Genomic DNA, 57,671 nt, shown 5'->3' with positions numbered 1-57,671 from the left:
CCTCACCTACGGCGAACTCAACACGCGCGCCAACCGGCTCGCGTGGCGGCTGCGTGGCCTGGGCGTGGGCCCGGAGACACTCGTCGGCCTGTGCGTGGAGCGCTCGCTGGAGATGGTGGTGGGCATCCTGGGCATCCTCAAGGCCGGGGGCGCCTACGTGCCGTTGGATCCGGCGTACCCCCGGGAGCGCCTGGCCTTCATGCTGGAGGACTCGCGCGTGCCCGTGCTGCTCACGCAGCAGGCGCTGGTCGCGACCCTGCCGGAGCACACCGCCACGGTGCTGTGCCTGGATGCCCCGAAGGAGCTCGAGTCCCAGCGGCACGACAACCCCGCCCCGGGCGTCACCTCCGAACACCTCGCCTACGTCATCTACACGTCCGGCTCCACCGGCAAGCCCAAGGGCGCGCAGCTCACGCACGGGCGCATCACGCGCCTCTTCTCCGCGACCCAGCACTGGTTCCACTTCGGCGCGAACGACGTGTGGACGCTGTTCCATTCCTACGCGTTCGACTTCTCCGTCTGGGAGCTGTGGGGCGCGCTCATCCACGGCGGCCGGCTGGTGGTGGTGCCCTACTGGGTGAGCCGTTCCCCGGAGGCCTTCCACGCGCTGCTGCGCAAGGAGCGCGTCACGGTGCTCAACCAGACGCCGTCCGCCTTCCGCCAGCTGGTCCAGGTGGATTCGGACGTGCAGGGCCCCAGCGGCCTGTCCCTGCGCACCGTCGTCTTCGGCGGCGAGGCGCTGGAGTTCGCCAGCCTGCGGCCGTGGTTCGCCCGGCACCCGGACACCCGGCCCCGGCTGGTCAACATGTACGGCATCACCGAGACCACGGTGCATGTCACCTACCGTCCCCTGCGCGCCGAGGATGCCCAAGGCTCGACGGGCAGCATCATCGGCGTCCCCATCCCGGACCTTCAGCTCTACGTGCTGGACGCGCAATTGCAGCCCGCGCCCATCGGCGTTCCCGGGGAGCTGTACGTCGGCGGCATGGGCCTGGCCCGCGGCTACCTGTCGCGCCCCGCGCTCACCGCGGAGCGCTTCATCCCGGATCCGTTCAGCGACGCGCCCGGAGCACGCCTCTACAAGTCTGGCGACCGCGCGCGCTACCTTGTCGATGGCAGCCTGGAGTACCTGGGCCGCGGCGACTTCCAGGTGAAGATCCGCGGCTTCCGCATCGAGCTGGGAGAGATTGAAGCGGCGCTCGCGCAGCACGGTTCGCTGCGCCAGGCGGCGGTGCTGGTGCGCGAGGACTCGCCGGGACACAAGCGGCTGGTGGCCTACGTCGTCCCGGTTGCCGGCGCTCCGCTCGACGTGGAGGCCCTGCGCGTCCACCTCAAGGCGCGCCTGCCGGAGTACATGGTGCCCGCTGCCTTCGTCTCCTTGACGGAGCTGCCGCTCACCTCGCACGGCAAGCTGGACCGGCGCGCGCTGCCCGCGCCCGAGCAGTCCGCCACCGAGACCGCCTTCGTCGCGCCCGTCACCCCCGTGGAGCAGACGCTGGCCGCGCTGTGGGCGCAGGTGCTGGGCGTCCCGCGCGTGGGGCTGTCGGATAACTTCTTCGCGCTCGGCGGCGACTCCATCCTCAGCCTCCAGGTCATCGCCCGCGCGCAGCGCGCCGGGCTGCGGCTCACCCCCCGTCAGCTCTTCCAGCACCAGACGGTGGCGGAGCTGGCGCGCGTGGTGGAGAGCACCACCGCGCCGAAGGCCGAGCAGGGCCTGGTCCTGGGCGACGTGCCGCCCACGCCCATCCAGCGCGCCTTCCTCGACGCGGAGTTCGCGCAAGCCCACCACTACAACCAGGCCGTGCTCCTGGAGGCTCACGAGCCACTGGACGCCGGAGTGCTGGAGCGTGCGCTGAGCGCGCTGGTGGAGCACCACGACGCCCTGCGCACCCGGGCCACCCGGAGCGGCCAGGGCTGGACGCTCTCCCAGGTGGGCCTGGACGCGCCGGTGCGGCTGGAGCGGTTGGCCCCCGGTGTCTCGCTGGAGCGCGAGACGGCGCGGGTGCAGGCCAGCCTGTCGCTGGAGTCGGGACTGCTGCTGGGCGCCGCCCTCTTCGAGCCGGACGCCGGACAGCCTCAGCGGCTGCTCCTGTACGTCCACCACCTCGCCGTGGACGGCGTGTCGTGGCGCGTGCTCCTGGAGGACCTGGAGACTGCGTACGGCCAGCTCGCGCGCGGTGAGCGCGTGGCCCTGCCTCCGAAGACGACGCCCTTCCTGGATTGGGCCCGGCGGCTCCAGCAGCACGCGCTGACGCCAGAGGTGGAGCGAAACCTGTCCTACTGGCGGACCGCTTCGAGCCAGCCCGTGCCGGCCCTCCCGGTGGACCACGAGGGGCAGCCCAACACCCAGGCCACCGCGCGGCGCGTGGCGGTGCGGCTGGACGTGGCGGAGACGCGGACGCTCCTTCAGGAGGTGCCCTCCGCGTACCGCTCGCGCATCGACGAAGTGTTGGTGGCGGCGCTGGCCCGCGTGCTCTCGCGCTGGACGGGCTCGGAGTCCCTCCGGGTGGACCTGGAGGGCCATGGCCGCGAGGACCTCTTCGAGGACGTGGACCTGTCGCGCACCGTTGGCTGGTTCACGGCGCTCTATCCGGTGGTGCTCCAGGTGCCCGCGGGCTCGAGCCCCGCCACGGCGCTGCGGGCCGTGCGGGACACGCTGCGGAAGGTGCCGGGACGCGGCCTGAGCCATGGGCTGCTGCGCTACCTGGGGACGGACGCGGCGCGGGAGCAGCTGCGCGCATCGCCCTCGGCACCGGTGGCCTTCAACTACCTGGGCCAGTTCGACGCGGTGGCTTCCGGCGCGGCGCGGATGCGGGCCTCGCGCGAGTCCGCCGGGCCCACGCGCTCCGGGCTCGGACAGCGCACCCACCTGCTGGAGGTGAACGGGCTGGTGCTGGGCGGTGAGCTGGAGCTGGAGTGGATCTACAGCGAAGCCGTGCATGCGCGCGCCACGGTGGAGGCGCTGGCCGATGGCTTCGTCACGGCGCTGCGCGAGCTCATCACCGGCCGCGACTCCGAGGACGCACGGCGCTACACGCCGGGAGACTTCCCGCTGGCGGACGTGAGCCCCTCGGTCCTGGCGACCGTCCTGCCTCCGGGCGAGCCGGTGGAGGACGTCTACCGCCTCACGCCCATGCAGCAGGGCATGTTGCTCCAGACGCTGCTGGAGCCGGGAGCGGGCGCGTACTTCGAACAGCTCTCGTGGTCGCTGCACTCGGGGCTGGACGTCGCGGCCTTCCGTCAGGCGTGGCAGGCGGTGGTGGACAAGCACCCGGCGCTGCGCACCCGCTTCCACTGGGAAGGGCTCGCGGAGCCGTTGCAGGTGGTGCTCCCGCGCGCGGAGCTGCCCTGGCGCGAGGAGGACCTGCGGGGCCTGTCGCCCCAGGAGCAGGAGGCCCGGCTCTCGGCGTGGATGGAAACGGATCGCACGCGCGGCTTCGAGCTGTCGCGCGCACCGCTCATGCGGCTGACGCTGCTGCGCCTGGATGCGAACGTGTACCGCTGCGTCTGGAGCTTCCACCACCTCATCCAGGACGGGTGGAGCATGGGGCTGCTGCTCCAGGACGTGTTCGCCGCCTACGCATCGCTGCTCGCGGGCCAGAAGCCCCGGCTTGCGCGCGCGCCGGCCTTCCGCGACTACGTGGAGTGGCTGGGCCGCCAGGACCTGACGCGCACCGAGGCCTTCTGGAGGAAGACGTTCGCCGGCTTCCCGGCCCCCACCCCGCTGCCCGGTGATGAGCGCGCGGGCGCCCTCCGGGACCGCAGCCAGGGCCAGAGCGGCATGGTGGAGCTGGTGCTCCCGGCCGAGATGACGCAGGCCCTGCAGGGCTTCGCGCGCCAGCACCAGCTCACGCTCAACACGCTCGTGCAGGGCGCATGGGCGCTGCTGCTGGGCCGCCACACGCACACCTCCGACGTGGTGTTCGGCGCCACCGTCGCGGGCCGGCCTCCGGGCCTCTCCACCGCGGCGGACACGGTGGGCCTGTTCATCAACACGGTGCCCGTGCGCGTGACGCTGCCCGGGAACGAACGGCTGTTGCCGTGGCTGCGGCGCATCCAGTCCCAGCAGGCCGAAGCGCAGGAGCACGAGCACAGCCCGCTGGTCCAGGTGCAGGGCTGGAGCGGAGTGCCACGGGGCACGCCGCTCTTCGAGACGCTGCTCGTCTTCGAGAACTACCCGGTGGACGACTCCGTGCGCGCGAGGGCCGGAGGCCTGGACGTGCGCGACGTGCGGTTCGACGAGCGGCCCCACTACGCCCTCAACGTGACCGTCATTCCGGACGGGCAGCTGCGGCTGAAGCTGGCCCACGACACCTCGCGCCTGGGACGCGCCACGGTGGAGCGGCTCGCGGGCCACTGGCGCACGCTGCTGGAGGGCATGGTGGCCCGCCCCGGACAGCGGCTGGGCGACCTGCCCCTGCTCACGGACGGCGAGCGCCGGCAGCTGCTCACCACCTGGAACGACACCCACGCCGCCTTCCCGTCCGGCTGCGTCCACCACCTCTTCGAGGCCCAGGTGGAGCGCACCCCCGACGCGGAGGCCGTGCGTCAGGGCGACACGCGGCTGACGTACCGCGAGCTGGACCGCCGGGCCAACCAACTGGCGCACCACCTGCGCGCGCGCGGCGTGAAGCCGGGCGTGCTGGTGGGCCTGTACGTGGAGCGCACGACGGACATGGCCGTGGGCCTGCTGGGCATCCTCAAGGCCGGCGGCGCCTACGTGCCGTTGGATCCGGGCTACCCGGTGGCGCGGCTGGCGTCCATGCTGGAGGACTCGGCGGTGCCGGTGCTCGTGACGCAGGAGCGGCTGGCGGACGAACTGCCCGCCGGTGCCTTCCAACCGGTGTGCCTGGACGCGGACCACGCCCTCATCTCGCGTGAGAGCGAAGCGCGGCCCACCAGCGGCGTCACCGCGGACGACCTGGCGTACGTCATCTACACCTCCGGCTCCACGGGGCGCCCCAAGGGCGTGCTCATCGAGCACCGGGGCGTGGTCAACTACCTGGCGTGGTGCGCCCGGGCCTACCCTGCCGCCGAGGGCGCCGCGCCCGTGCACTCGTCGCTCGCGTTCGACCTGACGGTGACGAGCCTGCTGCTGCCGCTGACGGTGGGCCGCGCGGTGGTGCTCGTGGAGGAAGGCGGCGGCGTGGAGGGGCTGGCACGCGTGGTGCGCGAAGGCGGCGGCTACGGACTGGTCAAGCTGACGCCCTCCCACCTCCAGCTGCTGGCGCGGCAGCTGCGCCCGGAGGAGGCACGCGGCGGCACGCGCGCCTTCGTCATCGGCGGCGAGGCGCTCACCGCGGAGCACCTGGCGTTCTGGCGCGAGCATGCCCCGGACACCCGGCTCATCAACGAGTACGGCCCCACCGAGACGGTGGTGGGCTGCTGCGTGCACGAGGTGACGGGCGACGAGGTTCCGGGGAGCGTCGTCTCCATCGGCCGGCCCATCGCCAACGTGGACCTGCATGTGCTGGACGAGGACCTGCGGCTGGTGCCGGTGGGCGTCACCGGAGAGCTGTACATCGGCGGCGTGCAGCTGGCCCGGGGCTACTGGCGCAGGCCGGAGCTCACTGCGGAGCGCTTCATCCCGCACCCCTTCAGCTGGAAGCCCGGCGCGCGCCTGTACCGCACGGGAGACCGGGTGCGGCGCAACGCGGACGGCACGCTGGAGTTCCTCGGCCGCCTCGACTCGCAGGTGAAGGTGCGCGGCTACCGCATCGAGCTGGGAGAGGTGGAGGCGCTCCTCGCGGCCTGCGCGGGTGTCCGCGAGGTGGCGGTGGTGACGCGCGAGGACGCCTCGGGTTCGGCGCAGCTCGTGGCGTACGTCACGGGAGACGTGGACACGGCATGGCTGCGGCAGACGCTCACGGAGCAGCTGCCCGCGTACATGGTGCCTTCCGCGTTCATCCCGTTGGACGCGCTGCCCCTCACGCCCAACGGCAAGGTGGACACCCGGGCGCTCGCCGCCCTGGGGCTGGAGGCCGGAGCGCGCGAGCCCACGGACACGTTCCGGGCGCCGCGCACGCCCACCGAGCAGCTGCTCGCCGGCATCTGGGAACAGGTGCTGCGCGTGGAGCGCGTGGGCCTGCGGGATGACTTCTTCGAACTGGGCGGCCACTCGCTGCTGGCCACTCAGCTCGTCTCGCGCATCCAGGGCACCTTCCAGGTGGACCTGCCGCTCGGCGACATCTTCGAGGCGTCGTCCCTGACGGCCCTGGCGGAGCGCATCGACGCCCGCGCCCACGGAGAGAAGCCTCCCGCGATGGAGCGCCTGCCGCGCACGGGCGACCTGCCGCTGTCCTTCGCGCAGCAGCGCCTGTGGTTCCTGGATCAGCTGGAGCCGGGCAGCGCCGCGTACAACATCTCCAGCGCGCTGCTGCTGGAGGGAACGCTGGACGCGGATGCGCTCGGCAAGGCCCTGGAGGCCGTGCTGTCGCGCCACGAAGCCCTGCGTGGGTCGTTCCCCGAGTCCGACGGCCGGCCGGTCCTCCGGATTGCCCCGGAGACGCAGCAGCTCTCCCTGCGCGTGGAGGACCTGGGCCACCTGCCCGCCGATGCGCGGATGGAAGCGGCGCTCCGCCTGGCCGCCGACGACGCGCGCCGTCCCTTCGTGCTCGCCGAGTCCCCGCTCCTGCGCGCGCTGCTGCTGCGGCTGGAGTCCGGGCGTCAGGTGCTGGCGCTCACCGTCCACCACATCGTCGCGGACGGCGCGTCCATGGCGGTGCTGGTGCGTGAGTTGTCCGAGCTCTACGAGGCCTTCCGCGACGAGCGGACCCCGGTGCTGCCCGGCCTGCCCGTGCAGTACGCGGACTTCGCGCACTGGCAGCGCCAGTGGCTCCAGGGCTCCGTCCTGGAAGCGCAGCTCGGCTGGTGGCGTGCGCAGCTCCAGGACATGCCCCAGGCGCTGGAGCTGCCCACCGACCGGCCCCGTCCCGCGGTCCAGTCCTTCCGGGGCGCGGCCGTTCCGGTCCGGCTGCCGGTGGCGCTGACGCAAGAGCTGCATGCCTTCTGCCGGCGCGAGGGCGTCACCCCCTTCATGGTGCTGCTGGCCGCCTTCCAGGTGCTGCTGCACCGCCACTCCGGTCAGGAGGACGTGGGCGTCGGTTCACCCATCGCCGGCCGCACGCGCGCGGAGACCGAAGGCCTCATCGGCTTCTTCGTCAACACGCTGGTGCTGCGTGCGCGGATGGGCGGAGACCCCACCTTCCGTGAGCTGCTGGCCCAGGTGCGGCGCACGGCGCTGGGGGCGTACTCGCACCAGGACCTGCCCTTCGAGCAGCTGGTGGACACGCTGCGGCCGGAGCGCGACCTGAGCCGCTCCCCGCTCTTCCAGGTGATGTTCGTCCTGGACCAGGACGCGCTCGCCGGAGTGGAGCTGCCGGGCCTGTCGCTGAAGCCGCTGGCCCTCGAACGGGACACGGCGAAGTTCGACCTCACGCTCGCGCTGGCGGACACGGCGGACGGACTGGTGGGCTCGCTGGAGTACAGCACCGACCTGTTCGACGCGGCGACCGTCGCGCGGCTGGGGCGCCACCTGGAGACGCTGCTGCGCGGCAGCCTCGCCACGCCGGACGAGCACCTCTCCCGGCTGCCGTTGCTGTCGGAGTCCGAACGGCACCAGCTCGTCTCGGAATGGAACGACACGCGCGTGCCTCGCGCCGCGGGCCTCACGCTGCACGGGCTCATCGAGGCCCAGGTCGAGCGCACGCCCAATGCCGTGGCGGTGGCGTTCGACGACGAGCAGCTCACCTACCGGCAGCTGGACACACGCGCCAACCAGGTCGCGCACGCATTGCTGGAGCGCGGCGTGGGGCCCGAGTCTCGGGTGGCCCTGTTGATGGAACGCTCGGTGGAGCTGGTGGTGGGCCTGCTCGGCATCCTCAAGGCCGGCGGCGCCTACGTGCCGCTGGAGCCCACGCTGCCCCAGGAACGGCTGCGGTCCATGCTTCGCGACAGCGAGGCGCGATGGGTGCTCACCCAGGCGCGGCATGCGTCGCTGCTCCCAGATGATGCTCCTCCGGCGCTGAGCCTGGACACGGACTGGAACGTCTTCGCGAAGCACGCGCAGACGCGTCCGGACGTGGCGGTGCACGGCGGTGGACTGGCCTACGTCATCTTCACCTCCGGCTCCACCGGCCAGCCGAAGGGAGCGATGAACACCCACGAGGCCATCTGCAACCGCCTGTTGTGGATGCAGGAGGCCTACGGGCTGACGGCGGACGACCGCGTCCTCCAGAAGACGCCGTATGGCTTCGACGTGTCCGTGTGGGAGTTCTTCTGGCCGCTGATGACGGGAGCGCGGCTCGTGGTCGCGCGGCCCGGCGGCCACCAGGACAGCGCGTACCTGACGCGCACCCTCGTCGAACAGGGCATCACCACCCTGCACTTCGTGCCGTCCATGCTGCGCGCCTTCCTGGACGAGCCAGGCGTCGAGTCCTGCACCGGCCTCAAGCGGATCATCTGCAGCGGCGAAGCGCTGCCTGCCGACCTCCAGGCGCGCTGCCTGGCGCTGCTCCCGGCGGAGCTGCACAACCTGTACGGCCCCACTGAGGCGGCCGTGGACGTCACCGCCTGGGCCTGCGCGCGGGGCGATATGCGGACCAGCGTCCCCATCGGACATCCCATCCACAACGTGTCCTTGCGCGTCCTCGGGCCTCGTCTGGAGCTGGTGCCCGCTGGGGCCGTGGGCGAGCTGTACCTGGGCGGCATCGCGCTGGCGCGTGGGTACGCGGGCCGGCCCGGCCTCACCGCGGAGCGCTTCGTTCCGGATCCGTTCAGCGCCACGCCGGGGGCCCGCCTCTACAAGACGGGCGACCGGGTCCGCTACCTCGCCGACGGCAGCCTCGAGTACCTGGGCCGCAGCGACTTCCAGGTGAAGCTGCGCGGCTTCCGCATCGAGCTGGGGGAGATTGAAGCCGTCCTGTCCTCGCACGCTTCGGTGCACCAGACGGCCGTGCTCGTGCGCGAGGACGTCCCGGGCCAGAAGCGGCTGGTGGCCTACGTCGTCCCCGCCAGCGGCGCCTCGCTGGACGAGGACGCCCTGCGCGCCGTGCTCAAGTCGCGGCTGCCCGAATACATGGTGCCCTCGGCCTTCGTGTCGCTGGCGGCACTGCCCCTGTCCTCCAACGGCAAGCTGGACCGGCGCGCGCTTCCCGCGCCCGGCCGCGTGGCTTCTGGCGGGGACTTCATCGAGCCCCGCACGCCCGTGGAGCGCACGCTCGCGGACATCTGGGCGCAAGTGCTGGGCCTGGAGCGCGTGGGCACGGGCGACAACTTCTTCACGCTCGGCGGTGACTCCATCCTGGGCCTCCAGGTCGTCTCGCGTGCACGGCGCGCGGGGCTGCGGCTCACGGCCCGGCAGCTCTTCCAGCACCAGACGGTGGCGGAGCTGGCCCGCGCGGCGGGGGACGCTCCCCTGCTCCAGTCCGAGCAGGGACTCGTCACCGGCGAAGTGCCGCTCACGCCCATCCAACACTGGTTCCTGGAGCAGCCCCGCTCCACGCCCCACCACTTCAACCAGTCGGTGCTGCTGGAGGTCCTCCAGCCGCTGGACGCGAAGCTCTTGGAGCGTGCCCTGGGACAGTTGCTGCTGCACCACGACGCCCTGCGCATGCGCTTCGAGTCGCGGCAGGGACGGTGGACGCAGCACCTGGGTGGCGCGGAGTCCGCGACGCCCGCGCTGACCCACGAGGACCTGTCCTCGGTGCACCCAGACGCGCAGCACGCGGCCCTGGAGCGCATCGCCTCGGATACACAGGCCCGGCTGCACCTCTCCGACGGTCCGCTGCTGCGCGCCGTCCGGTTCGACCTGGGCCCCACGCGGCCCGGCTATCTGCTGCTCGTCATCCACCACCTCGTGGTGGACGGCGTCTCGTGGCGCGTGTTGCTGGAGGATCTGGATGCCGTGTGCACGCGGCTCCGTGACGGCCTCGAGACCGCGCTGCCGTCCAAGAGCACGTCCTTCAAGGCCTGGGCGGAGCGGCTGCACGGCCACGCCCGGACCGATGCCTTCGCCCGGCTTCCGGCGTGGCTGGACCTGCCCGCGCCCGCGCCGCTGCCGGTGGACGTGCCCGAGGGGATCAACACGCTCGACTCGGAGAAGCGCGTCGCCGTGTCGCTCGGCGCCGAGGAGACCCAGCTGCTGCTCCAGGAGGTGCCCGGCGCGTATGGAGCCCGTCTGGAAGAGGTGCTCCTCGCGGCCCTGACGCACACGCTCGCGCGGTGGTCCGGTGCTTCCCACCTCATGGTGGACCTGGAAGGCCACGGCCGTGAGGACCTCTTCGAGGACGTGGACCTGTCGCGCACCGTGGGCTGGTTCACCACGCTGTTCCCGCTGCTCGTGGACGTGGATGCGTCCCTCGGCCCCTCGGCCGCGGTGCGACAGGTGCGGCACGCCCTGCGCGCGGTGCCCGACAAGGGCCTGGGCTACGGACTGCTGCGCTACCTGCGGCAGGGACAAGACTCTCGTCCGCGTTCCTCCTCGTCGGGCGCGCCCGTGCTGTTCAACTACCTGGGACAGCTGGACTCGGCCCTGCCCTCTTCGTCCCAGTTCCGCCTCTCACGGCTCCCCACGGGACCCGTCCAGGGCGGCGAGGGCCCGCGCACGCACGTGCTGGAGGTCAACGCCTTCATCCTCGGTGGGCGGCTGGAGGTCGCGTTCGCGTACAGCCAGAACCTCCACCAGGAAGCCACCCTCCAGGGCCTGGGGCAGCGCTTCACCGAAGCCCTTCGAACCCTCGTCTCCGGGCGCCATTCGCCGCAGGCGCTCGTGAGGACCGCCGCGGACTTCCCGCTCGCGGGCCTGCCCACGCACTTCCTGGACGCCCTGCTCCAGGACCAGCCCGCGCTGGAGGACGTCTATCCGCTGGCGCCCATGCAGCGCGGCCTGCTCTTCCATGCGCTGCTGTCACCGGGCTCCAGCGCCTACTTCGAACAGCTCTCCTGGGCGTTCTTCAACACCGCGCTCGATCCGGTCGCACTCCACCGCGCATGGGAGCACGTGCTGGCACGCCACCCGGTGCTGCGGACGGGCTTCCTCTGGGAGGGCCTGGAACAGCCGCTCCAGCTCGTGCACGCCCGGAGCGAATTGCCCTGGCAGGAACTCGACTGGTGCACGCTTCCGGAGGCGGAGCGGGATGCTCGCTTCCAGGCGTTCGTCGCCGAGGACCGCGCCCGGGGCTTCGATCTCACCCAGCCACCGCTGATGCGGCTCGCGCTCATCCAGTTGGGGCGGGACTCCTGGCGCCTGGTGTGGAGCTTCCACCACCTGCTGGTGGATGGCTGGAGCATCGCGCTGCTTCTCAAGGAGCTGTTCGCGACGTACACCCAGCTCGCCTCCGGCCAGCCGCTGGCACCGGCCCTGCCGTCCCACGGCTACCGGGACTACGTGGCCTGGCTCCAGGGCCAGGACCCTTCGAAGGCGGAGGCCTTCTGGCGCGCCACGCTCGCGGGGGTGACCGCCCCCACCGTGCTGCCCGAACCGCTCGCGGGTGAAGCCGCCAGTGATTCCGCCGAGGGCAGCGAGCGCGAGGTGACCCTGTCCGAAGCGGACACCGCCGCGATGCAGGCCTTCGCGCGCCAGCACCAGCTCACGCTCAGTACGCTCGTGCAGGCAGCTTGGGCCCTGGTGCTCGCCCACCACGCGGGTGAAACCGAGGCCGTCTTCGGCGCCACGCGCTCCGGCCGTCCCGCCGGGCTCGCGAACGTCGAGTCCGCGGTGGGACTCTTCATCAACACCCTGCCGGTCCGCGTCCACATGCCCGCGCATGCCCGGGTAGGAACGTGGCTGCGGGAGCTCCAGGCGAACCAGCTCGAACTGGCCGACCACGAGCACACGCTCCTGTCCGACCTCCAGGCCTGGAGCGAGGTGCCGCGCGGCACGTCGCTCTTCGAGAGCATCCTCGTCGTCGAGAACTACCCCGTTGATGCGGCGCTGAAGGAAGGCGCGCGACACCTGGACATCCGCGATCCCCAGAGCTTCTCGCGCACCAACTACCCGCTCACGGCGGTCGTCATCCCTCAGCGGGAGCTGCGGCTGCGGCTGGTCTCCGGCGTCCAGCGCCTGGGGCCCGCCACGCTGGAGCGGTTGCTCGCGCAGTGGCGCGCTGCCCTGTCCGGGCTCATGGCCTCGGCCGACGGCCGGCTGGCGGACGTCACCCTGGTGTCGCCCGCCGAGCGTCAGCGCATGCTCGTCGCGTGGAACGACTCGCACGTCGCCTTCACGCAGGACACCTGCGCGCACCACCTCTTCGAGGCCCAGGTCTCGCTCACGCCGGAGGCGCCCGCGCTGGAGTGCCAGGGCACCACGCTCACCTACCGGGAGCTGGACGCGCGCGCCAACCAGCTCGCCCACCACCTGCGCCTGTCGGGCGTGGGTCCGGACGTGCGCGTCGCCCTGTGCTGCGAGCGTTCGCCGGAGCTGGTCATCGGCATGCTCGGCATCCTCAAGGCCGGCGGCGCCTTCGTTCCGCTCGAACCGTCGCATCCGGCCGAGCGGCTCGCCTTCGTGGTGAAGGACAGCGGCGCTGCCGTGCTGATCACGCAGAAACACCTGGCGCCTTCAGGGGACGCGTCCCAGCTCACGCGCATCCTCCTGGATGAGGACTGGGGCGCCATCGCCCGTCAGCCCACGCACGCGCCTACTTCACGCGTCCTGCCGGACCACCTCGCCTACGTCATCTACACCTCCGGCTCCACTGGCAAACCCAAGGGCACCCTTCTTCACCACCGCGGCCTCTGCAACACCGCCCAGGCCGCCGTCCTTCGCCACGGCTTCGGCCCCTCCTCCCGCGTCCTCCAGTTCGCCTCTCCCTCCTTCGACGCCTCCGTCTGCGAAGTCTTCTCCTCCCTCCTCGCTGGCGCCTGCCTCGTCCTCGCTCCCGCCCATGCACTTCTGCCGGGCGCGCCCCTCCAGTCCTTCCTCGCGGCCCACTCCATCTCCGCCGCCACCCTCACCCCTTCCGTCCTCGCCCTCCTCGAACCCGAAGCGCTCCCTTCGCTTCGCACCGTCATCTCCGCTGGCGAGGCCTGCCCTCCCGAGCTCTCTCGCCGCTGGGCTCCGGGCCGCAACCTCCTCAACGCCTACGGCCCCACCGAGGCCTCCGTCTGCGCCTCCATCAACCCGCGCCTCGGCCCCGACTCCCTCCACATCGGCTCCCCCTGGCCCAACACCTCCCTCTTCGTCCTCGACTCCTCCCTGCGCCCTGTCCCCCTCGGCGCTCCGGGTGAGCTCTTCATCTCCGGTGTCGGCCTCGCGCGCGGCTACCTTGGCCAGCCGTCCCTCACCGCCGAGCGCTTCCTCCCGCACCCCTTCTCCTCCGCCCCCGGCGCTCGCATCTACCGCACCGGTGACAGGGCTCGCTGGCTCCCCGACGGCGCTCTTCAGTTCCTCGGCCGCCTCGATGACCAGGTGAAGCTGCGCGGCATCCGCATCGAGTTGGGTGAAGTGGAAGCCGCTCTGCGCCTCCACCCCTTCCTCACCGACGTCGCCCTGCTGCTGCGCGAGGATGCCCCCGGCGACAAGCGCCTCGTCGCCTACGTCACCGCTTCTCAGCCGCCCCAAGCCGCGGAGCTGCGCTCCTTCCTGGAGCAACGGCTGCCCTCCTTCATGGTCCCCTCCGCCTTCGTCCTCCTCGACTCGCTGCCCCTCACGGCCGCGGGCAAGGTCGACCGCAAGGCCCTGCCCGCTCCGGAAGGTCTGAGGCTGGGCGCGCAGGAGGGCTACGTCGAACCGGGCACCGAGCTGGAGCGCGCCATCGCGCGCATCTGGCAGGAGCAACTCCGCGTGGACCGCGTCGGGCGCGACGAGCGCTTCTTCGACCTGGGAGGCAACTCCCTGTCCATCGTCCAGGTCCACGGCAAGCTGCGCGGGGTCTTGGGCCTCGACGTCTCGCTGGCGGACCTCTTCCAGTACCCCACGGTGGGCGCGCTGGCCACGCACCTCTCGCACGCCGACGAGCGCCCCTCCACCGAGGAGAAGGGCCAGCGCCGCGTGCAGGCCCGGCGCGAGCGTGCCGGACAGCGCAAGCCGGCCCGGACCCACCGTTCCCCCAGTGAGGATGATCAGGATGAGTGATACACAGCCGGCGCGGAACGAAGGCATCGCCATCATCGGCATGGCGGGCCGCTTTCCCGGCGCCCCCGACCTGGACACCTTCTGGAAGAACCTGCTCCACGGCGTGGAGGCGCGCACCGTCCTCACCGACGAGGAGCTGGAAGCCGCGGGCGTCGCGCGGGAGCTGCGCGCCCAGCCCCACTACGTGCGCTCCGGCTTCTTCCTGGACGGCGTGGAGCTGTTCGACGCCGGCTTCTTCGGCCTGACGCCCCGCGAGGCGGAGCTGTTGGATCCGCAGCAGCGCTTCTTCCTGGAGTGCGCGTGGGAGGCCCTGGAACGGGCGGGCTACGCCGGCTCCCAGGAAGAGGTCTCCATCGGCGTCTTCGCGGGCGCCAGCGCCAGCAGCTACCTGCTGTCGAACCTGCTGTCGCGGCCGGAGCTGGTGCGCACCGTGGGCGCCCAGGCGCTCACCCTGGCCAATGACAAGGACTACCTGGCCACGCGCGCTTCGTACCTGCTCGACCTCAAGGGCCCCAGCCTCACCGTGCAGACGGCGTGCTCCACCTCGCTGGTCGCGGTGCACCTGGCGTGTCAGGCCTTGCTCAACGGCGAGCTGGACATGGCGCTCGCGGGCGGGGTCTCCATCCCCGTGCCCCACCGCGTGGGCTACCTGCACCAGCCGGGCTCCATCGCCTCGCCGGACGGGCACTGCCGCGCCTTCGACGCGGAGGCCCAGGGCACCGTCGCGGGCTCCGGCGTCGGGCTGGTGGTGCTCAAGCCGCTGGAGCGGGCCATTGAGGATGGCGACACCGTCCTCGCGGTCATCCGTGCGTCCGCGCTGAACAACGATGGCGCCACGAAGGTGGGCTTCACCGCGCCGAGCGTGGAGGGACAGGCGGCCGTCATCCACGAGGCGCTGGCCATGTCGGGCCTGACGCCCGCGGACATCCAGTACGTGGAGGCCCACGGCACCGGCACCGCGCTGGGGGACCCCATTGAAATCTCCGCGCTCAACCAGGCCTTCGAGAACCGGCCCGCATCGGCCGGTGCCTGCGCGCTGGGCTCGCTCAAGCCGAACATCGGGCACCTGGACGCGGCCGCGGGTGTCGCGGGGCTGATGAAGACGGTGCTGGCGCTCCAGCACGGCAAGCTCCCGCCCAGCCTTCACTTCAAGCAGCCAAGCCCCATGGCCGACTTCGGGCGGGGCCCCTTCCAGGTCGTCACCGAGGCGCGCGACTGGACGCCGGACAACGCACCCCGGCGTGCGGGCGTGAGCTCCTTCGGCATGGGCGGCACCAACGCGCACGTGGTGCTGGAGCAGGCGCCAGAAGCCGAGCGCACCGAAGACGCGCGCCCCTGGCACGTGCTGATGCTGTCAGCCCGGACGGAGCAGGCGCTGGACGCGGCGACGGACAACCTGGCGGCGTGGATGGACCGCCATCCGGATGTGGCGCTGGCCGACGTGGCCTACACGCTCCACGCGGGCCGGCGGCGCTTCGAGCACCGGCGCATCCTGGTCTGCCAGGACGCGGAGGACGCGCATCAGGGCCTCACGTCGCGCGACGCGCGGCGGCTGCTCACCCTGCCGTCCGAGGGCGCGGACAGCCCCGTCGTCTTCCTCTTCCCGGGACAGGGCGCGCAGCACGCCAGCATGGGCCAGGGCCTGTACGCGTCCGAGCCCGTCTTCCGAAAGCACGTGGACCGGTGCTGCGAGCTGCTCCGGCCCCACCTGGGGCTGGACCTGCGCGACGTGCTCCATCCCGCCGAAGGAGGACAGGAGCAGGCCCAGGAGCGCCTGCGGGACACGGCGCTCGCGCAGCCGGCCTTGTTCGTCACGTCGTACGCGCTGGCGCACCTGTGGATGTCCCTGGGCGTCCGCCCGCGCGCCATGCTGGGCCACAGCGTGGGCGAGTACGTCGCGGCCTGCCTCGCGGACGTGATGTCGCTGGAGGACGCGCTCGCGCTGGTGGCGGCCCGAGGCAAGCTCATGCAGTCGTTGCCCGGGGGCGCCATGCTGTCCGTGGCGCTGGGCGAACAGGCCCTGCGGCCGCTGCTCGGCGACGGGCTGTCGCTGGCGGCCATCAACGCGCCCTCGCTCTGCGTCGCGTCGGGCCCCGTGCCCGAAGTGGAGGCCCTGGAAGCACGGTTGCGCGAGCGCGGCGTGGAGCACCGGCGGCTGCACACCTCCCACGCGTTCCACTCGTCGATGATGGCGCCCATCCTCGACGCGTTCGAGGCCCGCGTGCGCCAGACGCGGCTGTCGCCACCGAAGCTCCCCTACCTGTCCAACGTCACGGGGGCGTGGGTGACGGCGGAGCAGGCCCAGGACCCGCGCTACTGGGTGGAGCACCTGCGAAAGCCCGTGCGCTTCGCGGACGCCCTGGGCGCGCTGCTCCAGGAGCCCGAGCGCGTCTTCCTGGAAGTGGGCCCCGGCCAGACACTGACCCTGTTGGCCCGGCAGGCGGGTCCCCTGGCGGTGGGGCGCGTGATGCTCACCTCCATGCGGCGTCCCCAGGACACCGCGCCGGACGCCGCCGTCCTTTTGGAGACCGCGGGGCGACTGTGGATGGCGGGCGCCCGGCTGAAGCCGGAGAAGCTTCACGGCTCGACGCGGCGGGTGCCCCTGCCCACGTATCCCTTCCAGCGCCAGCGCTACTGGATCGACGCGGGCGCCGCGGCCTCCACCATCCCGGAACCTCGGGACGTCGCCGCGCGCAAGGACGTCGCGGACTGGTTCTACCGGCCGGTGTGGAAGCGGGCCCTGCCGCCCACCGCCCCGGTGAAGGCGGAACCCGGCCAGTGGCTGGTGCTGCTCGATGACTCGGACCTGGGCGCGCGGCTGGCCGCGCACCTGGTGAACCAGGACGAGTCCGTGGTGACGGTGATGCCGGGCGGGGCCTTCCACCGCCAGGGCGAGCGCCACTACACGCTCGATGTCCGGCAGCCGGAGCACTGCGCGGCGCTCTTGTCCGCGCTCCAGGCCGACGGCGGCATCCCCCGGCGCATCGTCCAGGTTTCGGGCCTGGGCCGCGACACGGACGCACTCGCCGGCTTCCACGGCCTGCTCTTCCTCGCCCGGGCGCTGCTGTCCCATGGGGGCGCGGGCCCCTTCGAGCTGAACGTCCTCACCCGGGGCGCGCAGGACGTCACCGGCGGCGAGCCCCTCGATCCGGGCCGGGCCACCGTGCTGGGCGCGTGCAAGGTGCTGCCGCAGGAAGAGCCCTCGCTCCGCTGCCGCGTCATCGACGTGGTGCCGCCGGAAGCAGGCGGGCCCGAAGAGGAGCGGCTGGTGGCACGGCTCGCGGACGAGCTGCGCGCGCCGGTGGACGGGATGGCGGTGGCCTACCGCTCAGGGCAGCGCTGGCAGGAGTCCTTCGAACCCGTGCGCCTTCCCGCGCCCACGGGACGTCCGGCGCTGCTGCGCGAGCGCGGCGTCTACCTCATCACCGGTGGCCTGGGCCGCATCGGCCTCGCGCAGGCGGAGGCGCTCTTCCAGCAGGCGCGGGCCCGGCTGGTGCTGGTGGGCCGCACCGCCATGCCCGAGCGGGCCACCTGGGAGGACTACGTCCGCGCCCATGACACACAGGACGGACTCCGCCAGACACTGGAGCGCTTGATGGCGCTCGAACAGCGGGGCGCGGAGGTGATGCTGGTCCGCGCGGACGTCGCGAAGCGCGAGGAGCTGGAAGCCGCCATCGTGGGGGCGCGGGCGCGCTTCGGTGAGCTGCATGGCGTCATCCATTCGGCCGGCAGCGTGGGCGGGCAGACGTTCCTCCTCGCGCGGGAAGCGACCCCGGCGCGGTGCGAGGAGCAGTTCCAGGCGAAGGTCCACGGCACGTGGGCGCTCCACGACGCCGTGAGGGATCTGCCGCTGGACTTCGTGCTGCTCCAGTCCTCGCTGTCGTCGGTGCTGGGTGGCCTGGGGTTCAGCGCGTACGCGGCGGCCAATGCCTTCCTGGACGCCTTCGCGGCCGCGCGCTCGCGCACTGGGGGCACGCCGTGGCTGAGCGTGAACTGGCCCGGCTGGCACGCCGGGGAGGAGCCTCCCGCCGAGCACGCGGTGTCCTTCTCCGAGGGGCTCGAGTCCTTCCTGCGCCTCCTGGACGCGCCCACCTGTGCGCGCTGGGCCGTCAGCACCACGGACCTGTCCGTCCAGGCCGCGCGCTGGCTCCAGGCCGCGGCGCTCCCCGCCCCCACGAAGGTGGGCGCCCGGCACCCGCGTCCCGCCCTGGCCACCCGGTACGTGGCGCCGCGCGACGACGTGGAGCAGGCGCTGGCCACGTGCTGGGAGGAGCTGCTCGGCATCGAGAGTCCTGGTGTGGAGGACGACTTCTTCGAGCTGGGCGGCCACTCGCTGTTGGGGACGCAGGTGCTGTCGCGCGTGCGCGAGCTGTACCGGGTGGACCTGTCCCTGCGCGGCCTCTTCGAATCCCCCACCATCGCCGCGCTCGCGCTGAGCATCGTCAAGCACAAGGCGGCGGCGGCGGACGCACAGACGCTGGAAGCCCTCCTGGCCGAGTTGGAGTGAACAGACATGAGTGACATCGACCAGCGGATCGCCAGCCTGCCTCCGGAGAAGCGCGCGCTGTTGCTGCGGCGGCTCGCGGAGAAGGAGGCCGCGCAGGCCGGGGCGAAGGCCGCGGCGCCAGCGCTGCCCGCGCGCGATCCGGCCCAGCCCGCGCCCCTGTCCTTCGCCCAGCAGCGGCTGTGGTTCCTGGAACGGTTGCAGCCGGGCACGGCGCTCTACAACAACCCCGCCGCCTTCCGCATGCGTGGCACGGTGGACGTGGCCGCGCTCGAATACGGCCTGGCCCAGTTGGTGCGGCGGCACGAAGCGCTGCGCACCGTCTTCACGGAGCGGGACGGACAGCCCTTCCAGGTCATCCTGCCGTCACTGGAGCCCAGGGTCGCGCTCGTGGATCTGCGCGAGCTGCCAGAAGCGGCGCGCGAGGCCGAAGCGCTTCGGCTGGCCCGGGAGGAGGCCCAGCGCCCCTTCGACCTGGAGCACGGTCCGCTCTTGCGCGTGGGGCTCTTGCAGCTTTCGGAGCGAGAGCACCTGTTGCTGCTGACCATGCACCACATCATCTCCGACGGCTGGTCGCTGGAGGTGCTGGTCCGCGAGGCGGTGACCTTCTACGCCGCGCGGCTTTCGGGGACATCCGCCGCGCTCGCGCCCCTGCCCTTGCAGTACGCCGACTTCGCCGCGTGGCAGCGGAACTGGCTCCAGGGAGACGTGCTGCGCACGCAACTGGACTACTGGAAGCAGCGGCTGGGCGGCACGCTCCCCGTCCTGGAGCTGCCTTCGGACCGGCCGCGTCCGGCCACGCTCACGCAGCGGGGCGCCACGCACTCCTTCCTCCTGCCCGCGTCCACGCGGCGCAAGCTGGAGGCCCTCTGTGCCCAGGAGGGCGTGACGCCGTTCATGGCGCTACTGACGGTCTTCAAGCTGCTGCTCGCGCGCCATGCGTCCCAGGAGGACCTGGTGGTGGGCACGCCCATCGCCGGCCGCAACCGGCGCGAGACGGAAGGGCTCATCGGCTTCTTCATCAACACGCTCGTGCTGCGCACGGACCTGTCCGGGGACCCGTCCTTCCGAGAGCTCTTGCGCCGCGTGCGTGAGGCTTGCCTGGGGGCCTACACCCACCAGGACCTGCCCTTCGAGACGCTGGTGGAGGCGCTCCAGCCGGAGCGGCACCTGAGCCGCACGCCGCTCTTCCAGGTGATGTTCAACCTGCAGAACACGTCCCCGTCCTCGAGCCAGGAGGGCCTCGCGGGGCTGACGCTCAGCCCGCTGGACCTGCACCCGGGCACGTCGATGTTCGACCTGAGCCTGTCGCTGGCCCCGCACGAGCAGGGGCTGAACGGGCTCTTCGAATACAGCACCGACCTGTTCGACCCGGCCACCATCGCCCGCCTGGGCGAGCGCTACCTCGCGTTGGTGGACGGCCTGGTGGCGGATCCGTCCCAGCGGGCATGGGCGCTTCCCCTGATGGCGGAGGCCGAGCGGCACCAGGTCCTGCGCACGTGGAGCAACGCCAGCGCGAAGCCCGCGCTGGAGACCTGCCTGCACACGCTCTTCGAGGAGCAGGTGGCGCGCACGCCCGACGCGGTCGCGATCGTCTTCCAGGAGCGATCGCTCACATACCGGGAGCTGGACGCGCGCTCGCGTCAACTCGCGGCGCACCTGCGCGCGCTGGGCGTGGGCCCGGACGTGCGCGTGGGCCTGTGCGTGGAGCGCTCGCTGGAGCTCATCATCGGCATGATGGGCATCCTCCAGGCGGGTGGCGCCTACGTGCCCATGGATCCCGCGCTGCCGCGGGAACGGCTCGCCCTGCTGCTCGCGGACAGCGCCGCGCCGGTGCTGTTGACCCAGCAGCGGCTCCTGTCGGAGCTGCCCGAACATGCGGCCCGGGTGCTCTGCCTGGACTCGGACTGGGAACACATCGCACGCGAGCCCGGGGATGCACTGCCCTCCGCAGTCGGCCCCGGACACGTCGCGTATGTCATCTACACGTCCGGCTCCACGGGCAGGCCCAAGGGCGTGCTCATCGAGCACCGCGCGGCATGCACCCTGGTGTCCGCGGAGACGCCCCTCTACGGCGTGGGCCCGGGAAGCCGGATGCTCCAGTTCGCGAACATCAGCTTCGACATCTCCGTGGAGGAGATCTTCACCGCGTTGACCTCGGGCGCCACGCTCTGCCTCGCGCCCGCGGAGGCGCTGGCTCCGGGCCAGCCGCTCCAGCATCACCTGAGGGAGGCCGCCATCACGGTGGCGAGCCTGACGCCGGCGGTCCTCGCGGCGACGCCCTCGGAGGACCTGCCCGCGCTGCGCGTCGTCATCTCCGGTGGAGAGGCCTGCCCCGCGGAGCTCGTGTCGCGCTGGGGCACCGGTCGGCGCTTCTTCAACACCTACGGCCCCACGGAAGGCACGGTGGTGGCGACGCTGACGGAGTGCGTGGCGCAAGCAGAGGCGCCCCCCATCGGCCGGCCGCTGGGGCACGTGGAGGTGTACGTGCTCGACTCGCGGCTTGCGCCGGTGCCTCCCGGCGTTCGCGGTGAGCTGTACCTGGGGGGCGCGGGCCTGGCCCGGGGCTACCTGGGCCAGCCGGCGCTGACAGCCGAGCGCTTCGTCCCGCACCCCTTCGCCACGGCCGCGGGACAGCGGCTGTACCGCACGGGCGACGTGGTGCGCTTCCGCGAGGACGGCCAGCTCGCGTACCTGGGCCGCGCGGACACGCAGGTGAAGGTGCGCGGCTTCCGCATCGAGCTGGGAGAGGTGGAAGCCGCGGTGAGGAGCCGTCCGGAGGTCCAGGACGCCGGCGTGCTCGTCCGCGAGGACGTGCCGGGTGACAAGCGGCTGGTGGCCTACGTCGTCCCCGCGTCCGGCCAGACGCTGGACGCCGTGGTGCTCCGCCGCGCGCTGAAGGACGCGCTGCCCGACTACATGGTGCCGTCCGCCTTCGTCGTGATGGACGCGCTGCCGCTCACACCCAACGGCAAGCTGGACCGCGCCGCCCTGCCCGCTCCCGTCCAGGGCGCGGCGCGCGAGCGTGAATACGCGGCCCCCCGCACCGACGTGCAGCGCCAGCTCGCGGACGTCTGGTCGGAGCTGCTGCGCGTGGAGCGCGTCGGGCTCCACGACGACTTCTTCGAACTGGGCGGCCACTCGCTGCTCACCACGCAGGTCCTGTCGCGGATCCGCAAGGTCTTCCAGGTGGAGCTCCCCCTGCGCGATCTGTTCGACGCGCCCACCGTGGCGGGGTTGTCCGTCGCCGTGGAGGCCGCCATCGCGCGCGGTCAGGGCGTGCACCGGCCGCCCTTGGAGCGCACCTCGCGCGAGGGCCGGCTGTCGCCCTCCTTCGCCCAGCAGCGGCTGCTCTTCCTCGAAGAACTCGAACCGGACAGCCCGCTCTACAACATCCCCGCGGTGGTGCTGCTGGAGGGTGCCCTGGACGCCGGGGCGCTCGAAGGCGCCCTGTCCGAGGTGCTCCGCCGTCACGAGTCGCTCCGCACGACGTTCCACGTCGATGACGCCGGACCCTTCGTGCGCGTCGCCACGGCCGCTCCGCGCACCCTGGAGCAGATGGACCTGGGCCACCTGCCGGAAACGGAGCGCCTGTCCGAGGCCCTGCGGCTGGCGCAGGAGGAGGCCCAGCGCCCCTTAGCGTTGGCCACGGGCCCGCTCCAGCGCGCGCGCCTGATGCGGCTGGATCCACGCCGGCACGTGCTGGTGCTGACGATGCACCACATCGTGTCCGACGGCTGGTCCATGGGACTGCTCGTGCGGGAGATGGGAGCGCTCTACGCGGCGTTCCACGCGGGCCAGCCCTCGCCCCTGCCGGAGCTGGCGTTCCAGTACGCCGACTTCGCGGCCTGGCAGCGCGGCTGGCTGCACGGCCCGGCGCTGGATGCGCAGCTCGACTGGTGGAGGAAACAGCTTTCAGGCGCGGCGCCCGTCCTGGATCTGCCCACCGACCGGCCCCGCCCCGCGACCCAGACCTTCCGGGGCGCCACCGTCCCGGTGCGCATGCCCGCGGAGCTGGCCCTGGCCGTGCGCGAGCTGAGCCAGCGCGAGGGCGTCACGCCCTTCATGCTGCTGCTGGCCGCCTTCCAGGTGCTGCTGCACCGCTATTCGGGCCAGGACGACATCAGCGTCGGCTCCCCCATCGCGGGCCGGAACGTGGCGGAGTCCGAAGACCTCATCGGCCTGTTCGTCAACTCCCTGGTGTTGCGCGCGCGGCTGGGTGAAGCCACCACGTTCCGCGAGCTGCTGGCCCAGGTGCGGGAGACAACACTGGGCGCCTATGCCCACCAGGACCTGCCCTTCGAGCGGCTGGTGGAAGCGCTCCGGCCCGCGCGCGACCTCAGCCGTCCGCCCCTCTTCCAGGTGATGTTCGTCCACGACCAGGACGAGCGGCGGGAGCTGGCGTTGCCGGACCTCACCCTGCGCCCGCTGGGCGTGGAGCAGCGCACGTCCAAGTTCGACCTCACGCTCTTCCTGACCGTCACGCCCGAAGGCCTGAGCGGCGCGTTCGAATACAACGCGGACCTCTTCGACGCCTCGACGCTCGAGCGCATGGCCGGGCACCTCCAGCACCTGCTGCGTGCCGCCATCGCGCAGCCGGGCCTGCCCCTCTCCCGCCTCTCCCTGCTGCCAGAGGCGGAGGCGCGCCAGCTGCTGCGCGAATGGAACGCCACGGACACTGCCTTCCCGGGCGAGGACTGCCTCCACCACGCCATCGAGGCCCAGGCCCTCCGCACACCGGACGCGCTCGCCGTCCTCGACGACACCCGGACGCTCACCTTCCGGGAGCTGGATGCGCAAGCCAATCGCCTCGCCTGGTACCTGATGCAACAGGGCGTGGGTGCCGAGTCGCGCGTGGCCCTGTGCCTGGAGCGCGGCGTGGACCTGGTGGTCACCGTGCAGGCCATCCTCAAGACCGGGGGCGCCTATGTCCCCATCGATCCGGCCTATCCGCACGAGCGCCAGGCCTTCGTGGTGAAGGACAGCGGGACCCAGCTTGTCGTGACCCAGACGCACCTCGCGCCGCGCTTCGACGCGCCGGGGGTGGCCGTGCTGTGCATGGATGACGTCGCCGTGCGCGAGGCGCTCGGCCGTGAGAGCGTATTCACTCCGCCGCGCGCGGGCCGTGCGGAGCAGCTCGCGTACGTCATCTACACGTCGGGCTCCACCGGCTGGCCCAAGGGCGTGATGATCCAGCACGCGTCGGTGATGAACCTGCGCGGTGCGCTCGCGAACACCGCGCACGCGGAGCGCCGGGGCCCGCTGCGCGTCACCCTCAACGCCCCGCTCGTCTTCGACGCCTCCGTGCAGCAGCTGGTGCAGCTCGCGGACGGACACGCGCTGTGCGTGGTGCCTCAGGAAGCCCGTGCGGACGCGGCCCTGCTGGTGGCCTGGCTGGAGCGCCACGCGGTGGACGTGCTGGATTGCTCGCCGTCGCACCTGCGCCTGTTGCTGGAGGAGGGCTTGGGCTCCAGGCGTCCCCTGCGCGTGCTGGTGGGCGGCGAGGCCGTGGACGCGGAGCTGTGGGCGACGTTGTCCGAGCATCCCCGCATCGACTGCTTCAACGTCTACGGCCCCACCGAGTGCACGGTGGACTCCACCTGCCGCGCGGTGCGGGGTGCGGCGCGCTCCACGCTGGGCGGTCCGCTGGCCAACGCTCGTGCCTACGTGCTGGACGGCCACCTGAACCCCGTGCCCGTGGGCGTGCCGGGAGAGCTGTACCTCGGCGGAGCGGGCCTCGCCCGGGGCTACCTGGGCCGGGCGGATCTCACCGCCGAGCGGTTCCTTCCCAACCCCTTCGGCACGGCCCCCGGCGAGCGGCTGTACCGCACGGGTGACCAGGCCCGCTGGCTGGCCACGGGCGAGCTGGACTTCCTGGGCCGCGTCGACTTCCAGGTGAAGCTGCGCGGCTTCCGCATCGAGTTGGGCGAAATTGAAGGCGTGCTCGCGCGGCACTCCACCGTGGGCAAGGCCGTGGTCGCGGTGCGCGAGGACTCGCCGGGCCACCCGCGCCTGGTGGCCTACGTCGTCCCGGCACCGAGCGAAGTGGTGTCTCCCGCGGCACTGCGGGAGCACGCGGAGCAGCGGCTTCCGGAGTACATGGTCCCCACGGTGTACGTGGCGCTGGAGTCCCTGCCGCTCACCGTCAACGGCAAGGTGGATCGCCGGGCGTTGCCGGCGCCCGAGCCCGTCACCATCGCGCGGGTCGCCACGGGGCCGCGGACGCCCGTGGAGCACACGCTGGTCGCCGTCTGGGCCTCCGTGCTCCGGCGCGAGGACATCGGCATCCACGACAACTTCTTCGAGCTGGGCGGCGACTCCATCAGCAGCATGCAGGTCAGCAGCCGCGCGCGGCAGGCAGGCCTGCGGGTCACCCCGAAGCAGCTCTTCCGGCACCAGACCATCGCGGAGCTGGCAGCGGTCGTGACGCAGGGCCCGTCCCGCCCGGACGAACAGGGACCCGTCACCGGCCGCGTGCCGCTCACGCCCATCCAGCACGCGTTCTTCGAGCAGGCCTCGCCGGAGCCCCACCACTTCAACCAGTCCGTGCTGCTGGAGCCCCGCGAGCGCCTGGACGCCGCGCGGCTGGAGCAGGCGCTCGGCCACGTGACGCGGCACCACGACGCGCTGAGGACGCGCTTCACCCGCACGGCGGAAGGCTGGGAGCAACACGTCGCGGGGCCGGAGGCCACGGCGGTGTTGAGCCAGGTGGACCTGTCGCATGTGCCCGAGGACGCGCGAACCTCCGCGCTGGAGCAGGCGGCGGCCCACGTGCAGCGCGGGCTCGAGCTGTCCCAAGGCCCCCTGATCCACGCCGCCCTCTTCGACCGGGGCGAAGGCCACTCCCAGCGGCTGCTGGTCGTAGTGCACCACCTGGTGGTGGACGCGGTGTCCTGGCGGTATCTGCTGGAGGATCTGGAAGCGGCCTACCAGCACCTGGGCCGTGGCGAGCCCGTGGCACTGCCGCCCAAGACGACGTCCTTCAAGAACTGGGCGGAGCGGTTGGAAGCCCACGCGCGCTCGGAGGCCCTGGAGCGCGAGCTGCCGTTCTGGCTGACGGGTCCGGCGCAGGCCGTGCGTCCGCTGCCCGTGGACAAGGCGGGAGACAACACGCTCGCGTCGGCCCGCACGCTCACCGTCTCGCTCGAAGTGGAAGAGACGCGCGTCCTGCTCCAGGAGGCCCTCGGCACCTTCCGCGCGCGGGTGGACGACGTGCTGCTCACCGCGCTCGTGCTCGCGTTCGCGCGGTGGACGGGACAGCCCCGGCTGCGGGTGGACCGCGAAGGCCACGGCCGCGAGGAGCTCTTCGACGACGTGGACCTCTCCCGCACCGTGGGCTGGTTCACCGCGATGTCGCCCCTGTCGTTGGAGGCCGCGCCCTCCGAGTCTCCGCTCCTCACGCTGCGCCGGGTGGGCAAGGCGCTGCGCGCGGTGCCGGGGCGGGGGTTGGGCCACGGCCTGCTGACGTACCTGCGCCGGGATGAGCACTCGCGGAAGCTCCAGGCCCGGCCGCGCGCCCAGGTGCTCTTCAACTACCTGGGGCAGCTGGACTCGCTCGCATCGGGCACGGCGCTCTTCGCGCTGGCTTCCGAACCGAGCGGCCCCGCGCAGAGCGACCAGGGTCCGCGCTCCCACCTCCTGGAGGTGAACGGGGGCGTGTTCCAGGGCCGGCTGGAGCTGTCCTGGACGTACAGCGAGAACCTCCATGAGCGGGGCACCATCGAGTCGCTCGCCCATGGCTACCTGGAGGCCCTGCGGGCGCTGCTCGCGGAGCACCACGCGCAGCGCGCCTCCCTCCTGCCCCGGGTGGACCTGTCGCTGGCGGAGCTGGACCGGCACGTGCTGGAGAAGGTGCTGGAGCAGACCCCGGACCTGGAGGACCTCTATCCGCTCTCGCCGGTGCAGGAGGGCATGCTCTTCCACGCGCGGCTCAGCCCCGACTCGGGCGTGTACTTCGAACAGCTCGCGTGGACGTTCCGGGGACAGGTGGACATGTCCCGGCTCCATCGCGCCTTTGGCGAGCTGGTGGCGCGCAACGCCATCCTCCGCACCACCTTCCTCTGGGAGGCGGTCCCCCAGCCGCTCCAGGTCGTGCGAACGAAGGTCGCGCTGGAGTGGACGGAGCACGACTGGCGCGGGCTCGACGCCACACAGCAGCAGGCGCGGCGGGAGGCACTGCTGGACGAAGACCGGAAGCGGGGCTTCGACCTGGTGCGCACGCCTCCGTCACGGGTGGCGATGGTGCGGGTGGCGGAGGGCGAGTGGCGCTGCCACTGGAGCTTCCACCACCTGCTGCTGGACGGCTGGAGCGTGGGGTTGCTGTTCAACGAGCTCTTCGCGCTCTACGACGCGCTCGAGCAGGGACAGCCGCTCCAAAGGGAGCGGGCGCCGGAGTACCGGGGCTACATCGCCTGGCTGAAGCAGCAGGACCTGGGCGAGGCCGAGACCTGGTGGCGCCGGACGCTCTCCGGCTTCACGACGCCCACGCCGCTGCCGGACTCCGTCATCACGGTGCGAAAGAGCGGCGAACTGCCGACGGTGAAGGAGCTGAAGCTCCGCCTGCCCGACTCGATGACGGAGGCGCTCCAGGCCTTCACCCGCCGCCACCGCGTCACGCTCAACACCCTGGCGCAGGGCACCTGGGGACTCGTGCTCGGCCGCCATGCGGGCGTGGACGACGTCGTCTTCGGGGCCACCGTCTCGGGCCGTCCCCCCGCGCTTCCCGGCGTGGAAGGGATGGTGGGCCTGTTCATCAACACGCTGCCGGTGCGCGTGCGGATCCCCTCGCAAGAGGGACTGGTGCCGTGGCTCCAGCAGCTCCAGGAGCAGCAGCTGGAGATGCGCCAGTTCGAGCACAGCCCGCTGGTCCAGGTGCAGGGCTGGAGCCAGGTGCCGCGAGGCACGGCGCTCTTCGAAAGCATCCTCGTCTTCGAGAACTACCCGTTGGCCGCCGAGGTGAAGGAGCAGGCCCAGCGGCTGGAGATGGATGACGTCGAGCTGCTCGACCGCAACAACTACCCGCTCTCCGCCTGCGTGATGCCCCAGGACGCGACGGTGCTGATGTTGTCGTACGACACGGAGCGCTTCAGCGAAGCCACCGTCCAGTTGCTGCTGGGCCAGTGGCGCACCGCCATGGAGCAGCTCCTGGAGGCCCCCGCTGGCCGGCTCTCGGACCTCACGCTGCTGACGCCCGACGAGCGTCAACGCATGCTGGTCGCGTGGAACGACTCGCGCGTCGCCTTCACCCAGGACACCTGCGCGCACCACCTCTTCGAGGCCCAGGCCGCGCTCACGCCGGACGCCCCCGCGCTGGAGTGCCAGGGCACCACGCTCACCTACCGGGAGCTGGACTCACGCGCCAACCAGCTCGCCCACCACCTGCGCCTGTCGGGTGTGGGACCGGACACGCCCGTGGGCCTGTGCTGCGAGCGTTCGCCAGAGCTGGTCATCGGCATGCTCGGCATCCTCAAGGCCGGCGGCGCGTTCCTGCCGCTCGACCCGGGCCATCCGCCGGAGCGCATCGCGTTCATCCTGCGCGACGCAGCCGCGCCCATCCTGCTCACCCAGTCCGCCATCGCCGACGAGCTGCCCTCGCAGGGTGAACAGGTCGTGTGCCTGGACGACGACTGGCGCGCCATCGCCCGTCAGCCCACGCAGGCGCCCACCTCCCGCGTCCTGCCGGACCACCTCGCCTACGTCATCTACACCTCTGGCTCCACTGGAAGGCCCAAGGGCACCCTTCTTCACCACCGCGGCCTCTGCAACACCGCCCAGGCCGCCGTCCTTCGCCACGGCTTCTCCCCTTCCTCTCGCGTCCTCCAGTTCGCCTCTCCCTCCTTCGACGCCTCCGTCTGCGAAGTCTTCTCCTCCCTCCTCGCGGGCGCCTGCCTCGTCCTCGCTCCCGCCCACGCACTCCTGCCGGGCGCGCCCCTCCAGTCCTTCCTCGCGGCCCACTCCATCTCCGCCGCCACCCTCACCCCTTCCGTCCTCGCTCTCCTCGAGCCCGAAGCGCTTCCTTCGCTTCGCACCGTCATCTCCGCTGGCGAGGCCTGCCCTCCCGAGCTCTCCCGCCGCTGGGCCCCGGGCCGCAACCTCCTCAACGCCTACGGCCCCACCGAGGCCTCCGTCTGCGCCTCCATCAACCCGCGCCTCGGCCCCGACTCCCTCCACATCGGCTCCCCCTGGCCCAACACCTCCCTCTTCGTCCTCGACTCCTCCCTGCGCCCCGTTCCCCTCGGCGCTCCGGGTGAGCTCTTCATCTCCGGCGTCGGCCTCGCGCGCGGATACCTTGGCCAGCCTTCCCTCACCGCCGAGCGCTTCCTTCCGCACCCCTTCTCCTCGTCGCCCGGCGCACGCCTCTACCGCACGGGTGACAGGGCCCGCTGGCTCCCGGATGGCTCCCTCCAGTTCCTCGGCCGCCTCGATGACCAGGTGAAGCTGCGCGGCATCCGCATCGAGTTGGGTGAGGTGGAAGCCGCTCTGCGCCTCCACCCCTTCCTCACCGACGTTGCCCTGTTGCTGCGCGAGGATGTCCCTGGCGACAAGCGCCTCGTCGCCTACGTCACCGCTTCCCAGCCGCCCCAGCACTCCGAGCTGCGCTCCTTCCTTGAGCAGCGTCTTCCCTCCTTCATGGTCCCCTCCGCCTTCGTCCTCCTCGACTCGCTGCCTCTCACGGCCGCGGGCAAGGTCGACCGCAAGGCCCTGCCTGCTCCGGAGCAGCAGGGGCTCACGGACAGCTACGTCGCGCCCCGGACTCCCACGGAGGAACTGCTGGCGGGGCTCTGGGCCGACATGCTCGGACACGAGCGCGTGGGTGTGGCGGACGACTTCTTCGAGCTGGGCGGGCACTCCCTGCTGGCCGCGCAGCTCATCACCCGGATCCGCGCCACCTTCGACCGCGAGCTGTCGCTCAACGATCTGTTCGAGGCTCCCACCGTCTCCGCGCTGGCGGTGAAGCTCGGCTCGGCCCAGGAGGCCCTCCACGCCGCGCCGCCTCCGGTGGAGCCCGGCGAAACCGTGGACGAGCTCCCGCTCTCCCTCTCCCAACAGACGTACTGGTCTCCTGAGCGCGGAGGCCCCTCGAGTCCGCTCAACTCCGTGCCCATGGCCTTCCGCGTGGACGGGCCGCTCGACGAGACGGCGCTCTCCCAGGCGCTGACGGAGCTGGTGCGACGGCATGAAATCCTCCGCACCACGTTCCCCGTCGTGGACGGAGTGCCCGTCCAGCGCATCGCGGCCTCCAGTGTCCTCCCGTTGGAACGCCTCGACCTGGGAGCCCTGCCGGATCAGGAGGCTGTCCTGTCACGGCTCCACGAAGAGGCCTGGCGTCCCTTCAACCTGGAGCAGGGCCCGCTGATGCGCGCGCTCCTGCTGCGGCGGTCGGAAGAGCAGCACCTGCTGCTCCTCAACCTGCACCATGCGCTCACCGACCTCGTGTCCGGGCAGGTGCTGGTGTCGGAGCTGGCGGTGCTCTACGGCGCCTTCCAGGAGGGACGGGAGTCGCCGCTCCCCGAGCCCGCCTTGCAGTACCGCGACTTCACGCGCTGGCAGCACGCATGGCTCCGCGATGGAGTCCTGGACGGTCTGCGGAACTGGTGGGAACGGAAACTGGAAGCGCCCCTGCCCCTGCCAGCGTTGACTCCGGAGCCGTCGCTCGAGGCCGGGCACAGCGCGCACGCCTCCAGGAACGTGCCCTTCACGCTGCCGCCAGAGGTCTCCGGGCAGCTCGTCGCCTTGAGCCGCCGTGAGGGCGTGACGCCGTTCATCCTCCTGATGGCGGCCTTCCAGGTCGTGCTGGCGCGGGCCTCGGGCCACGACGAAGCCCTGGTGGCCTTCGCCCACGCGCACCGGGTTCGTCCGGAGCTGGAGCGGATGCCGGGCATGTTCGCCAACCTGCTCGTGGTGCGCACGCCGCTCGCGGGCAACCCAGGCTTCCGCGAGGTGCTGCGCCGGGCGCGCACCGCCTACCTGGAAGCGTTCGACCACGCGGGGCTGCCCCACGCCGAACTGATGCGATTGTTGGGAGCAAGCAGCACCAAAGCGCTGCCCGCGGGGTTCTCCTTCGCCCAGGGCGGCGAGGACACGCAGGGGCTGCCCGGGCTCACGCTGAGCCCCGTACCGCTGGAACTGGAGATGACCGTGAGTGACGTGTCCCTGTCCGTGCTCCAGGGCCCGGATGGGTTCAGTGGCGATTTCGAATACCGTGCCGGGCTGTTCCGCCAGGAGACGGTGGAGGCGCTGGGCGAGGCCTTCGTGGGGCTGCTGGAACGAGTGGTGGCGGAGCCAGAGGCGCGGTTGGACTCGCTGACGGGTCCCGCCGGCGCGCTCGCTGGGACGTTGACGGGCCGGGGTGTCGCTTGAATCTGCTGAAGATGTTGCTGAAGAGCTCGAGGCTGGCGCTGGTGCTGGCCGTGGTGACGGGACTGGCCTCGGGCGCGAGCAGCGCCGGACTGCTCGCGCTCACGGGCGCCGCGCTGGTGGGCAAGGCCCAGGGCATGGGGTGGTACTTCGCCGCGTTGTGCGCGGTCGCGCTGCTGGCGCGCTTCGCGTCGCACGCGGTGCTCAACTGGATGCACCACGGGCTCGTCTTCCAGATGCGCACGGAGCTGGGGACGCGGATGCTCGCCACGCCCCTGCGGCGGCTGGAGGAGCTGGGCAGCCACCGGCTGCTGGCGGCGCTCACCGCGGACATCTCCTTCGTCGGCGCCGGGCTGATGCTGCTGCCCCAGCTCATCATCCACCTGGCCATCCTCATCGGGTGCCTGGGCTACATGGCCTGGCTGTCCCGGCCGCTGCTGCTCACCACCCTGGGCTTCATGGCGGTGGGCATCGCGACGTACATGCTCCCCGCGCGGCGCTCCCTGGGGCTGATGCGGACGGCGCGTGAGCTGTACGACCGGCTCCTCAAGCACTTCGATACGCTGTCCGAAGGCACCAAGGAGCTGAAGATGCACCGCGAGCGCCGCCTGGCCTTCCTGCGCGAGGACCTGGTGGGCACCTCCGCCTCGCTGCGCAAGGTGGACGCGCTGAGCGGCGCCATCGACGCGGCCAACTCCAGCTGGGGCATGCTGCTGTTCTTCGCCATCATCGGGCTGCTGCTGTTCGTGGTGCCCACGTTCGGCGGGGTGGACTCGGCGACGCTGACGGGCTTCAGCCTCACCATCCTCTACATGCAGCAGCCGCTGGACTCGGTGCTCAACAGCTTCCACGGCGTGGGCCAGGCCACCGTCGCGCTGGGAAAGCTGGACGCGCTCGGCCTGGGACAGGAACCGCCGGAACTACAGGGGTCGCTGGAGTCGCCCCGCGCCTTCGAGCGCCTGGAGCTGCGAGCCATCACCCACGCCTACCGCCGGGACCACGAAGACGGCCGCTTCCTGCTGGGCCCCATCGACCTGACCTTGCGCCCGGGGGAGCTGGTGTTCCTGGTGGGAGGCAACGGCAGCGGGAAGACGACCCTGGCCAAGCTCCTCATCGGCCTCTACTCGCCCGAATCCGGAGCGGTCATCCTGGACGGCAAGCCGCTCACCGACGAGCGCGACTGGGAGCGCTACCGGCAGCTCTTCTCCAGCGTCTTCGTGGACTTCTGCCTCTTCGACCGGATGCTCGGCCTGGAGCGGCAGGACCTGGCGGAGCAGGCCCAGCGCTACCTGGAGCGTCTGCAATTGACGCACAAGGTCCGCATCGAAGGGGGCGCGCTGTCCACCACCAGCCTGTCGCAGGGACAGCGCAAGCGGCTGGCGCTGTTGACCGCCTACCTGGAGGACCGGCCGTTCTACCTCTTCGACGAGTGGGCCGCGGATCAGGACCCCGTCTTCAAGGCGCTCTTCTACGAGCAGCTGCTGCCGGACCTGAAGCGCCGGGGCAAGGCCGTGCTGGTCATCACGCACGACGACCGCTACTTCCACCTGGCGGACCGGCTGCTGCGGCTGGAGTACGGCCAGCTGCTGCCGGAGGAATCACAAGCCCTGCGCCCGCACGGCTCGTGACGGACAGTGGGTCCGCCACGAGCGGGACGCCCGGGGGGCCTACTCCTTGTAGGCCATGAACCCGATCCGCTCCACGCGCTCGGTCCAGGCCTTGGAGAGCGCGGCCTGGAACTCGCCGCCGGCGAGCAGCTCCTGCAGGGCGCGGGTGGAGGACTCCAGCTCGGAGGGCACGGTGCCGGGCTGCCAGCTCTGCACCACGGTGTTCCTGCCGCCCAGCTTCGAGGTGAGCACGTCCTTGACCAGCTCGCTGATCATCTCGGAGAGGTTGGCCTTGTGCCAGAAGCCGATGGCGCAGGTGGCGACGACACCGCCGGTGCTGGTGGCGACGTGATACGCGGAGCCGGGCCAGTACATGATGTCGCCGGGCTCGGCCAAGAGGACCGTGGCGTCCTTTTCGAAGAGCGGGATGGCCTCATTGCCGGCCTGGAGCTGCTGAAGGCGCTCGGGGTGCTCGTCGAAGTACGCCTCCGGCCACACGAGCATCCGCTTGCGCCCTTCGATGACGAGCGTGAGCACGTCGGCGGAGTCATCCTTGTGGATGCCGAACGGCGTCACGTCGTAGTCACCGGCGAAGATGGTGGACTCGACGTTCCGCGCGGGGATGCCCACGCGTGAGATGAGCGGCGCCAGCAGCTTGCGCAGCAAGACGCCCAGCCGCGCGTTGTAGAGCTCCACGTCGTTGAGGATGATCCCGACGCGCGCGCCGTCGAAGGTGGCGTTGAGCTCCTTCATGTAGCCCGACAGCCCGTCGCCCCGAGGCAGGAACTTGAGCTGCTCGGTGGGGCCAATCTGGCGGCCTTCGACGAAGAGGCGCACGTGGCCGCCGCGCTGCTTGACCGGCGGAGCGTTGGGTCCCTGGCCCAGGCTGTGCGCGACATAGCCGCCGAAGCTCTCCAGGACATCCATGCCCGTCAGGAAGTCCTTCGGCAGCACACCCTTCAGGACCACGGCTTTCTTCTTCCAGCAGTCCCGAGCGAAGCCGTCCCAGAACTCCGCCGACAGTTCCGTCTTTTCCACGAAGAACCTCCCTTTACGGGAAGCGTCGGCTGGCTCACACTCTGTGTCAATACAGGTCTGCACCCGGGCGAAAAGCTTCTTCGCCCGGGGAGCCTCAAGGCACTACGGGCAGGCGCCGGTGCCCGTCGCGCCAATCGCCGGCAAGCCGCTCGCGCGGTTGGGCAAAGGCAGCTCGGGGTGATCGAAGGGCGCCCGCTCCTTCTCCACGCGGCAGTCAGTCAGCGCGTTCGTCAGGAAGTCGATGAGCGCGGCCCGCTGGGCGGTCGTGAGGGTGAAGGGCTGCAGCAGGCTCGTGGTCTGCGGGTTCGGCACGTCGCGGCCTCCCTGCGCGTAGAAGTCCACGACGTCAGCGATGGTGGCCTTGCCGCCCTGGTGGAAGTACGGCGCCGTCAGCTTGATGTTGCGCAGCGAAGGCGTCTTGAAGGCGCCCAGGTCGAAGGGCGAACCGCTGATGGACACGGGGACGCCCAGCGCGCCCAGACGGCCACGGCCCGGATCCTCGTTGGGCGGACGCAGGCCCAGGTTGTGGAAGCCCTGGTCTCCTCCGTCCGCGTTCAGCGCTCCCGCCACCTGGTACGCACGCCAGCTCGCGTCCGAGAGCAGGCCGCCGTTGTGGCAGGTGTTGCAGCGCGCGGGCCCCAGGAAGACGCCGAAGCCGTGCAGCTGATTGAGCGACAGCGCCGTGATGTTGCCCTCCAGGAACTTGTCGAGCGGGGTGCGGTCCGGCACCAGCGTCGCCTGATAGGCGTAGAGCGCTTCACCGTAGATGAGCGAGAACTCCGCCTCCGCGTTGGTCGCCAGCGTGAGTCCGAACGCGCGAAGGACGAGCTCCTGGTACGTGCAGGGGACACCGTCGCAGATCAGGCCCGTGCCCGAGGGGTTCGCCAGCGGCCCGAGCACGCTGTCGTTCGTCGCGACGTGCTGCAGCCGCAGCGCCGGGCGCGGGAGCATCTTCGTGCCGATGCTGTTCGGACCATTGAACGGACGGCCCGTGCAGGTCATCTCCACGTCGTCCACCGGCGGCGCCACCGCCTGCGACGCGAGCGCCACGTTCTCGATGGTGTACGGCCCATTGCCGTTGCCCAGGTGGCCGAAGGGATCCCGGCCGTTGAAGACGTGCGTGGCCAGGCCGTCCCAGAACAGCTCGCGGAAGTACACCGCGCCAATCATCGTCGGGCTGTTGCGCGCGCCCACCCGGCGCTCGGTGTACCAGGGGAAGGCCGAGACGACCTGGCACATGTCCGTCGACTGCGAGAGGTCCGGGTTGATGCCGATGAACGTGGAGCGCACCGCGCCCTGTGAACCGATGCGGTCGTTGTTGGTGACATTCGACGGCGTGAAGAGCTGGCCCGCCGCCGTGACACCGCCGCTCGCGAAGATGCCGTCGATGCCCGGGTTCACCGTGTTCATCGTGCGGTCGTCCGCGCCACCCCGGAAGTGACAGGTCGCGCACGCGGTCTGCGCGTCCGAACTGAGCTGCACGTCCCAGAACAGCGCCTTGCCCAGCTGCACCGCCGCGGGCATGTTGACGATGTGCAGGCCCTTCGGCGCGGGCACGTGCTCGGCGCGCAGGGGCAGGATGCGCATGAGGTCGTAGCCGCCGGGCGGCAGGGTCGACGTGCCGCGCGCCTCCAGGCCCGTGGTGTTGGCTTCGATGCCCACCGTGGAGAGCGCCAGCGCGGTCGCCGCCGCGGCGGTTTCGGCCATGGCGACGTCTTCCGCTTTCGCGTTCGTCGTCGCCGACACGGGCGCCGCCGTCACGGGCGCCGGGGCCGGGGCGGCCCCCTCTTTCGAGGGTGGCGACTCCGCGCTCGGGGTACAGCCCGCGAGCGAGGCCATCAGGATTCCGAGCGTGAACCGCCGCCCGAACAACGGGGATGAGGATGGATGATCAGGCATGGTGAGGCTCCTTCGTGCGAGGAGATGCGGGTACGGCCGCCCGTGCTCAGGCGTTGTGACGACGACAAGGCTTGCCCCCGGCCGCGCGGCGTTCGCCAGCCCGGGTACGGGGGCGCGAACTACCGGGCGCAGCGGAAACCGATGCCGCCAGTCCGGGTCTCGGGACGGTTCTTGCTGCGAGTGGCCGCGCGGAACGTCGACACGTCGTCCCGCCCACCCCCACCGCGGTTCACCCGCAGGCCCTCATCCTTCACGCCGTCGTAGGTCGCCGCGTAACCGCTCGCGGTCCACTCCCAGACGTTGCCGGCGAGGTCCATCACCCCGTCCGCGGACTGCCCCTCCGGGAAGCTGCCGACAGGCGCCGTCTCCGGGTACGCATCGTCGGGGAAGGGGGCCGCCTTCCAACCGTCGAAGCCTTTCGCCTTGCCGTTCTGGACGCAGCCTTCACCACACGCGTTCGCACGCCGCGCGTCCGGCGCCGCCTCCCCCCAGGGATACGTCCGGCCGTCAGGACGGCGCGCCGCGTACTCCCACTCGGCCTCCGTGGGCAGCCGCTTTCCGATGGCCCGGCAATAGGCGTCCGCATCCAGCCACGTGACGCAATTGATGGGATGCGTCTCACGCCCTTCGGGGTGCTTCCAATTGCAGAACTGCTGGAAGCCCGCCGCCGCGTTCGCCGCTGGCTCGCCGCACCTGCCCTCACGGACACAGCGTGCGTATGCCGCGACGGTCACCTCCGTCCGGTCCAGCTGGAAGGCTTGCACCGCTTCCGGATGCACGGGCCGCGCGTCGGGGGGCCCGTCCTCACTGCCCATCTGGAACGAGCCGCCCACGATGCGCGCCATGTCCGGCGCGTCCAATGCCCCGCCCTTCGCATCTGGCGAAGCCGGAGCCCCGGCACAGCCAGAGAGCGCCAGCACCACGAACAGCAATCCGTGACACGTACCGCCCACAGCCATGGCGCGTCGTACGCCACGGAGCGCACGCGTCGCCGCAATCGATGTCGCCATGGTCCCCCTCAGGATCAGGCTGTCGAAGAAGCTTCGACGAGCGGCCGGCCACCAACGGAAGAATATTCCGTCCGCCCTATAGACATACTCACTACACGTATGAGGTGTTTAACACAAGCATAAAAGTGACAACACCGTCATCCTGGCCAGCCCCTACGGACGGGAGAGCACGGCGCCGCGCGTCAGGCGTTGGATGTCTCGATTTCTCAGTCGCCGGATTCCGGGTCGGGATCGATGGCGGGCAGCTCGTCGATGCTCACCGCGTTGTTCTTCTTGCGGTAGTCAGCCAACCAGTCCGGTCCCTTCTTGTTGACCCACTTCACCAGTTGGTCGCGCTGCTCCACGAACTCGTAGCGCGGGATGGAGAACCCGCAGGAGCCGGCGATGCGGGTCACGTCCACCACGATGATGGCCCTCCCCCCTGGCAGGTCGGGGAAGAGCGACAGGAGCTCGCCGAACTCCGGCTGTTGCTCCGGCGTCAACACGCGCCCCCGTCCGTGCAGCCGGATGATCTTCGGCGGCCCGTCGAAGGCGCAGAACATGATGCAGATGCGGGCGTTCTCCCGCAGGTGCGCGATGGTCTCCACCCCGCTCCCCGACAGGTCCAGGTAGGCGACGCGGTGCGCATCGAGCACCCGCAGCGAGTCGTGGCCCTTGGGCGACAGATTGACGTGCCCGTCCGCGGACAGCGGAGCCGTCGCGACGAAGAACATCTTCTGGTTCGCGATGAAGTCGCGCAGCTTGGGGCTGATCTCCTCGTAGATGTTGTTCATCGCGTGTCCCCTCCTCCGCTACCGCTGGTAGACCCGGACCACTTCGTCCAGGGCGCTCAGCGCGTACTCGACTTCCTCGACGGTGTTGTAGAGATAGGCGGACATCCGCAGGACCTCGCCGCTGGTGTAGTGGTCCACCAGAGGCTGCGCGCACAGGTGCCCGTTGCGGCACATGACGCCATGCGCGTCGCTCAGCGCGCGGCTCACGTCGGAGAGGTCCTCCAGGCCGTCCACGTAGAGGCTGAAGATGGGGGCGCGGGCCTCCGCCACGTCGGGCCCCAGCAGCTTGAGCCGGGGCCTGCGCTTCAGCCCTTCCAGGAACGCCCGCGACAGTTCGTGGTCGTGCGCCTGGATGCGCTCCAGGCCCACCATGTCCAGGTAGTCGATGGCCGCGGCGAAGCCGAAGGCGGCTTCGATGGCCGGCGTTCCCGCCTCGAACTTGTGGGGGATCTTCCGGTACTGGAAGGACTCGAGCGTGGTGAAGTCCACGACGCCGCCGCCCACCAGCACCGCCTCCGCGTCCCGCAGCAGCGAAGCCCGTCCCACCAGGCAGCCGATGCCGGACGGCCCCAGCATCTTGTGCGCCGACAGCGCGAGGAAGTCGATGTTGGACTCGGTGAACCGCAGGCGGCAGTGCGCCACGGACTGGGCCGCGTCCACCACCACCAGCGCCCCTGCGTCGTGCGCCATCTTCGAGATCGTCTCCAGCGGCAGGAAGCCGCCCGTGACGTTCGAGCAATGCGTCACCACCACGGCCTTGGGCCGCCGCCGCAACAGCTCCGCGTAGTGGTCCAGGTCGGGTTGCCAGTTCGGGCCCTGGCGGACCACCTGGTAGTTCGCGCCCCGCATCCACGGCAGCAGCTGCGAGTGGTGCGCGTCCAGGAACCCGACGACCAGGTCGTCCTTCTTCAGCCCCATGCAGGAGGCCGCCAGGTTCAGGCCCTCCGTGGTGTTGCGCACGAAGATGACCTCGTTGCTCGCGCACCCCACCATCAGCGCCACCTTGCCGCGCGCCTCCTCGTAGAGGTCGGACGCCTCCTCCGACAGGCGGTGGCGCCCGCGGTGGATGTTCGCCGTGCACTCCGTGTAGTAGCGCGTCACCGCGTCAATCACCGACCGCGGCTTCAGCGCCGTCGCAGCGCTGTCCAGGTAGACGAACCGCTCGCCATCCACCTGTCGCGTGAGGATGGGGAAGTCCTCCCGCACCGCGCCGGAGGTGATCAAGTCATTGGAGCCGAAAGCCATCATCGCATCTCACCCAAGTGTGGAATCACGCCGGACACCCTGCCCTCACCCCGTCCTGACCAACTGGAACTTGCCCCCGCGCTCGAACGGGAAGTAGTGGACCGCCTCCATCCGGAGTGACTTCGACTCCAGCAGGTCCTCCAGCTTCGAGCGCAGCGTGGCCAGCTCGTCCGCGTTGGGTTCGACCTCACCGCTGTAGCGGAAGATGAAGTTGCCGGCCTTCTGGAAGGTGAGCTGGAAGATGTCGATCCACCGGGGCGCGCCCACCAGCGCATCCAGCTCGCCGGGCGTGACGTAGCGGCCGCTGGGCAGCCTCACCAGGTCCTTCACGCGCCCCTGGAAGGCCACGGCGGGCATCGCGCTGCCGCACTTGCACTGTCCCAGGAGCCGGTAGATGTCATTGGTGCGGTAGCGGATGTGCGGACACAGCTTGTCCCCCACGCTCGTGATGACCAGCTCCCAGAGGTCGTCGCGGTCGTCCGGCGCCTCCATCTTGATGAACTCGAGGTAGTAGTCCTTGTCGTTGAGGTGGAGGTTGCCCTCCTCGCAGGCGAGCCCCACGAAACCGAACTCGGACATCGCCATCACGGAGGCCACCGGGAAGTGGCCCTCGCACAGCGTGGCCAGCTGCCGCAGCAACGCCTGCGTCGCGAAGGTGTAGGTCAGCAGCACCGACACCTTGCGGTTCATGTCGAACTTCCAGCCGGACGCGCGGGCCTTCTTGATCAGCACCGACAGGTGCATCGGGTCCACGTACCAGACGTTCGGTTCGTACGAGTGGAGCTCGTCGAACGCGCGCTTGAGCATGGGCTCCGGCGTCGTGAGCAGGTCGTGATAGACGGGCAGCACCAGCGTGCCGTCCTGGAGGATGCGGTCCTCCATGCGCGTGTTCGGGTTGCTGCACTCGACGTCCGAACAGTTGGGCGCCGCGTAGCGGCACATCCGGATCTTCGGCTCATCCAGGAGGAAGCTCAGGCTCTTGTTCACGGAGAGGCAGTTCGCCATCCGGTCCGCGAGCTTGAACGCGTGGATGACGCTCACCAGCCGGTCGCCGCTCGTCCCCGAGCTCTGATACCGCTGCACGTAGGGGTCGTTGACCGAGCGGCCATCCGCCAGGACTCCCGCCGGAAAGTTCTTCCGGTAGTCCGGCTTGCTCGTCATCGGGATGTCGAGGAAGCCCGCCGCGGGCGAGGCCGCGGGGGTCAGGGAGGGCCGGTTCCGGAAGAACGGAACGCTCTTGTACGCGAAGGAGGCTTCCTTCCAGGCCGCATCGAGGTTTCCAAAGGATTTGTGCATGGCCTAGGCCCGCTGCTGGGGAAGGGAGTGCTGGACGCGCGCGCGCACCGTGGCGAGGAGCTCGCCCACCGTCACGCTGGAGTCGGTCAGAAGCCGTTCGAGGAGGGCCTGGTAGTGGGAGACGAAGGCGGCGGTCTCCTCCTGGGAGAAGAGCGCGGTGGTGTACTCCGCCTTGCAGTCGAGCCGGTCCCCGGTCCGGGTCACGAACAGGCTCAGGTCGTACTTGCTCGTGCCGCGCGGCAGCTCGATCTCCGTCACCGCGAGCTTCGTCTGGTCGCAGACGACGTCCACGACGGTGTTCTCGTAGTAGCTGAAGAGGTGGTCGTAGAGCGGGGCCCGGTTGAAGCGCGTCGGCAGCTTGAGCTGGCGCATCAGCCGGAACGACGGATAGCGCCCGTGGCGGAAGGCCTCCAGCAGCTCGCCGTGACACGCGCGGATGTAGTCGCCCGCGGCAACTCCGTGCTCCGCCTTCATGCGCACCGGCAGGCTGTTGACGAACAGGCCCACCGTGTCCTGCACGTCGGCGTGCTGGCGGTTGAGGAACGGCACGCCCACCGTCACGTCGTCCTCGCCGCTCAGCGCCGCGAGCAGGAGCGAGAACGCCGCGTAGGTGAGGCTGGACATCGTGACGGCCAGCCGCTCGCGCAGGCCTTCCATCCGGCTGGCGGAGATGCCCTGGAGCTCCTGGAGGTACATCTCACCGGCGTAGCTCTTGATCAGCGGCCGGGGACGGCTGGACAGCGTCAACGGACGCGGCGGCGTCTGGAACTTCGCCAACCACCAGGCCTCGTCGTCCGCCGTGAAGCGCGTGCCGGCGTGCGGATCCTGCGGCACCGCGGACGGGCGCGACTCCGGGACTCCCGCCGCCATCAGCGCGCGGTACAGCTTCGCGGCGCCGCGGCGCAGGACGTCCACCGCCCACCAGTCCGTGACGATGTGGTACACGACCCACGACACCACCCAGCGCCGCTCACCCACCTTCCACACGGCGACGCGGAAGCATGGCGGCGCGGACAGGTCGAACCGGGTCGCGTACATGGCCCGGTGCTGCGCGGCGCACTCGGCCATCGGATCCGGATGCGCAGACAGGTCCGTCACCTCCAGCTTGAGGGACGATTCGATCTCCGCCATGGGCACTTCGCGCTGCACCGGGACGCCGTCCACCTCCAGGTAGGCATTGCGCAGCGCGGGCTGGAGCGCGACCAGCTCCACCAGGACCTTCTTGCAGACGGCCAGGTCCAGGTCGCCCTTCACCAGGTGGCTGACGCCCTCGTTGTACGCGGCCATCGCCGGCGCGTAGCGGCGCATCTCCCAGAAGGCGAGCTGGAGCTCGCTGAGGGGCACGGGCCCTCCCGCGGGACGCCGGGCCTCCTCCGCCAGGGCCGGCGTGGGCGCCGCACCGCCGCCGTCCGCCGCGCGGCGCTCCTCGACCATGGCGGCGATCCAATCCAGCGTCACCTCGCCCATGACCTCGCTGAGGTCCACGATGACGTCGAAGTCCTCGTAGAGGCGCGCGACCAGCTGCATCAGGCGCATGGAGGACGCGCCCTGCAACACCAGGGAGGCCTCCGGCCGGACGTGGTCGATCCTCAGAATCTCTTTGCAAAGCGTTGCAAGACGTTGCGCTGTGTCGGTGGACAAGGCGTGCTCCAGGAGATTTAGAAAAGTGAGGCGATCTGCTTGCGGTCGACCTTGCCGTTCGTCAGCAGCGGCAGTTCGCCCATCCGCCTGACATTCGTGGGGACCATGTACTTGGGAAGGTGTTGGAGCAGGTGCGCGCGGACCTGGTCCTCGGCGAGGTCGCCGTCGCTCGCGTAGACGCAGGACAGGATGGGATCCGCGCCCTGACGCGAGTCGCTGGCCACGACCACCGCGCCGCTGACGCCGGGCATGCGCCGGAGGCAGTGCTCCACCTCGCCCAGCTCCACCCGGTTGCCGTTGACCTTGATCTGATGGTCCTTGCGCCCGGTGAAGTGGAGCAGGCCCTGGCCATCGCGGTAGCCCAGGTCTCCCGTGCGGTACGCGCGCAGCCTGGGTGCGTCCGGCCGCGCCACGCTGGAGAACTTCGCGGCCGTCAGCTCCGGGTTCCGGTAGTAACCCTTGGCGAGAAACTCCGACTCCAGGACCAGCTCGCCGGACTGCGCATCAGTGCCGCCGTCCAGCCGGACCTCGCAGCCCTCGATGGGCCGGCCCAGCGGCACCACGTCGCCTTCCAGGCCACTGCAATCCCGGGGCACGACGAAGCACGTCTTGATGAGCGTGCACTCACTGGGCCCGTAGAAGTTGATCAGCTGCGCATCCGGGGAGAGGTGCGCCTGGAGCTGCCGGGCGTCCTCCACGTAGAGGCGCTCGCCGGACAGGAACAGCTTGCGGAGGGAGTCGAACGAACCCTTCAGCTTCGCGTTCGTCCAGCTGACCTCCGACGCCAGCTTGAACACCGAAGGCACCGAGTGCATCAGATTGATGCGGTGCTCGGCCACCCAGCGCGGAAACAGGATGGGATGGTAGCGGGTGCCCGCGGCCGGGATGTAGAGCGTGCCGCCCGTGCACAGCGGCAGGAAGAAGTCCCGCAGGCTCACGTCGAACGTGGTGGGCGCGAGCTGGGAGACACGGCACTCCGAACCGACCTCGAAGGTGCGCGCCTGCCACTCGATGAAGACGGCGAGCGACAGGTGGGAGCCCTCGACGGCGTTCGGCGTGCCCGTGGAGCCCGACGTGTAGACGAGGTAGAGCGAGTCCTCCGTCCACGGCGCCGTGAGGTCATTGTGCTGCGGATGTGCCTCCGCCGCGGCCCTCACGGTGTTGAAGCGGAAGCCCTCCGCCGCCCGGCCCTCCACCACCAGCAGCTCGCACGGTGAGCCCAGGGTGGCTACGAGCCCGCTGACACGCTCGGCCTGCTCCGGCGTGATGACCAGGGCCGCCGGCCGCGTCATCTCCAGCGCGGAGCGCAGCCGGGCCTCCGGCCATGCCGCATCCATGGGGGCGAAGACGCCTCGCCGGTCCAGGATGGACAGCATGGTGGCCACGTAGGCCAGGTCGCTCGGCAGGAGCATGCCGATGACCGCGCCCTCCAGCCCCCGGCCCACGAGCCCGCTGGACAGCGACACCACGCTCCGCTGGAGCGCGGCATAGGACACCGCTTCGCGTGGCCCCACGACCGCGGGATGGTCCCCACGGGCCGCGGCGATGTGCGCGAAGGTCTCGGCCAGGGGCCGGACGGACTGGGCGTTCGGACGTTGCATCGGAGGGCTCACCGGAGTCAGCGGGCGCTTCGCGTCAGACGACCCGCCAGGCCGCGACGGAGCTGCCGGAGGTTCCCGTGGCGAGCCCCGCGACGACGGAGCCGGAGGGCGCCTTCGAGCGCGTCGCCCAGTCCACCAGGTTGATCAGCTGGTCCGTGGAGAAGACGTGCGCGTACTCGGGGAGGTTGTCCAGGTAGAACATGCTCGCGGGGATGCCCAGCACGCTCGCGAGCGCGCCGGCCACTTCGCTGTTCGCCGTGTTGGGGATCCACTTCGCCAGCGGCTTGTCGATCTTCGCCAGCACCGTCTTCTTGCACCGCATGGCGGCGCCGCAGATGTCGCGGAAGCTCTTCGCGGGGTTGGACATGCCTGCGCGCGACAGGTGGTGGAACGCCTTGGCGAAGCCGAGCAGCTCGAAGGAAGGAACGGCCGAGCCTCGCGGCTCACGCGTGATGACACACGCGGCGGCACCGTCGGAACAGATGGTCTGTCCCGTGGTGACGCGCTGTTCCTTGCTACATGCGACGTCGGTGGAGACCAGCAGAACGGTGCGCGCCCTCCCAGTCTCCAGCAGCATGGCGGCGTGCTCGATGCCGAGCATCGCGTTGGTACATTCACCGAAGCAGACGCCGGTGATGGGCGTGGTCAGCATCTCCATGCGGTGGGCAAACAGGCCGATGGAGAGGTCGCCGTGCGCGGGGGTCCGGGAGCTCACCGACGCGTAGATGACCTGGTCGATGTCCGCGACGGTGACCTCCGCGGCCTGCATGGCCTGGCGCGCGGCGTCCACGCCCAGCTCCCACGCCTCCACCGTCGAGTGCCGGTAGTTCTTGAAGCCCCGGTCCGCCAGGAACTTGATCGCTGCCTCGTCGCCTCCCAGTTCGGGGACGCTGCTGATGGGCCTGGACTCACCCAGGACATAACGAATGCCGTTGACGAAAATCATTGGGGGTTCCTCGTGTGCGCTGGCGGAGTTCGCGAGCGTTGGGTCAGTGCTTCGCCTTGAGAAAGAGTGCGTGGGGTTTGCGGAACGACGCGCCCCGGATGATCGCGGGGGCGTCCTCCACCGGCTGGACGCCCTGCCACGTGTTCCAGAGCGTGCGCAGGGTGATCTCCGCGTTCATCATCGTGAAGGTCTTCCCGACGCACGCGTGCGGGCCCACCGCGAACGACAGGGAGTTGGACAGCGTCCGCGTGGGATCGAACACGTCGGGTGACGCGAACGTGGAGTCGTCCCGCGCGGCGCTGGCGAGCAGCAGGTTCACGGCCTGGCCCCGCTTGATGGTGACGCCCCCCAGTTCGAGGGTCTCCGAAGCGAAGCGCACGGTGGACGCCTGCACCGGTTCGAACCGGAGGACCTCATCCAGGATGGCGCGCGCCATGGACGGCACGGTGGCCAGCTGCTCGAACCAGGACGGGTTTCGCGAGAGCACCGTGGCCGCGTTGCCCAGCAGGCACATGGAGGTCTCGATGCCTCCGGCCAGGAAGGTCCAGTAGAGGATCTTGATGGTCTCCGGGGTCTCGTCGCGGATGCCGTCGATGAGGCGCTTGAAGCCGCGCGTGCCCGGGCCCTCGCTCAGGAGCCGCGCGATGATGCCGTCCAGCCACGCGCTCACCGCGGTGTGCACGTCATAGACCTCCTGACGGTTGCCCCGCTTCCCGTCCAGGTGGTCCATCAGGATCATCATCTGCTCGAACAGCCAGCGCTCGTCCTCCAGCGGGAAGCCGAGGAACTCGGAGATCATCAGCGTGGGCACGCGCTCCGCGATGGCGCGCATGAACTCCATGGGCGGCTGCTCCGCCGCGGCGCGGACCAGCGCGGTGATGCGGGGCTCGGACACCTCACGCGCGAAGATCGCGAGGTTGGCGTTGCCCACCAGCGGGGCGACCTTCCGGCGCAGCCGCAGGTGCTCCGGCCCTTCCATGTCGATGAGCGTCCGGCCGAAGAGCTCCTCCGTGATGCGGAAGGGGAACTCCACGGTGAAGCGCGGGTCCTTGAGGATGGCGTGCACGTGCTCGTAGCGGAACACGCAGTGCATCCGGATCTCGTCCGACCACCAGATGGGTTGCTCGCGCCGGTAATGCGCGTAGAGCGGCCACGGATTCTCCAGGTAGTCCGTGGACAGGAAATCTAGGGAGCGCACGAGCCCTCCTTGGAGGCGCCGACGAAGGCCTCGTACATGGTGTCGAGCGTGAAGAAGACCTCGCTGCGGCGGGACTTCAGGTCCGCGCGGCGGTCCAGCATCCGCTCGATGTGCGCGACCAGGCGCGGCAGGTCGAACGACTCCAACACGCCCAGGTCGAAGAGGTTCTCCTTGGGGCCGCAGGACCAGCCCTCGGGGAGGGACGCCTGGGTCGCGAGGTACTGGATGATGTTCGCCTGAAATTCTTCACGTGTCATGGGACCTCCAGGGATGGGTTGCGAGGCGTCCGGAGCGGCGCCGGGGCCTCCGGTTCGGCGGCCATCTGGGCGAGTCGCAGCCGGTCGACCTTGCCGTTGGACAGCACCGGGAAGGACTCGAGCCGCCGCAGGTGACGCGGGACCATGTAGCGGGGCATCGCGGCCGACATGCGCGAGCGCAGGCGGACCATCAGCTCGTTCCACGGCTTCGAGCCACGCACGACGACGAAGCACGTGAGGGTGGCCCGCGCCTCGTCCGCCGGGACGACGGCCACCGCCGCCGCGACGTCAGGGTCTCCCTCCACGACGTGTTCAATCTCGGAGAGCTCGACGCGGTTGCCACCGACCTTCACCTGATGATCCAGCCGGCCGATGAAATAGAACTCGCCCTGCTCGTCGCGCGTCACCACGTCGCCGGAGCGGAAGACGGCGCCCTCACCGGTGCGCGGATCCGGCACCAGCCGTTGACGGGTCTGCGCCTCGTCGCGCCAGTAGCCTCGGAAGAGGTGCGGCCCGCGCACGTACAGCTCGCCCTCCTCCCCCACTCCAATCTCCCGGCCGGCTTCGTCCAGCGCGAACATCTCCGTGCCGCGCAGCGCCACTCCCAGGGAGAGCCGGCCCTTGAAGGTGGCCGCCGGGTTGGCGAACGTCTTGAAGCAGCAGCCGATGGACTCCGAGTGGCCGAAGCACTGGACGATGCGCAGGTCCGGCCGCCAGCCCTGGAGGGTGTGGACGTCCTTCGCCGGGAAGCTCTCCGCGGCGTAGAGGATGGTGTCCAGGTGGCGCAGGCCCCCGAGCAGCGACGCGTCCCCTTCCGTGAGGAGCGGACGCCACACGGACGGCACGGAGTGCATCTGGGTCACCCGGTGTTCGTCCAGGTACTCGACGAGTCCCCGGGGCTGATACGCCAGCATGCGCGGCACCTGGACCAGCGTGGCCCCGTTGCCGAGCGCCATGCCTACGTCGAACATGGCGAAGTCGAAGTGGAGCGGAGAGATGGTCCCGACGCGCGCGGAGGACGGGACGCCAAGCTCGCTGAACCCGCGCAGCGTGTTCACCGCGGCGCCGTGGGTCATCACGATGCCCTTGGGCTGTCCCGTGGAGCCCGACGTCATGATGATGTAGGCCGCGTCCTCCGGGCCCGGCGCGGTGGTGTCGCCGCTCACGGGATGGGCCGTGCGGGCCACCACCAGCGGCCCCACCTGCGTGCCAGGGGGAACGCCCGGCGCGTCGCGCAGGTCGCTCGACACGACGACTGCGGCGGGCTCCAGCCGCGCGAGGATGGCCTCGAAGCGCGCTGGGGGAAGCTCCGGCGCCACGGGCACGTACGCGGCCCCCAGCGCCATGGTGGCGATGAGCAACGCGATGGCGTCGGGGTCGGCCTCCATACGCGAAACGACGCGGTCACCGCGTCCCAGGCCCAGCTCCGCGAGCGCGGTCCGGTAACGGGCGACCTCGGCGGCCAGCCGGGCGTGGTCCCAGCGGACGCCGTCGTGCACCAATGCGTCGCGCTCGGGCGCGGTCCTGCCGTGCTGGAGGAGGAAGTCGGAGAGCAGCATGGTCACCGGGCCTCCCGCGTGGGCGTGGGCGCGGGCCGGACGACGCGCATCGCGGCCGCGCCCCAGACGGTGTCCGCGGGCCCCGTCACCAGCACCGGCGTGGCGGCCGGAAGGTCCGACTCCAGGAGCTGGCCCAGGGCAATCAACTGATCCGCGGAGCTGCAGTGGCCCAGCTCGCCGATGTTCCGGTCGTAGATGCGGTCCACCCCGATGCCACAGAGCTCCGAGATGTTGCGCAGCACCGAGCGGTTGAAGTTCGCCGTCACCAGCCACCGGCACTCGGCCGCGCCCACCTCCGCCGCCGCCAGCGCGGCCTCCGCGGACGTGCGCACGCCGTTCGAGTACGCACGGACGTACGAGACGATGTCCCCCGTCTCCAGGTGCTCGGTGGCCTGGGCGTCGTAGTGATGCCGGACGGGCCCCACGTCGTAGCCGCGCTCCAGCGCGTCCGACACGACACAGCACGCCACGCCGTCACTGCCGACGGCGGAGTCCTGGCGGATGAGCCGCGTGCGTCCCGCGGGGTACGCGTCGCTGAAGAGCAGCAGCGCGTTGCGTGAGCGGCCCAGCGCGCGCAGCCCTTCGATGGCCTCGAAGGCGTAGGTGAAGTTCGCGCAGAAGCCCAGGAAGACCCCGATGGGGCGCGCGTTCAGCAGGCCACAGCGGCGCAGCACCACGGGCATCAGCGTGGCGTCCTCGCGGTCATCGAAGGTGCCGGTCGCGTAGATGACGGTGTCGATGGACAGCGGATCCATCCCCGACTCGCGCACCGAGGCCTGGAGCGCCTCCACCATCAGGCTTTCGCGGGACTGGGTCGCTTCCATGAAGCAGGCCAGCCCGTGCTTCTTCATGCGCTGGAGCCTTCGCGCATCCGACGCGAGCTCGGGCAGCGAGTCGATCTCCCGCCGCTCCCCGAGCCGCCATGTGAACGCACCGATCCTCATGACGCGGCCTCCTGGGTGACTTCGAACCGGCTCCGCAAGGCCGCGGCGATGCGCTTCAACGCGTCACCTTCCATGATGCCGTAGTGATCCGCGGGCACGCGGTGGACGCGCGGCACCTGACGGCACTGGTCCAACGGCTGGAGGTGCGGGAAGTCCTCGGGCCGCTGCGCGTCGGCGAACCACACGTCCGCGTCGACGGGACCGTCGGGCGGGTCGTAGCCGAGCAGCGCCGAGGTGTTCTGGCGGAACTGCTCGAACAGCGCCGCGAGCTCGGAGCCGCGCGCACGCTGTGCCAGTCCGTCGCCGCCCAGGGACTGGACGACCTCCGGCAGCGAGCGCGTCCGCAGCCGTTCGGCCAGCGCCTCCAGGCTGAGCGTGCCGGCGCCGCGCAGGACGTCGCGGATGAACGCCGCCTCCAGGGCCTTCATCTCCGGCTTGGAAGCGGCGGGCTTCCGGACCCACGGGTCGACGAGCACGGCGGCGACCCGGCGCGTTCCCCGGACTTCGAGGCGGCGCTGGACCTCCAGCGCGACGGCGCCGCCCAGGGACCAGCCGAAGAGCACGTCGGGCTTGAGCCCCGCGCTGTCCAGCTGTTCGACATAGTGAGCCGCCAGGTCGCGCAGCGACAGGTCCCCGCGTTCGAGCCCCAGCGACTGGAGCCCGACGACGGTGAACCGCTTGCCCAGGAGGTCGACCAGCTCGCGGTAGCAGTACACGGTGCCGCCGACGGGGTGGATGCACACGACGGTGGGCGCGCCCTCCGCGCCCCGCTGCATGCGCACGAGCGCGCTGTGCGCCCCACCGCGCTGGCCGCCCATCACCCGCGCCATGCCCTCGATGGTCGCGGTCCGCAGCAGCTCCGCCAGCTCGGGGCGCACGCCGGTGCGGTGCTCGATGGCGTTCGCGAGCCGGACCGCCAGCACCGACTCACCGCCCACCTCGAAGAAGCTCACCTGCGTGTCGCGGATGGGGCGGCCGAGGATCTGCGACCACAGCTCCGCCATCAGGTGCTCGGCGGGCGTGCGCGGCGCCAGCGTGACGGGCTGGTCGAGCAGCGCGAGCTCGCGGAGCTTCGCCTGGTCCACCTTGCCGTTGGCGGTGAGCGGCAGCTCCGGCAGCCAGTGGATCCGGCGCGGCACCATGTACGAAGGCAGCAGCGCGGACAGCATGTCCCGCAGCTCTGGCGGCTCCGCGCCCGTGGGCGTGACGAAGGCGGCAAGCCAGCGGTGCTCACGCGGCCCCACGGCCACGACCACGGCCTTGTCCACGGCCGGGCACTTCTTCAGCGCCGCGGTGACGTCACCCAGCTCGACCCGGTAGCCGCTGATCTTCACCTGGCCGTCGGTCCGGCCCAGGAACTCGATGTTGCCGTCGGGCCAGCGGCGGGCGCGGTCGCCGGTGAGGTAGAGCCGTTGGCCGGTCTCTGGATGCGTGACGAAGGCCGCCGCCGTCTTCTCCGGTGCACGCCAGTAGCCCTCCGCGAGCCCCTGCCCCGCGATGGCCAGCTCGCCCTCGACCCAGTCCGGGCAGGGTGTGCCCACGCCCGGGTGCAACACCAGCAGCTGCTGGTTCGCCAGCGGGAAGCCGTAGGGGATGCTGGACCAGGTGGCCGGAACGTCCTGGACCTCGAACGCGTTCGACCAGATGGACGCTTCGGTGGCGCCGCCCAGGCTCACCACGCGCGCGTTCGGGAACACCGAGCGGATCCGTGCGGGCAGCGTGACCGGGATCCAGTCTCCCGACAGGAGCGCGAGCCGCAGCGACGGCGCCTGGAGGCCCCGCGACTCCATGTACTCGACGAGCATCTCCATGATCGCCGGCACCGTGTTCCAGACCGTCACGCGGTGCTCTTGCACCAGCGGGAACAGCTCCGCGGGATCCGGGTGGCTGGCGGGCGGAGGCAGCACCAGCCGGCCTCCCGCGCCCAGGACGCCGAAGATGTCGAAGACCGACAGGTCGAAGTGCAGGTGCGAGACGCCCAGCACGCAGTCTTCCGGGCCCACGCCGAAGCGGCGCTGGATGTCCTCGAGCGTGGTGGCCACCGCGTCATGCGAGATGGCGACGCCCTTGGGCTCTCCCGTCGAACCCGACGTGAAGAGGATGTACGCCAGCTGGCCGGTGTCCGGACCCGCCGCGTCCATGGAGGCCAGGGGCACCGCGTCGATGCGGAGGCTCACGAGGGCCGCACCACCGCCCTCCCGGGCAAGGGCCTCGGCGCCAGCGGCGTCACACAGCGCCATTCCCACATCAGCGGCGGAGAGGACCGCCGACAGGCGCGCGGACGGCCAGGACGGATCCAGGGGCACGTAGGGGGCGCCGACCATGACGGTGCCGAGCGCGGCGACCACCTGTTCCCAGCCCTTGTTCGCGACGATGGCCACCGGGACGTCCGGCTTCGCGCCACGTGCACGAAGGGCGTTCGCCACGCCGCTCGCGCGCTGTCCCAGCTCCTGGAACGACAGCGTCCGCTCGCGCGTCACCACCGCCGCGCCGTGATGCCCGCGGACCTGCCGCTCCAGCAGGGAGTGGAGCCGGTGGACGGAGCGCTCCGCCGACGTGGCGTTGGCGCGAGCCTGGGAGGCCTGCTGCGCTGGGGGCAGCCCCATCCGCAGGGGCGTCTTCCAATCGTGCGCCTCCGCCAGACGGCGGACGCCGGCCAGGAAGGTTTCGAACATCGCCTCGCCCACGCCGGGACACAGCGTGTCCGCGTCGATGTCCCAGTGGAAGCGGAGGCCGTCCAGCGTCCGGAAGACCTGCTGGTCGATGAGGACGCCCGGGCTCTGGATGCTGGCGCCCTCCGGCTTCCACCCCAGCTGCGCCAGGCCAATCTCCGTGTCGGACCGGCCCAGGGCCAGGCCACTCGAATAGGCGACCACGCCCGCGCGGACCGGAGTGCCGGACTGGCGCGCCGCGATCCGCTGCACCGTCACGCCGTCCACGGACGCATAGCCCATGTCCAGGGCGAGCCTTTGACGGATGGCGCCCGCCAGGTCCGCGAAGGACGCCTCGCGCCGGACGTTCAGCTCCAGGCGCACGATGCCGCCGAAGTGACCGAGCGGCAGGCCGAGGTGCCGCCCTCCGCCGTGCAGGACGTTGATGCTGAAGTCCGGCGCCTGCGCCCACTCCGCCAGCACCAGCGCGAACGCACCCATCAGCGCGTTGTCCAGCGTCAGCCCGAACTCCCGGGCCCGGGCGGTCAGCACGGTGGCCTCCGCTTCGGGCAGGTCCGCGATCAACCGCCGGATGCGGCCTCCGCCCTCGGCGAGCGTGCGCACCGGGAGCGCGGGCGACGGCGGAATCGCACGCCCCGCCCAGTACTGCCGGGCGCGCTGATAGTCGGCCGACACGAGCTGCCGGAAGCGGCGCAGGATCAGGCTCGCCAGCCGTCCCGGCGCGGGCAGGTCCGTGCGCGCGGGATCCTCCAGCAGCTTCCGCAGCTCCTCGACGTAGAGGAACCAGGACGTCGCGTCGCCCACCAGGAGCCGGCCCTCGACGTGGACGTAGAAGCGCTCCGCGGTCCGCTGCACGCACATCCGGTAGAGCGGCCAGACCTCCGCGCCGCTCCGGGGCCGGCTCATCGTGGTCCGCGTGCGCTCCAGCTCCCGCTCCACCTCCGCGGCCGGAAGCGCGCGCAGGTCCTGGTACTCCAGCGGGAAGGGGCCCACGTGCTCCAGGAGCCGCCCGCGCCCGTCCGGACCCACCGTCATCCGCAGCGAGTCGTGACGCGCGAACAGCGCGGAGAGGGCGGCCTGGAGACGCTCCAGGTCCAGCGTCTCCACGGAGAAGCCGTTGTACCAACACCCTGCCCCGGCGATGCCCTGCGTGCCGGCCTCGCCCAGCCAGTAGGACTGCTGAAGCTCCGACAGCGGCAGCGTGCGGGCGCGGGCCCGCACGGCTTCGTCAGGCCCCAGGAGCGCGAGCAGCGCTTCCTTCTGCTCGCGGATGCGCTCCTTCAGCGCGTCGGTGAGCCGCCCCGGTGGCGCCTTGAACGCCAGGCGTCCCTCCTTCACGCTCAGCTCGACACCGGCCTCGCTCAGCTCCTCGACGAGGTCGTACGTCGCCGCGGTCAGCAGCTCCTCTTCGGCCTCGGCCGGGAGGGCCGCGGGCGCGGTCTCAGGGCCCGTCGCACGGGCCTGCGTTGGGGCGGCGGACGTCATATGACGCCCTCATCCACGTCGGAGGACGCTTCCGCACCGGCGGAGGCTCCTTCCGGCGGCGCGTCGAGCAGGGCTTGCAGCGGCTCCGTGCCCATCACGTCGAAGAAGTTCATGACCACCCCCGTGGCGGGGTAGATCAAATCGATCCAACGGACCGCGGCGAGGGAGTAACCACCGTTGTCGATGAAGCTCTTCGACAGGTCGAGCTGGGAGGGCTCTTGCTGGAGGGCTTCGCTCAGCGTCCTGATGAAAGCGTCCTTGTTCATAGGTCTCACACCCGCTGGCAACAACACGCGCACGCCACCCCGGCCGGGACGCTCGTGACTTGTTCCGTGTGGAGGTTTCGTAAGGTCGTTCGCATGTGCGGTAGCTCCAGGTTCGACCGCGCCACTGCGCGCGGGTCAGGAAGAGAGGCGCGTCAGGCCGCCTCGAGTTGGAGGGTGAAGGCGAGGTACTTGCCCCAGTCCCGATCCGGCGCGCGTTCGAAGCCGGCCTCTGAGTAGAGCGCCTGCGCTCCGGCCATCTGGGGTTGGGTGGACAGCACCAGGCGGGACCAGCCCCGGGTGCGCGCGAGCTGGAGGCCCGCGCCCACCAGCGCGCGTCCGATGCCCCGCCCCCGCGCGTCCGGACGAACGGCGAGCAGGTGGAACTCCGCCTCGTCGTCCCGCGAAATCTGCCGGGCCGCGGCCCCGGGGGCGACCAGGATGACCATCCCGATCAGCACGCCGGCCCCCGGCTCCCGCGCGGTGATGAGCGTGCCCCGCGCGCGCACGCGGTCCAGCGCGAAGAGCCGCTCCGCGACGGGCGGGCTCGTGTGTCCCGCCTTCACGAAGACGTCGTCCAGCAGGGACGCCAGCTCCGTGTCCGTGACGCTTCCGTCCACGTCCAGCACGAACGCCGGGTGCGCTCCAGGCATCAGGAATCCTCCAGGAAGAGACGTGGCGGTGAATGCGATGTCCACGGGGGCGCCTACCTTCCCGTCCCGGCTTCGAGTGCATGGACCGCCCGCTCCGCGAGCGCGGGCGCCAGCCGGAATCCAGACCCGGCGCCGCCGCCCACCGCGAAGGCCCCGGGCACTGACGCCAGCGGCTCCACGGAAGGATCCGTGTCCGCGCTGTAGGCATCGCAGAACACGCGGCCTCCCAGCTCCAGGCCGCGCACGTCGAGGTAGCGCTCCAGGATGCCGCGCGCGCGGGCCCAGTCCGGCGGGTCGATGCGCAACGCCGACGCCTCGGGCTCGCAGTCCCAGTGCTCGGAGCGGAAGCTGAAGAGGAAGCGCCCGTGTTCGGGCTGCGGCAACAGGAAGGCCTCGTCGTCGAGCAGGTAGACGACGGGCGCGTCGGGATGCGGCGCCACGGGGACATGCAGCGCCGTGATCTTCTTCACCCGCCAATGCCGGGGGACGTCCGCCAACGCCGCGCGCGTGCTGCCCAACCACGGCCCCAGGCACAGCGCCGTGCGGCGTGCCCTCAGCTCACGTCCGTCGTGGGTCGTCAGCCGCTGGGTGCCTTCGCCCTCCGGAGACACCCGCACGACCTCCACGCCTTCCAGACACACGCTGCCCGGTTGCGAGCGGAAGGCCCGCAGCAGCGTCGTCACCAGCGTGGGCCCCGTGCAGCGGGCCGCCCTGACGTCGCCCAACACCGCGGTCCCTTCGGGCGAACGGAAGCCCGGAGGCGCCAGCGCCAGCGCCGCGGCGGCGTCGACCCGGCGGGGAGCGGACGTCGCATCGCGCACCAGGCCGTCCAGCCGCTCCTGCACCCGCGCCTCGGACGTCAGGAACACGGCGGGCAGGTCGCGCAGCGGCAGGTCCGGCAGCTCCGCGCGCAGCTGTTGATAGAGGACCCGGCTGCGCTCGGTGAACGCGCGCCGGACAGGAGTCGAGCCCAGCGGCACGTCCAGGAACGCCGAGTAGAGCGTGGCCCCGTGTCCCGCGAGGGAACGGTCCACCAAGGCAATGCGCCAGCCCGGGTGGTGCCGCTTCGCCAGCAACGCCACCAGCGTGCCGACGATGCCAGCACCCACCACGACGAGATCGAACGGGTCCCGGGCGCGATCCATCACATCCACCAGACGGAGAACACCCGCAGCTCACCTTCGCCGGTGTTGCGCAGCGTGTGGCTGATGTTGGAGCCCAACTCGATGATGTCGCCCGGACGGACCGAGGTCACCTCACCGCCGTGACGGGTGAGCTCCCCCTCGCCGGCCGCGATGAACCACAGCTCCTGGTCCTCGTGACAGTCGAGCGCGGAGTGCCCACCGGGCTTGATGGTGAACCGGGACATCTTGAACGCGGGCGCGCAGGCGCGCAGCGCCTTCATGTCCACCTTCTCCACGCGCAGGCCCGCCTCGTCGAAGTCCGCGGACTCGAAGGGCACGCTCGCCGAAGGATGCTTGGCGTCTACACCCATAGCTGCAGCTCCTTGGAGTTGTGGACCTTGTAGACAGGGCGGCCGGCCAGGTCGTTGACGATGTTCGCGCTGCGCCAGGCCATCAGGCTCAGGTTGGGATCCGCGATGCCGCGCGAGTTGATGGCCGCGTTCTGCACGTAGATCTTGTGCGTCGCCGGGCCGTCCCACTTGATGGAGAAGTCCGGGTTGTAGAGATAGCCGCCCTTGTCGAGCGGGATGCGCGGGAGCAGCGGCTTCAGGAACGCGGGGATGCGGTACTGGTAGCCGGTGCAGAGGATGACGGCGTCCACCGTCACGTCGCTCGTGCGCCCGTGCAGCGAGTCCTTCATCGTGACGGTGTACTCATCCGCGCCGGACTTCGAGATGGCGGTCATCCGCTTGTTGGCCCGGAGCGCGACCTCCGGCTTGCGCGCCCGCAGGAACTCCAGCGCGTAGAGCCGCCGGTAGATGTCCTGGAGCAGGTTCATGGAGATGCCGTCGCTCGCGAGCTTCTGGCTGTCCACGGTGAAGAGCCGCTGATCCAGGGGCAGCTCGAAGAAGTGCGCGCTGTAGCCCGGCGTGAAGAGCTCGTTGGTGAAGGGCGAGTCGTCCAGCGGCAGGAAGTTGCTCCGCGACGACACCCAGTACAGGTGCGACGGGAAGCGCTGATCATCCGAGAGCAGGTGGCGGAAGATCTCCGCGCCGGACTGCCCGCCACCGATGATGGCGATCCGCTTGTCCTTCCAGTCGAGCCCCTGGTTGAGCAGCGTGTCGCTGTGGAAGACGCGGTTGCCCAGGAGCGGCTCGGCGCACTCCGGGACGCATCGGCTCAGGCCCGTGCCCAGGATGAGGTGCCGGGACGTGAGGTCGGGGTTCCCGTTGACGATGAAGTGCTCGCCGTCGAAGTCCACGGTCTGCACGTCCATGCCGAAGCGGAGGTTGCGCAGCTGCTTGCTGACCCACCGGAAGTAGTCGTCGAACTCCGCGCGCTCGACGCCCCGGAAGTCGGACGTGATGAAGCGGTACATCCGGCCGTGGGCGTGCAGATACGACAGGAAGCCGTACGGGTTGCGGGGGTCCGCGAGCGTGACCAGGTCCTTCAGGTGCGACGTCTGGATGGTCGCGCCGGAGAGCAGCAGCCCCGGGTGCCAGGAGAACTCCGGCTTGCGGTCCACGAACAGCGTCGAGAGGGACGGAATCGGCTCACAGAGCGCGGCCGCGCTCAGGTTGAAGGGTCCAATGCCGACGCCAATCGCGTCGTACTTCGCTGGTGACTTCATTCGCGTGCCCCCTTTCCACCCGGCGAGCGCGCGGCCTCGCGGTGGACACTTCGCTCAACAGCCGCTGCGGAAACCGATTCGAAGGCGGGCGTCCAGACCGGCGGCCTCTCCAGCACGGGCCGCTCCGTGAAGGACTCCAACCGGGGAGCACCGCCATGGCCCAGCAACGCCCAGATGCGCTGGGACACGTCCGGCATGAACGGGGCAGCGACCATGCTGAACCCCTTCAGCCACCAGTACTCGGCCGTGGCGTCAGAGGCGTCCAGCCGCTCGCCCACGTCCCGCCAGGCGTCGATGCAGCCGGCCGCGCGGGCCAGGTGCGTCGTGGGCAGGCGCAGGTGGGAAGCCTGTTCCTCCAGGACGCGGTCCAGCTCCCGCATCAGGTTGTCCGACGGCGCGTCCACGGCCCCGGTGCGCACGTGGGCGAAAGCGCGCGACAGCAGGGCCTCCAGACCGCCGGCGAGGACGCGATTGTTCACGTCCACGAACTCCGAGACGATGAAGTCCTTCGGCCCCGCCTCCGGGTTCACCTTGCCCAGGAAGTAGCGGATCGCATCCGGGGAGACGCCGGAGCCGGTGACCAGGTCGCGCGCGCACACCAGGTGGTTGCGGCTGGTGGAGAACTTCCGCCCCTCCAGGTTGTAGAAGTGGTTGGTCAGGAAGTAGTCGTACGGCTTGATGTCGTCCCACTCCACCGCCGCGCCCAGCACGCCCGCGAGGTACGCGACCGTGTTGTCGATGCCGAACGTGGCGACGGTCACGTAGTCGGAGTCCGGCGCGAAGGGGTGCTTCTCCAGGCCGTGCGCGCGCTTGAAGAGCTCCGCGCAGAACAGCGAGAAGGAGAGCAGCCCGGTCGTGTACGTGAAGATGACGCCGTCACCGGGCCCGTACGGCATGCCCCACCGTCCCGGGTTGGTCAGGCGGACCCGCTCCCCCTGCGCCTCGATGTAGCGGGTGAGGATCTGGTGGAAGCCGGGCGGGATGCCCATCCGCTCGATGCGCGCGTCCAGCTGCTGGCGCCGGCGCAGCCGCAGGAAGAGGCTCTCGACCTCCACCTCCCGCACGTCCGTGGCGTCGAAGGTGCAGCGCGCGTCGCGGAGGTCCTCCGGCTTGTAGTGGCCGCCGCAGGCCTCGCAGAAGTAGCTGCCGGAGCCCGCGCCACACTGCGGACAGGTTCCGGAAATCCAACAGCCGGCGCCATACCGGTTCAGCGACGGCGAGTACGCCACCTTCTCGCGCAGCGTCTCCACCCCACCCTGCCGGGCGAGCTGATCAAGGGTGCGGCGGTTGAACGCCACGTACTCGTCATGCAGGTCCGGCCGCAGCGGATCCGTGAAGACGCTGTCGATGCGCAGCGCCGCCAGCTCCTGTTCAATCAGCCCGTGGAACCGCGTGGCGACCGCGTGCTCGGTGCTGCCCGTCTGCGCGGCCTTGAGCTCGACGTGCGACTCGTAGGAGTCCGCGCCGGAGATGACGTGGGCCTCCACGCCGCGCAGGCGCAGGTGCCGCGCCAGGATGTCGGCCTTGAGGTAGGGGCCCGACATGTGGCCCAGGTGGAGCCGCCCATTGGGCGTGGGCATCACCTGGACGAACAGATGGGGCGGTGCCTTCACCGCGCGCGTGCTGGCTAACATGAGGCGGCCTCGTTCAGGACGGGTGCGACGCGCGCCGCGTCCGGTGGGCGCGACAGCTGGAACCGCACCGGAGTCGCGCGGCAGGGGTTGCCCTTGACGACGGACAGGACGCCTTCGTCCGGACGCATCACCACCGCGGCGACCGTGTCCGGACGCCGGATGTCCCCTTCCGCGTGCGCGCACAGCCCGGTGGGAAACAGCGAGTGGTCCGACAGCAGCGTGAAGGTGGACGCGTCATCCACCGCGGCCGGCAGCCCCGCC

25 protein-coding genes (2 of these 25 cut by a window edge) are annotated in these 57,671 nt (G+C 70.9%); 4 read left to right on the top strand and 21 right to left on the bottom strand.

Features of this window, described 5'->3' with window-relative positions; all coding sequences use genetic code 11:
• The 4 genes in view from D7X32_RS02205 to D7X32_RS02190 are tightly spaced (at most 11 nt apart) and all read left to right on the top strand, a layout consistent with a single transcriptional unit that may run on beyond the window.
• On the top strand, window positions 1-14,074 hold the 3' portion of the coding sequence (locus D7X32_RS02205) for a non-ribosomal peptide synthase/polyketide synthase (RefSeq protein ID WP_158625586.1). The gene continues 11,342 nt to the left of window position 1, outside the view; only the last 14,074 of its 25,416 coding nucleotides appear in the window; its start codon lies beyond the left edge, outside the window; it ends in the stop codon at window positions 14,072-14,074.
• Window positions 14,067-18,581 (top strand): type I polyketide synthase, encoded by a 4,515-nt coding sequence (locus tag D7X32_RS02200; RefSeq protein WP_244238807.1) that lies wholly within the window; start codon window positions 14,067-14,069, stop codon window positions 18,579-18,581. Before D7X32_RS02205 ends, D7X32_RS02200 begins: the two co-directional genes overlap by 8 nt.
• Before the next feature lie 6 nt (window positions 18,582-18,587).
• Entirely contained in the window at window positions 18,588-30,938 is a 12,351-nt protein-coding gene (locus D7X32_RS02195; protein WP_120600826.1) for a non-ribosomal peptide synthetase, read from the top strand.
• Between the two features lie 11 nt (window positions 30,939-30,949).
• Window positions 30,950-32,563: a cyclic peptide export ABC transporter gene (locus D7X32_RS02190; protein WP_208752284.1), complete on the top strand. Its 1,614-nt coding sequence runs from the start codon at window positions 30,950-30,952 to the stop codon at window positions 32,561-32,563.
• A gap of 39 nt (window positions 32,564-32,602) precedes the next feature.
• Here D7X32_RS02190 and D7X32_RS02185 read toward each other — a convergent pair whose 3' ends face one another.
• The 21 genes from D7X32_RS02185 to D7X32_RS02085 form a co-directional block, all read right to left on the bottom strand.
• Window positions 32,603-33,580 carry a JmjC domain-containing protein gene (locus D7X32_RS02185; RefSeq protein ID WP_120600824.1) on the bottom strand — a complete coding sequence of 326 codons (978 nt, stop codon included), beginning with the start codon at window positions 33,578-33,580 and terminating at the stop codon, window positions 32,603-32,605.
• A gap of 102 nt (window positions 33,581-33,682) precedes the next feature.
• Entirely contained in the window at window positions 33,683-35,479 is a 1,797-nt protein-coding gene (locus D7X32_RS02180) for a cytochrome-c peroxidase (RefSeq protein WP_120600823.1), read from the bottom strand.
• Between the two features lie 119 nt (window positions 35,480-35,598).
• Complete coding sequence (locus tag D7X32_RS02175; protein WP_158625585.1) at window positions 35,599-36,438, bottom strand: formylglycine-generating enzyme family protein; 840 nt, start codon at window positions 36,436-36,438, stop codon at window positions 35,599-35,601.
• A 257-nt stretch (window positions 36,439-36,695) separates the two neighbouring features.
• Complete coding sequence (locus tag D7X32_RS02170; protein ID WP_120600821.1) at window positions 36,696-37,262, bottom strand: pyridoxamine 5'-phosphate oxidase family protein; 567 nt, start codon at window positions 37,260-37,262, stop codon at window positions 36,696-36,698.
• Between the two features lie 18 nt (window positions 37,263-37,280).
• A complete protein-coding gene (locus D7X32_RS02165) occupies window positions 37,281-38,510 on the bottom strand; it encodes an aminotransferase class V-fold PLP-dependent enzyme (protein WP_208752283.1) in 1,230 nt (409 codons plus the stop codon).
• Window positions 38,511-38,552: 42 nt separating this feature from the next.
• A complete protein-coding gene (locus D7X32_RS02160; protein WP_120600820.1) occupies window positions 38,553-39,803 on the bottom strand; it encodes a phenylacetate--CoA ligase family protein in 1,251 nt (416 codons plus the stop codon).
• Window positions 39,804-39,806: 3 nt separating this feature from the next.
• Window positions 39,807-41,444, bottom strand: coding sequence for a condensation domain-containing protein (locus tag D7X32_RS02155; protein WP_120600819.1), 1,638 nt, complete (start codon window positions 41,442-41,444; stop codon window positions 39,807-39,809).
• Window positions 41,445-41,461: 17 nt separating this feature from the next.
• On the bottom strand, window positions 41,462-43,045 hold the full coding sequence (locus tag D7X32_RS02150; RefSeq protein WP_120600818.1) for an amino acid adenylation domain-containing protein: 1,584 nt from the start codon (window positions 43,043-43,045) through the stop codon (window positions 41,462-41,464).
• Between the two features lie 34 nt (window positions 43,046-43,079).
• Complete coding sequence (locus D7X32_RS02145) at window positions 43,080-43,991, bottom strand: hypothetical protein (RefSeq protein WP_120600817.1); 912 nt, start codon at window positions 43,989-43,991, stop codon at window positions 43,080-43,082.
• Window positions 43,992-44,034: 43 nt separating this feature from the next.
• Window positions 44,035-45,189 (bottom strand): cytochrome P450, encoded by a 1,155-nt coding sequence (locus D7X32_RS02140; protein WP_120600816.1) that lies wholly within the window; start codon window positions 45,187-45,189, stop codon window positions 44,035-44,037.
• Window positions 45,177-45,446, bottom strand: coding sequence for a hypothetical protein (locus tag D7X32_RS02135; RefSeq protein WP_120600815.1), 270 nt, complete (start codon window positions 45,444-45,446; stop codon window positions 45,177-45,179). The genes D7X32_RS02140 and D7X32_RS02135 overlap by 13 nt, the downstream gene beginning before the upstream one ends.
• Window positions 45,443-47,005 carry an AMP-binding protein gene (locus tag D7X32_RS02130; RefSeq protein WP_120600814.1) on the bottom strand — a complete coding sequence of 521 codons (1,563 nt, stop codon included), beginning with the start codon at window positions 47,003-47,005 and terminating at the stop codon, window positions 45,443-45,445. Before D7X32_RS02130 ends, D7X32_RS02135 begins: the two co-directional genes overlap by 4 nt.
• Window positions 47,006-47,007: 2 nt before the next feature.
• Window positions 47,008-47,949, bottom strand: a complete 942-nt coding sequence (locus D7X32_RS02125) for a 3-oxoacyl-[acyl-carrier-protein] synthase III C-terminal domain-containing protein (protein WP_120600813.1) — start codon at window positions 47,947-47,949, stop codon at window positions 47,008-47,010.
• Window positions 47,946-52,106 carry a non-ribosomal peptide synthetase gene (locus D7X32_RS02120; RefSeq protein ID WP_120600812.1) on the bottom strand — a complete coding sequence of 1,387 codons (4,161 nt, stop codon included), beginning with the start codon at window positions 52,104-52,106 and terminating at the stop codon, window positions 47,946-47,948. The genes D7X32_RS02125 and D7X32_RS02120 overlap by 4 nt, the downstream gene beginning before the upstream one ends.
• Complete coding sequence (locus D7X32_RS02115; protein WP_120600811.1) at window positions 52,103-52,372, bottom strand: hypothetical protein; 270 nt, start codon at window positions 52,370-52,372, stop codon at window positions 52,103-52,105. Before D7X32_RS02115 ends, D7X32_RS02120 begins: the two co-directional genes overlap by 4 nt.
• A gap of 152 nt (window positions 52,373-52,524) precedes the next feature.
• Window positions 52,525-53,022, bottom strand: a complete 498-nt coding sequence (locus tag D7X32_RS02110) for a GNAT family N-acetyltransferase (RefSeq protein WP_120600810.1) — start codon at window positions 53,020-53,022, stop codon at window positions 52,525-52,527.
• A 53-nt stretch (window positions 53,023-53,075) separates the two neighbouring features.
• Complete coding sequence (locus tag D7X32_RS02105; protein WP_120600809.1) at window positions 53,076-54,167, bottom strand: NAD(P)/FAD-dependent oxidoreductase; 1,092 nt, start codon at window positions 54,165-54,167, stop codon at window positions 53,076-53,078.
• Complete coding sequence (locus tag D7X32_RS02100; protein WP_120600808.1) at window positions 54,167-54,517, bottom strand: cupin domain-containing protein; 351 nt, start codon at window positions 54,515-54,517, stop codon at window positions 54,167-54,169. The genes D7X32_RS02105 and D7X32_RS02100 overlap by 1 nt, the downstream gene beginning before the upstream one ends.
• The gene (locus tag D7X32_RS02095; protein WP_120600807.1) at window positions 54,508-55,776 is read right to left on the bottom strand and encodes a lysine N(6)-hydroxylase/L-ornithine N(5)-oxygenase family protein; all 1,269 of its coding nucleotides are present in this window, start codon (window positions 55,774-55,776) and stop codon (window positions 54,508-54,510) included. The genes D7X32_RS02100 and D7X32_RS02095 overlap by 10 nt, the downstream gene beginning before the upstream one ends.
• Window positions 55,773-57,410 (bottom strand): class I tRNA ligase family protein, encoded by a 1,638-nt coding sequence (locus D7X32_RS02090; protein ID WP_120600806.1) that lies wholly within the window; start codon window positions 57,408-57,410, stop codon window positions 55,773-55,775. Before D7X32_RS02090 ends, D7X32_RS02095 begins: the two co-directional genes overlap by 4 nt.
• Window positions 57,404-57,671, bottom strand: the end of a protein-coding gene (locus tag D7X32_RS02085; protein WP_147449988.1) for a C45 family autoproteolytic acyltransferase/hydrolase. Its footprint extends 836 nt past the window's final position; 268 of the gene's 1,104 nt are visible here — the last part of the coding sequence; its start codon lies off the right edge, out of view — the gene reads right to left on this strand; the stop codon is at window positions 57,404-57,406. The genes D7X32_RS02090 and D7X32_RS02085 overlap by 7 nt, the downstream gene beginning before the upstream one ends.

Source organism: Corallococcus carmarthensis (assembly GCF_003611695.1).
Classification (GTDB): Bacteria; Myxococcota; Myxococcia; order Myxococcales; family Myxococcaceae; genus Corallococcus; species Corallococcus carmarthensis.
The sequence above is the reverse complement of the archived record's forward strand: the minus strand, read 5'-3'. Positions and strand labels throughout refer to the sequence as shown.

What these genes read in the sequence shown, in the direction of transcription:
- D7X32_RS02200 (WP_244238807.1), top strand. Translation starts at nt 14,067, where the DNA reads ATGAGTGATACACAGCCGGCGCGGAACGAAGGCATCGCCATCATCGGC.
- D7X32_RS02095 (WP_120600807.1), bottom strand. Translation starts at nt 55,776, where the DNA reads ATGAAGTCACCAGCGAAGTACGACGCGATTGGCGTCGGCATTGGACCC.
- D7X32_RS02150 (WP_120600818.1), bottom strand. Translation starts at nt 43,045, where the DNA reads ATGCAACGTCCGAACGCCCAGTCCGTCCGGCCCCTGGCCGAGACCTTC.
- D7X32_RS02120 (WP_120600812.1), bottom strand. Translation starts at nt 52,106, where the DNA reads ATGACGTCCGCCGCCCCAACGCAGGCCCGTGCGACGGGCCCTGAGACC.
- D7X32_RS02130 (WP_120600814.1), bottom strand. Translation starts at nt 47,005, where the DNA reads ATGCTGCTCTCCGACTTCCTCCTCCAGCACGGCAGGACCGCGCCCGAG.
- D7X32_RS02100 (WP_120600808.1), bottom strand. Translation starts at nt 54,517, where the DNA reads ATGGGTGTAGACGCCAAGCATCCTTCGGCGAGCGTGCCCTTCGAGTCC.
- D7X32_RS02175 (WP_158625585.1), bottom strand. Translation starts at nt 36,438, where the DNA reads ATGGCTGTGGGCGGTACGTGTCACGGATTGCTGTTCGTGGTGCTGGCG.
- D7X32_RS02195 (WP_120600826.1), top strand. Translation starts at nt 18,588, where the DNA reads ATGAGTGACATCGACCAGCGGATCGCCAGCCTGCCTCCGGAGAAGCGC.
- D7X32_RS02115 (WP_120600811.1), bottom strand. Translation starts at nt 52,372, where the DNA reads ATGAACAAGGACGCTTTCATCAGGACGCTGAGCGAAGCCCTCCAGCAA.
- D7X32_RS02170 (WP_120600821.1), bottom strand. Translation starts at nt 37,262, where the DNA reads ATGAACAACATCTACGAGGAGATCAGCCCCAAGCTGCGCGACTTCATC.
- D7X32_RS02160 (WP_120600820.1), bottom strand. Translation starts at nt 39,803, where the DNA reads ATGCACAAATCCTTTGGAAACCTCGATGCGGCCTGGAAGGAAGCCTCC.
- D7X32_RS02135 (WP_120600815.1), bottom strand. Translation starts at nt 45,446, where the DNA reads ATGACACGTGAAGAATTTCAGGCGAACATCATCCAGTACCTCGCGACC.
- D7X32_RS02190 (WP_208752284.1), top strand. Translation starts at nt 30,950, where the DNA reads ATGTTGCTGAAGAGCTCGAGGCTGGCGCTGGTGCTGGCCGTGGTGACG.
- D7X32_RS02165 (WP_208752283.1), bottom strand. Translation starts at nt 38,510, where the DNA reads ATGATGGCTTTCGGCTCCAATGACTTGATCACCTCCGGCGCGGTGCGG.
- D7X32_RS02180 (WP_120600823.1), bottom strand. Translation starts at nt 35,479, where the DNA reads ATGCCTGATCATCCATCCTCATCCCCGTTGTTCGGGCGGCGGTTCACG.
- D7X32_RS02110 (WP_120600810.1), bottom strand. Translation starts at nt 53,022, where the DNA reads ATGCCTGGAGCGCACCCGGCGTTCGTGCTGGACGTGGACGGAAGCGTC.
- D7X32_RS02090 (WP_120600806.1), bottom strand. Translation starts at nt 57,410, where the DNA reads ATGTTAGCCAGCACGCGCGCGGTGAAGGCACCGCCCCATCTGTTCGTC.
- D7X32_RS02145 (WP_120600817.1), bottom strand. Translation starts at nt 43,991, where the DNA reads ATGATTTTCGTCAACGGCATTCGTTATGTCCTGGGTGAGTCCAGGCCC.
- D7X32_RS02105 (WP_120600809.1), bottom strand. Translation starts at nt 54,167, where the DNA reads ATGGATCGCGCCCGGGACCCGTTCGATCTCGTCGTGGTGGGTGCTGGC.
- D7X32_RS02125 (WP_120600813.1), bottom strand. Translation starts at nt 47,949, where the DNA reads ATGAGGATCGGTGCGTTCACATGGCGGCTCGGGGAGCGGCGGGAGATC.